Consider the following 57,058-nt stretch of genomic DNA (forward strand, 5'->3'; position numbering starts at 1 on the left):
TCGGCATGCCACTACTGGTGCACGGTGAAGTCACCGACCCGGCGGTTGATGTGTTTGACCGTGAGGCGGTGTTCATCGACACCGTGTTCGAGCCGCTGCGCAAGCGCCTGCCCGGTTTGCGCGTGGTGTTCGAGCACATTACTACCCGTCAGGCTGCCGAGTACGTGGCCAGTGCCGGCGACAATATTGCCGCCACCATCACGGCCCACCACCTGTTGATGAACCGTAATGCGCTGTTTACCGGCGGTATCCGCCCGCATCACTACTGCCTGCCGGTACTCAAGCGCGAAACGCACCGCGAAGCCCTGCTGGCTGCGGCGACCAGTGGCAGCAAGAAATTCTTCTTGGGTACCGACAGCGCACCGCATGCGCGCCATACCAAGGAAAACGCGTGCGGCTGTGCCGGCATGTACACCGCCAATGCGGCCATCGAGCTGTACGCCGAAGCATTTGATGCGGCTGGCGCACTGGACAAGCTGGAAGCCTTCGCCAGTTTCAACGGACCTGATTTTTATCAACTGCCGCGCAATACAGACACCCTAAGCTTGGTACGCGAAGCATGGCAGGTACCGGCTACCTTGTCTTATGGAAATGACGAGCTGGTTCCCCTGCGTGCAGGGGAGTATGTGCAATGGCGATGCGTACCATGAGTAATGCTCATGTAACTAGTCCAAAATTGCTTAGCCGAAAGGAATAAGTGCAGGAAATGCTACGCATCACAGGCATTGTGATGCTGAAGTGACGATTCGGGGCTTGTAGTAGCCATGTGTGCTGTGCATAATTGCCTCGCCTTTGCGTACTGTATACACACAGTTTGTTTTTCTCGGGGGGCCCGCACCAAGACGGGCCACCTCTGTTCAAGGAGAGCAGGAGAATATGAAAAAGAATATGTCTTTCAGCGTGTTGGCCGCATCTGTTGTGCTGGCCATGGGTGCCAATGCTGCCTTTGCTGCCAAAGTGCCCGCCGGCGTACAACTGGCTGCCAAACAAGAGCTGACCCGTAACAACGGTTCCGAGCCGGAATCCCTGGATCCGGCTCTGGCTGAGTCGGTAGGTGCCAACAATATTGCCCGTGACCTGTTCGAAGCGCTGACCGCTGCTGACAACGATGGCCGCATCGTGCCGGGCCTGGCCGAGTCCTGGAAACAGACCGACCCGACGACCTGGGTATTCACGCTGCGCAAGAACGCCAAATGGTCTGATGGCGTACAAGTGACCGCCGACGATGTGGTTTATGGCATCCGCCGTTTCCTGGATCCGAAAACAGCTTCTCCGTACGCATCGACTTACGGCGCCTTCCTGCTGAACGGTGTTGAAGCCGCAGAAGGCAAAAAAGCGCTGACCGACATTGGCATCAAAGCCGTCGACAAGCTCACCGTAGAAGTAAAAACCCCGTACCCGGTAGCGTTCCTGCCGGAAGTCATGTCCAACAACCAGCTGGGCCCCGCTCCGCGCCACGCTATCGAAAAGCATGGCAAAGACTGGACCAAGCCGGGCAAGTTGGTGGGCAACGGTGCGTTTGTGCTGAAAGACTGGGCAGTTAACAGCAAGATCGTTATCGAGAAAAACCCGCAGTACTGGGACGCCAAGGCCGTCGTACTGAGCAAAGTGACCTACTTGCCGATCGAAGATGGTTTTGCTGACGTAAAACTGTACCAATCCGGCGAGAACGACTGGGTGTACCAGCTGCCCCCAGGCACCTACGAAAAATACAAGGCCGAGCTGCCCAAGGATGTACGCAACTCGCCTATGCTGGGCCTGCGTTATTACAGCCTGAACGCCAAAGACCCGGTGATGAAAGACAAACGCGTTCGTCAGGCGCTGTCCATGGTGATCGACCGTGACATCCTGGCCGCCAAGATCACTGCCGACGGCCAGTCGCCAGCCTACAGCGTGGTGGTGAAGGGTACTGCCGGTGCCGATGCTACTACCTACGACTGGGCCAAATGGCCGATGGAACAGCGCGTGGCCGAAGCCAAGAAGCTGCTGGCCGCCGCAGGCCTGCAGGCTGGCAGCAAGATCAAGTTCACTTACAACACCAGTGAATACCATAAGAAAATGGCGATTTTTGCCGCTTCCGAGTGGAAAACCAAGCTGGGCCTGAACACCGAGCTGGAAAACATGGAGTTCAAGGTTCTGCTGAAAAAACGTCACGATGGTGAATACCAGATCGCCCGTAACGGCTGGGTAGCTGACTACAACGACGCCACCACCTTCCTGACCCTGGTGCAGTGCGGCTCCGACCAGAACGACAACGGCAACTGCAACCCGAAAGCAGAAGAGTTGATCAAGCAGGGTAACCAGGCTAAAGACGCGGCCAAGCGCAAGCAGCTGCTGACCCAGGCTACCAAGATGATCATGGATGACTACCCGATCATCCCGCTGCTGTCCTACACCACGCCACGCTTGGTAAAACCTTATGTGGGCGGCTATACCGGCAAGAACTCGCTGGACCGCTACCGCAACAAGGACCTGTACATCATCAAGCACTAAGTTGATGTCGCCAGCCTGAAGGATTTTCCTTCGTAACGAAGACCGGGTGCATCCTCTACAGGGTCACCCGGTCTGATTTGGAAGTGGTAGTTGCAGCATGTCCCGTGCCATGGCACAGGGGGCGACCCTGCCTGTGCGTGCCGTATGCTGCTACCGACCTGGAGTACTCCCATGTGGTCTTACGCTTTTCGACGCGTATTGATGACGATCCCCACCCTGTTGCTCGTCATCACTGTCTGTTATCTAATGTTGCATGCCACCCCGGGTGGCCCGTTTGATTCCGAACGCAAAATTTCTGCTGCTGTCATGGCTAACCTGCAGGCCAAGTATCATCTGGACCTGCCGTTGTGGCAGCAATACCTGTATTACCTCAAGAGCCTGCTGCAAGGCGATCTTGGCGCCTCTTTCCGTTACGCGGACTGGAGCGTGAACGACCTGGTGGCCAATGCGCTGCCCATTTCCGCCCTGATCGGTGGTACCGCGCTGCTGCTGTCGGTGGTGATCGGCATTGTGCTGGGTACCATTGCCGCGCTGCGCCAGAACAGCCTGATTGACTACTTTGTGATGCTGATCGGCAACTTGGGTAGTGCTTTCCCCTCGTTTGTGATCGGCCCGGTACTGATCCTGGTGTTTGCCATCTGGCTGGCTTGGCTGCCGGCGGGCGGCTGGAACGACTACCAGGTTCATTACATGGTGCTGCCTATCGCGCTGCTGACCTTCATCAACGTGTCCACCATCGGCCGTGTGATGCGTGGCAGCCTGATTGAAGTGATGAACTCCAACTTCATCCGTACGGCCAAGGCAAAAGGCCTGCCGATGCGTACCATCGTGATGCGTCATGCGCTGAAACCCGCCCTGATGCCGGTGATTTCCGTGGTAGGCCCGATTGCCATTTCCACCATTACCGGTGCCGTGGTTACCGAATCGGTCTTTTCCCTGCCGGGGCTGGGCAAGCTGATTATCAACGGTGCATCCAACCGTGATTACACCCTGGTACTGGGCCTGGTGGTACTGGTAACCGTGGTGGCGGTGCTGATCAACCTGCTGGTTGACCTGTGTTATGCATTGCTTGACCCGAAGATTCGCTACTAAGCGCAGTCTTGGATAAGTCTACCAGCGAGGATAGTCATACATGTTTTCCCGAAGCAAACAAAGCGATCTGGCCGGGGCCATCGAGGCCAATATCAATGCGGCCGCTATTGAAGGTCGCAGCCCGTGGCGCGATGCCCGCGAGCGTTTTTTCCGTAACAAGGCTGCGGTTGTCAGCCTGGTCATCCTCACCATCATTGCAGTGGCCTGCATTTTTGGCCCCATGGTGCTGCCGTACTCGTACGAAGACACCGACTGGAACGCCATGAGCCTGCCGCCGGGCATGGAAGGTGCGCACTATTTCGGTACCGACGAACTGGGGCGTGACCTGCTGGTGCGCTGCCTGATAGGTGGCCGTATCTCCCTGATGGTGGGCCTGCTGGCGACCATCGCCTCGGTGACCATCGGTATCGTATGGGGGGCGACCGCCGGCTTCATGGGCGGCAAGGTGGATACCATCATGATGCGTATCGTGGACATGATGTACGCCGTGCCCTACCTGCTGATCGCCATCCTGATGGTGACCCTGCTGGGCCGCGAGTTCTACCTGGTGGTGCTGACCATTACCGTGTTCTCCTGGATGGACATGGCGCGCGTGGTACGCGGCCAGACACTGTCCATCAAATCTAAGGAGTTTGTGGAAGCCGCGCACGCTATCGGTGTGTCCACCCCCAACATCATCTTCCGTCACATTGTGCCCAACCTGCTGGGTATCGTGGTGATCTACACCACCGTTACCGTGCCAGGCGTGATTCTGACCGAGTCGGTGCTGTCCTTCCTGGGTCTGGGTGTGCAAGAGCCGATGACCAGCTGGGGCGTGCTGATCGAAGACGGTACCGGTGTCATGGAAACCACGCCGTGGATCCTGCTGTTCCCGGCTGCCATGCTGTCCATCACCCTGTACTGTGCCAACTATATTGGTGACGGCCTGCGCGACGCGCTGGACCCGAAAGACCGCTAAGGAATACGCCATGAGTCTTCTGAAAGTTAATAATCTTGGCGTGCAGTTCCAGACACCGGACGGCATGGTCAATGCAGTAAACGGCGTCAGCTTCGAGCTGGATGCCGGCCAGACGCTGGGTATTGTCGGCGAGTCCGGCTCCGGCAAGAGCCAGTCGGTACTGGCCATGATGGGCCTGCTGGCCAAGAACGGCCGCCCCACGGGCGAGGCCTTGTACAAAGGCCAGAACCTGCTGACCATGAGCCCGAAACAGCTCAACGGTATTCGTGGCGACCGTATCTCCATGATCTTCCAGGACCCGATGACCTCGCTGAACCCCTACCTGACGGTAGAGCGCCAGATGACCGAGGTGCTGGAGCTGCACAAGGGCATGACCCGCAAGCAGGCCAAAAAGCGCGCCATCGAGCTGCTGGAAGCGGTACGCATCCCCGAGGCTGCTCGCCGTATCGATATGTACCCGCACGAGTTCTCCGGCGGTATGCGCCAGCGCGTGATGATCGCCATGGCCCTACTGTGCGAGCCGGAAGTGCTGATCGCCGATGAGCCCACCACCGCGCTGGACGTGACCGTACAGGCGCAGATCCTCACTTTGCTGAAAGAGCTGCAGCGCGATTTTGGTACCGCCATCGTGATGATCACCCACGATCTGGGTGTGGTCGCCGGCCTGTGTGAAAAAGTGATGGTGATGTACGGTGGCCGCGTGATGGAGTACGGCACAGCCAACGACATTTTCTACCAGCCGTCCCACCCATATACCATAGGCCTGCTGGGCGCGTTGCCGCGTCTGGATCACGATGGCGATGCACTGGTCAGCATTCCGGGCAACCCGCCGAACATGGCGAACATGCCTAAAGGCTGTCCGTTTACCGAGCGTTGTGCCCATGCCTCGGCACAGTGCGCAGACGTCCTGCCGGGCCTGCTGCCATCTGCGGCCAACCCGGCCGTATTGCGTGCTTGCCACAAGCCAGTGGCTGAACTGAAACTGGAGCTGAGCCATGGCTGAGAAGAAACTGCTGCTATCGGTGCGCGATGTCAAAGTGCACTTCAAGGTAAAAGGGAATAACGACTGGCCATGGACGCCAAAACGGACGCTCAAAGCGGTAGACGGTGTCAGCTTCGATCTGTACGAAGGTGAAACCCTGGGCGTGGTGGGTGAGTCCGGTTGCGGCAAGTCCACGCTGAGCCGCGCCATCCTCAACCTGATTCCCGCCACCGATGGCGAAATCCTGTGGATGGGCAAAGACCTGCGCAAGGGCAGCGATAAAGACTGGCTGCATGTTCGCAAGGATATCCAGATGATCTTCCAGGACCCGCTGGCGTCGCTGAACCCGCGCATGACCATTGCCCAGATCATTGGCGAGCCGTTGCGCGTACACCGCCCGGAGCTGTCGCCGGACGAGATCATGAAGCGTGTACGCGCCATGATGGTGAAAGTCGGTCTGCGCGAGCAGATGATCAACCGCTACCCGCACGAGTTCTCCGGTGGCCAGTGCCAGCGTATCGGTATTGCCCGCGCGCTGATCCTGGAACCCAAGCTGATTATCTGCGACGAGCCGGTATCGGCGCTGGACGTGTCCATTCAGGCGCAGATCATCAACTTGCTGAAAGAGCTGCAGCGCGAAATGGGCCTGTCGCTGATCTTCATTGCGCACGATTTGGCGGTGGTGAAGCACATTTCCGACCGCATCCTGGTGATGTATCTGGGTCGTGAAATGGAGCTGGCAGAGAAGTACGCGCTGTACGACAAACCAGCCCACCCGTACACCCAGGCGCTGTTGTCGGCGATTCCTATCCCCGACCCGAAGCTGGAGCGCAACAAGACCATCCAGATCCTGCAGGGCGATTTGCCTAGCCCGATCAACCCGCCGTCCGGCTGCGTGTTCCGTACCCGCTGCCCGAAAGCGGTAGAGCGTTGCGCGAAAGAAGAGATCAAGCTGCACGCGGTCACCGCCGCCACGCAGACCTCCTGCTTGCTGGCATAAGCGCCCGGGTTGGCCGCATGCGGCCAACCTTGAGCACAAGAAAGCCCGGACACGTCCGGGCTTTTTCTTATCCAATAACCCGGTTGCTGCTTCACTTCACGTGCTTGTGTGCTCTGGCTTTGTTGGTGCCCACTGGCCCGGTGCGTTCCTTGTCTTGGGCAGGGCTTCCTTACGCTTATTGCGATGCTGGCCGTGGCAGGCAGACGTAAAAAAACCGGCGCATAATGCGCCGGTTTTTGCAGGGCAGGGTGGCGATCAGGCCAGCTTGCCGTGGCATTGTTTGTAACGTTGGCCGCTGCCGCACGGGCAAGGGTCGTTGCGGCCAACGCGCAGGCCTTGCGAGGCCAGGGCTTCCGGCGAGAACGGGTTGCCCTCGGTGGCGCTTGGCGCGTCGTCGTGGTGCATTTCCATGCCCGCTACTTCGTGCGGCGCGACGGCCTCCATGTCTTCCTCGCTGCGTACCTGCACGGTCATCAGTACGCTGACCACACCGCGTTTCACACGTTCCAGCATGTCGGAGAACAGCTCGAAGGCTTCGCGCTTGTATTCCTGCTTCGGGTTCTTCTGCGCGTAGCCGCGCAGGTGGATGCCCTGACGCAGGTGGTCCATGGCAGCCAGATGCTCGCGCCAGTGGTTGTCCAGCATCTGCAGTACCAGGCCGTGTTCGAACTGGCGCATGGATTCCTCGTTGGCCAGCGCCACTTTCTCGGCGTAGCTGGCCGCGGCCAGGTCCAGGATGCGCTGCTTGATGTCCGGGATATCCAGCGTCTGCTCGGCTTGCATCCACTGGGCTACCGGGGCCTGCAGCTGGAATTCGCTTTCCAGTGTGCGCTCCAGGCCCGGCAGGTCCCACTGTTCTTCCATGGAGTCCGGCGGCATGTGCAGGTCGACCACGTCGCTGAGCACGCCTTCGCGCATGTGGGTGATGATGGCGGCCACGTCCTGGTCTTCCAGGATTTCGTTACGCTGCTGGTAGATCACTTTGCGCTGGTCGTTGGCCACGTCATCGTATTCCAGCAGCTGTTTGCGGATGTCGAAGTTGCGGCCTTCTACCTTGCGCTGGGCGTTTTCGATGGAGCGCGATACCCACGGGTGTTCGATGGCTTCACCGTCCGGCATCTTCAGCTTGTCCATGATCATGGCCACGCGGTCGCCGGCGAAAATACGCAGCAGCGGGTCTTCCAGGCTCAGGTAGAAGCGGCTGGCACCGGCATCACCCTGGCGGCCGGAACGGCCACGCAGCTGGTTGTCGATACGGCGCGATTCGTGGCGCTCGGTACCGATGATGTACAGGCCGCCGGCAGCCAGTACTGCGTCGTGGCGCACTTGCCATTCGGCACGGATGGCGGCGATGCGGCTGTCTTTTTCGGCGTCGGACAGGCTTTCATCGGCCTGGATGGCCTTGATTTCCGGCTCGGGGTTACCACCCAGCACGATATCGGTACCTCGGCCGGCCATGTTGGTGGCCACGGTCACAATGCCGGGGCGGCCGGCTTGTACCACAATGTCGGCTTCGCGCGCGTGTTCCTTGGCGTTCAGCACGTTGTGGGCGATGTCGGCCTGGGTCAGCAGCTGCGACATCAGCTCGGAGTTTTCAATGCTGGTGGTACCTACCAGCACAGGTTGGCCGCGGCTGACGCAGTCTTTGATATCGCCGATGATGGCGTTGTACTTCTCGCGCGCCGAGCGGTAGATCTTGTCCTGGTGGTCCTGGCGGATCATCGGGCGGTTGGTCGGGATGACCACGGTTTCCAGCGCGTAGATGTTCTGGAACTCGTAGGCCTCGGTATCGGCGGTACCGGTCATGCCGGCCAGCTTGCCGTACAGGCGGAAGTAGTTCTGGAAGGTGATCGATGCCAGGGTCTGGTTTTCGCGGTTGATCTGCACGCCTTCCTTGGCTTCTACCGCCTGGTGCAGGCCGTCGGACCAGCGGCGGCCGGCCATCAGGCGGCCGGTGAATTCGTCCACGATCACCACTTCGCCGTCCTGTACCACGTAGTGCTGGTCCAGGTGGAACAGCGCGTGCGCTTTCAGCGCGGCGTTCAGGTGGTGCATCAGGGTGATGTTGGCCGCAGAGTACAGGCTATCGCCCTCTGCCAGCAGGCCCATCTGGGTAAGGATGGCTTCGGCGTGCTCGTGGCCGGCTTCGGACAGCAGCACGCTGTGCGCTTTCTCATCTACCCAGTAGTCGCCTTCGCCATCTTCGGCTTCCTGCTTTTTCAGCAGCGGCGGTACGGCGTTCATGGCGCGGTACATGTCCACGTTGTCTTCGGCCGGGCCGGAGATGATCAGCGGGGTACGCGCTTCGTCGATCAGGATGGAATCCACTTCGTCCACCACGGCAAAGTTCAGCTCGCGCTGCACTTTCTCGTGCAGGCTGAACACCATGTTGTCGCGCAGGTAGTCGAAGCCGAATTCGTTGTTGGTGCCGTAGGTAATGTCGCAGGCGTAGGCCATTTTTTTATGGTCGTGCTGCATTTGCGACAGGTTCACGCCGACGCTCAGGCCCAGGAAATTGTACAGCTTTTGCATGATGCCGGCGTCACGGCTGGCCAGGTAGTCGTTCACGGTAATCACGTGCACGCCCTTGCCGGCGATGGCGTTCAGGTACACCGGCAGGGTGCCGACCAGGGTTTTGCCCTCGCCGGTACGCATCTCGGCAATCTTGCCATGGTGCAACACCATGCCGCCGATCAGCTGCACGTCGAAGTGGCGCATGTTCAGCACACGGCGCGAGGCCTCGCGGCACACGGCAAACGCTTCAGGCAGCAGGGCATCCAGGCTTTCGCCTTTGGCGTGACGCTCTTTGAATTCGGTGGTTTTGGCCGCCAGCTGTTCGTCCGACAGTGCCTTCATGGCGTCTTCCATACCGTTGATACGGTTGGCGACCTGGCGATATTGCTTGAGCAGTCGTTCATTGCGGCTGCCGAATACTTTCTTGAGAAGCGTCGAAATCATCGTGTGGACATCCAGCGGCCAGCGGGCCGATAAAAATGGCTAAAAGTGTAGCACAGGCAGACCCTCTTTTAATGGGGGCATTGCTGACCGGTATCAAGAGCCTGTGCATTGGAACAGTGTTGACGCCTGATTCGCGGTGTTAGGTTATTTGCTCTAAACAAACGTATGAGCGTAAACGCCATGTCATGCAGCAAGGGTAGCCTGTTTGGCATCGCCCTGTTGTAACGACAGATAACAACACTCACGAGAAGAAACACATGGATCGCAGACAATTCCTGAAAGCAGGCAGTTTCCTGACCGCCTCTGCCGCCACCCTGGGCCTGACCGGCTGTTTTGGCAGCGGTGGCGGCGGTAGCAGCGAACCTGCCCGCAGCTACAGTTTTCCGCAGGGCGTGGCCTCGGGCGACCCGCAGCCGGCCAGCCTGGTGCTGTGGACTCGCCTGGGCGATGCCGCGGCCGACACCCCGGTGACCATCGAAATCGCCACCAGCCAGAACTTTGCCACCGTATTGCATAGCGTGACGGTAACGGCGCAGGCGCAGTGGGACTACACCGTGCGCCATAAGGTCACCGCGCTGCAGCCGGGCACCACGTACTACTACCGCTTCCGTGCCGGCAGCAACGTGAGCCAGGTTGGCCGCAGCAAGACTGCCCCCGCCGCCGGTACGCCGGTATCGCAGCTGAAATTTGCTTTTATCTCTTGCCAGGACTGGAGCGTGAACCACTGGGCGGCGTTTGACGAGCTGCTGCAGCAAGACCTGGATTTTGTCGTGCACCTGGGCGATTACATCTACGAAACCGTGGGCGCAGCGTTCCAGACCGGCAAGGTGGAAAACCGCCACAGCCAGATCAAGCTGCCAGACGGCATCAAGCGCAGCGATGGTGCCACCTACGCCAATACGCTGGCCGACTACCGCACGCTGTACAAAACCTACCGCAGCGACAGCCGGCTGCAGGCGCTACACGCGGCATTCCCCATCATTGCGGTATGGGACGACCACGAGTTTAGCGACGACGCCTGGCAAGACCGCCAGAACTACGCCACCGGTGAAGATGCCGCCAAAGTGACCAGCCGCCGCCGCGATGCCAACCAGGCCTGGTTCGAGTACATGCCGGCCGATGTCAGCCTGGATGCGGCCAACCCGTCGTTCCAGAACATCCGGATTTACCGCCAGTTCAGCTTTGGCAACCTGGCTACGCTGGTGATGACCGACCAGCGCCTGTACCGCGCCGACCACGTGATCCCCGAAGTGGGCGCCGGTAGCGAGATCGGCAGCCGTTACTTTGTGCCCAAGTCCACGCTGGCCACGGTAGAGAGCCAGAAAATGAGCGCGGCCAGCGGCAGCCTGGACCCGGTATCCATTCTGGGCAGCACCCAGCGCCAGTGGTGGAAAGACCAGATGAGCGCGGCCAACACCACCTGGAAGCTGTGGGGCAATGAGGTATCGCTGTTGCGCATGCAGGTAAACGGTACCCAGGCGGTAGCCGGCCTGATGGTGCAGAGCCTGATTGCGGCCAACGGCGGGTTGGCCGCACTGCAAGGCGCGTTGATGACGGCGCTGGTGGCCGACCTCACTACCGCCGCTGCGGCGGTGCCCACCGCCAACAAGGCCACCCAGGTGCCCGCACCGGCCTATACCCAGACCAAGGTGGTGCTGGGGGGCGCAGGGCTTAGCGGCCCGGTATTCGACGCCGGTATCAAGCCGCAGCTGGACGCCGCGCTGCCGGCCGCCCAGTTCTTTGACGTGTTCCTGTTGAACGCCGACCAGTGGGATGGCTATAACGCCGAGCGCAAGGCGCTGATGAAGCACCTCAAAGACAATGCCATCGCCAACGTGGTGGCGCTGACCGGTGACATCCACGCCTTCTTTGCCGGCAGCGTGATGGACGACTACGACGCCGCCAGCCCGGTGCCAGTGATGGTGGACCTGGTGACCGCCGGTATTTCCAGCAACTCTTTCTATAGCTATTTCGAGAGCGTGGTAGACAGCAGCGCCAGCTTTGGCAAAACCAAGCCGCTGATCTACACCGAGCAGGGCGGGGTGCGCACCAATACCTTCAACAGCACGCTGACCACGTTCAATAGCTGGCTGAAGGTGGCCCATACCGACGCCCAGGGCTACGCCTTGGTGACGCTCACGCCGGCCAAGCTCAGCTGCAGCTTCCATACGCTGAAGACGCTTAGCGCCGGTGCGGCGCCTGCACTGCCAGCCACCCATAGCATCACCAAGCTGGAGGTCGCCGCCGGCAGCCCGTCGGTAACCGTCCTGCCCTAAGCAAACCGCCATGCGCTGCCGCCAGCCAGCCCGAACGGGCTGGCTGTTTTTTCGGCCGCCGCCTGCTGGCAGATAGGCTACACTCGGCATCCATTCTTTTTTGCCTTTGCCCTTTTGCCATGAGCAGCCAGCCACTGAGCCAGTTCAGCAAGCGCGACGCGCGCCTGGCTGACCTTACCGCCGCCGCGCAAGCCATCTTGCAGCTAGACCGTGCCTTCAAGCGCCTGCTGCCCGGCATGCTGGGCCAGCATTGCCAGGTAGCGTGCTTTCGCGATGGCGAGCTGGTGGTGTATGCGCACAACAGTACGGTAGCGGCCCGCCTGCGCATGTTGGGTAATAGCGTGGTAGCGCCGCTTACCCGCCAGGGCTACCCGGTGCAGACCCTGCGCGTGAAGGTGCTGCCCACCCCGCCCAAGCCGGTGCGTGGCAAATCGTTCCAGCTATCGGATGCCGGGCTGGACGCCTTTGCCCGTGCGGCTGGCGAGATCCGCAACCCGGTGGTGAAAGAAGCGCTGGGCAAGCTGCTGCGCCACCATCGCGGCAGCGACAACGAGCGCTAGCCCGCCCGCGGCCAACCTGCGTACTGCTACGCCTGCCATGCTGGCGTGATCCTTGCATGGTATAGCCGCGGGCAGCGCCGCATTGTGCGGCCTGGCTAGCCCGCCAGCGTGGCAGCAGGTAAGCTGCCTTGCAGAAGCCGTAGAGCTTCGCAATCAGGGATTCCACAAACAGATGATCACGCTCAATACGCACCCTCTTCGCCGCAGCCTGAACGACGAGGCGCACGCGCGCCCGCCGATCGCCATACCGTCACCGGCACGGCTGACCACACTCACGCTTTTTTTCGATGAAGCCGAAGCGCCGCAGCGCAGTGCCTTGCAGGATTTGCTGCAGCGCATGGGCCTGCCGCTGCCGGACGATGGCCAGATGCACTACACCGGCGTGGCCGGTGACCTCACTATCCGCTGGGCCTTGCATACCGAATTTGCCCGCTACACCTTTGTGCTGGGTGGCGACTTTGTCGAGCCGTTCGAGCGCACCGCGCTGGACCGGCTGCCGGCAGACTGGCTGGGCAGCCTGCCCGGCGCCATCATGGTAGCCATGCACGCCGTGCTGCTGCCGGCGTCGCAAGAGGCACCGGCGCCGGAGATTGCCCAGCGCTGGTTTGGCGGCCAGGAGCTGATCGGTGCCGAAATCGGTGATGGCAACGGTGTGGCCTACACCGACCTGCGCCTGCACCCGGACCCGCGGCTGGCAGAAGGCTTTAGCCGCTATGTCGTGATCGACCGCGCCATGGGGCCGTCGCAGTCCGGCCGCATGATGCAGCGCCTGTTCGAAATGGAAACCTACCGCCTGCTGGCCCTGCTGGCGCTACCCGAGGCCAAACGCCAGATGCGCGAGCTAGACCGCCTCGGTACCCGGCTGCGCAGCGTCACCCTGCATATGGCAGAGCAAAGTGCACACGACGCCGCCATGCTGGACGAGCTCACCGACCTGTCCGCCCAGGGCGAGCAGCTGATTGCGCAAAGCCAGTACCGCTTTGCTGCTGCCCGTGCCTACTACAAGCTGGTAGCCCGGCGCATTGCCGAGTTGCGCGAAACACGGTTATCCGGCCTGCAGCCGTTTTACGAGTTCATGGAGCGCCGCCTGGCCCCGGCCATGGAAACCTGTGAAACCGCCGCACAGCGGCAAGAGCGGCTGATGGCGCGGCTGCAGCGTAGCACCGCCCTGCTGCGTACCCGGGTAGAGGTGGTACACGAGGCGCAAAACCGTGCCTTGCTGGCCAGTATGGACCGCCGTGCCGAGCTGCAGCTGCGGCTGCAGGAAACGGTAGAGGGCTTGTCTGTCGGCGTGCTGACTTACTATGCCGTGGGCTTGCTGGGCTATCTGTTCAAGGCGGGCAAAGCGATGGGCTTGCACCTGAACGTCGAGCTGCTGACCGGCTTGGCCATTCCGCTGGTGGCTTTGCTGGTGTGGCTGGGCATGCGTCGTGTAAAAAAGACATTGCAGCACGGCTAGCCCGCGGCTGATACCAAGGTGCTGGTTCGTTGTCATTAGCGTGTGCCAGCACCCCGATTTCTGGCATGACATGCCTGCTCAAGGTTAATGGCCGGTGCAATCTGCTGCTACTGCCCTCCTGCTGGCTGGTGCGGCAGCCTCAGGCCATTTACAGAATTTGGCTGTAGATCAAATCGCTGCCTGATAGCGCAAGCCAGACCAGGTAAAAACCTTCAGAATAGCTGCATCAATTTTCTGCAAGCTTCGTCAATGTCCATTTCCTCCTCGCGCAAACTGCGCCCGCTGCTGATCAGCTTCGTTGTCGTTACCGTGCTGCTGGCGATTGCCCAGACGGCTATCGTGACCGTCGATCTGAATAAAATCATGGCCAATAGCCGCTACGAGCATCAGGTGGCAGACGGCCTGGCCGACCGCATGGCCGACCTGCGCTTCCACGTAGTACAGATCCAGCAGTTTCTGACCGATGCCAGCGCTACCGGCGACCGTGACGGTTTTGGCGATGCCAAAGAGCACTACCAGGCGGCCGTCAAGCAACTGGACGAGCTCAAGCAGCTGGATGCAGCCTATGGCGACGACGCCCAGGCGACGCGCCAGCTGCTGGATACCTTTTACCAGGTAGGCCAGCAAATGGCCGACGCCTACATCAGCCAAGGCCGCGAGGCGGGTAATGCGCTGATGAAGGCACCGGGTACCGGTTTTGACGAGCGGGCCGAGGCGCTGACCAAGAAGCTGGAAGCGCTGCAGCAGCGCGTAGAACAGGCTATGCAGCAGGTGGTGAGCGATAGCGAAGCGCAGATCGCCTCGGCGCAAACCAGCTTGCTGCTCAGTGGTGGCCTGCTGATCCTATTGGTAGCGGCTGGGGGCGTGCTGCAGTACCGTCGCGTGTTCCGTAGCCTGGGCGGCGAGCCGGTAGAAGCCATGCGCCAGACGCGCTATATCGCGGCGGGTGACCTGAGCCATGTGTTGAGGGTTCCGGCAGGGCGCGAAAACAGCCTGATGGGTGCGCTGTCGGATATGCAGGACAAGCTGCGTGACATCACCGGGCGCATCCGCGACCTGGCTGGCCAGGTACAAGGCAATGCCGGCGATCTGTCGCGCTCGGCGCGCGATGTTCAGCATGCCTCGCACGCGCAAAGTGAAGCATCGCGGGCGATTGCCGTATCGGTAGAAGAAGTATTGCAAAGCATCAGCCAGCTGGCCGAACAGATCCGCTACGTAGAGCAGGAGGCGCATGACGCCGATACGGCGGTAGGCGAATGTGCCGGCCTGATACGCCAGTCGGCCGACGATATCCGCGGAATTGCCGGCCATATTTCCGGTGCGGCCGAGGCACTGGATGGCTTGAGTACGCAGACACGCACCATTGCCACCATTACCCAGACCATTCACGACATTGCCGACCAGACCAACCTGCTGGCACTGAATGCGGCGATTGAAGCTGCCCGCGCCGGCGAAAGCGGCCGCGGTTTTGCCGTGGTGGCGGACGAGGTGCGTAAGCTGGCCGAGCGTACCAGCCAGGCTACGGTGGATATCAGCCGCCAGATTGATAACCTCAGCCATGGCATGCACGATGTGGTGGGCACCATGCAGGGCAGCGTCACGGCCACGCAGGACGGCGTAGAGCAAAGCCGTAAGGCGAGCGAAGCGATAGAAGGCATTCGCGACAATGCGGCCAACATCAGCCGCCATATCGAGTCGGTAGCGCTGGCGCTGGGCGAACAGCAGCTGGCGGTGCGCGATATCGCCCAGCGTGCCGAAGTGATTTCGGCCATGACCGAAACCAACCAGGGCACGGTAGACCGGACTGCCACGGCAGCAGGCCAGCTGAGCGTACACGCCCAGGACCTGGGCGCGGTGGTGGCCACGTTCAAGATGTAAGGCGTGGGCGTATTTGCTACGACAACACCCGGCCACGGCCGGGTGTTTGCCTATCCGGTTATAAAAAAGACTCCCGCTGCCTCGACACAGGGGGAGCCAAAGGGAGCCGGCGGCATGGGCCGCCCGTGCTATTACTGCTGGATGATCTGGCGGATCTGCTCGATACCTGCCGGGTCGTCCAGCGTGGTGAGGTCGCCCGGGTCGCGGCCTTCAGCCAGCGCCTGGATGGAACGGCGCAGCACCTTGCCGGAGCGGGTCTTGGGCAGCTGGTTCACAAAGTACACCCGTGCCGGGTTGGCGATGGCGCCCAGCTGCGCCGCCACGCGTGCGATCACTTCTTTTTCCAGTGCGGCACGGCTGGCCGGGTCGTCCAGCAGGGCAGGGTTTTTCACCACGGCAAACGCCTTGGGCACCTGGCCTTTCAGGCTGTCTTCCACGCCCACTACAGCGACTTCGGCAATGGCGCTGTGGCTGCTGACGGCTTCTTCGATTTCACGCGTGCCCAGGCGGTGGCCAGCCACGTTGATCACATCGTCGGTGCGGCCAAGGATGGTGTAGTAGCCGTCGTCGTCCTTGATGCCCCAGTCAAAGCTGGAGTACACCAGTTTGTCCTTGAACAGGCTGAAGTAGGTATCGACAAAGCGCTGGTCCTGGCCCCACACCGTGCTCATACAGCCTGGTGGCAGCGGCGGAATCACGCCGATCACGCCTTTCTCGCCGGGGCCTACCTCCTGGCCGGTGCTTTCGTTGAACAGTTTCACGTTGAAGCCGTATACCGGCAGGCCGGGGCTGCCGAATTTGACGTCTTTCTTTTCCACGCCGTTGCACAGCGTCAGCATCGGCCAGCCGGTTTCGGTTTGCCAGTAGTTGTCCAGCACCGGGATATTCAGCTCACCGGCAATCCAGGTAGCGGTGGGTTCGTCCAGCGGTTCGCCGGCGAGGAACAGCGCGCGCAGGCTGGACAGGTCGTGTTTGTGCAGCCACGCCGGGTCTTGCTTTTTCAGCACACGGATGGCGGTGGGGGCGGAGAACATCACGCTGACGCGGTATTTCTCCACCAGCTGCCACCAGATGCCGGCGTCGGGGCGCACCGGCAGGCCTTCGTAGACCAGCGTGGTCATGCCGTTGATCAGCGGGCCGTACACGATGTACGAGTGGCCCACTACCCAACCGATGTCCGAGGTGGAAAAGTAGCACTCGCCCGGCTTGCCGCCGTAGATGTAATCCATGCTGGCGGCCAGCGCCACGGCGTAGCCGCCGGTATCGCGCTGTACACCCTTGGGCTTTCCGGTAGTGCCAGAGGTGTACAGGATGTAGCTGGGGTGGCTCGACTCGACCCACGTTACGTCGGCGCGGTCGTGCAGGTGGGCGTCGCGCAGCGTGTCGTAGTCCAGGTCGCGCCCCGGTTTCATCATCGGTGCTTCGGCCAGGCCGCGGTTCACCACAATCACTTTGGCCGGTGCGCTGGCGCCGGCGTAGCCCAGTGCCTCGTCCACCAGCGGTTTGTAGGGGATGACTTTGCCGCCGCGCATGCCGGCATCGGCGGTCACCAGTACTGTCGGGCTGGCATCCTCGATGCGGGTGGCCAGGCTGGCCGGGGCAAAGCCGCCGAATACCACAGAGTGAATAGCCCCCAGCCGCACGGTGGCCAGCATGGCGAAAATGGCTTCCGGAATCATCGGCATGTAAATCAGCACACGGTCACCCTTGGCCACCCCCTGCGCCTGCAGGATGGCGGCAAAGCGGGCTACTTCGGCGTGCAGCTCGCGGAAGGTGTAGCCGGTTTCGATGCCGGTTTCGCTGGAGACATAGGCCAGCGCGGTTTGCTCGGCGCGCTCGGCCAGATGGCGGTCCACCGCGTTGTAGCAGAGGTTGGTGAGGCCGCCGGCAAACCACTCGCGGAACGGGGGGTTATCGTAGGCCAGTACCTTGTCGAATGGCTTGTGCCAGTGAATGCGCGCGGCTTCTCTTCCCCAGAACGTTTCGGGCTCGTTGATGGATTGCTGGTAAAACGTCTGGTACGAGGTCATGCCGGTCTCCTGATAGTCTTGCGCATCTGTCAAGCGGTTGCTTGTCGGACAAAGTAAGGAGTAATGGCTGTGGTGGTCAATCTTGCAGTGCATCATCGGCTGGCAGGGCATGGGTTAGCGTTGCATAAATACCGATAAAACCAAGGCTTGCTATAAAGCTATATGCGCGTAGTGCGGCTTGGGTTTGATATGAACACTGGCCGAATCCCCCTGCTTTGCAGTACTCTGAAAGCTAGGGACACCATATGTATTTCAGGACAAGACCATGGACGTTAAGCATTATATGAATGTCGTTGGCCAAGCTGCCCGCAAGGCCAGCCGCGCCATAGCCCGTGCCGATACCAACCAGAAGAATAGGGCCTTGCACGCCATGGCCGATGCCATCGAGCGCGATCTGGAGCGCTTGGTAACGGCCAATATGCTGGACCTGGAGGCGGCGCGGAAAAATGGCCTGGAAGAGGCCATGATCGACCGCCTGACCCTGTCGGAAAAAACCGTACACGGCATGGCAGAAGGCCTGCGCCAGATTGCCGCACTGCCCGACCCTGTGGGCGAGATGGGCGAGTTCAGCTACCGCCCGTCCGGCATACAGCTGGGCAAGATGCGCGTACCGCTGGGCGTGATCGGCATCATTTACGAAGCGCGCCCCAATGTCACCGCCGACGCTGCCGGCCTGTGTCTGAAATCGGGCAATGCGGTGATCCTGCGTGGCGGCTCGGAAGCTTTCCACAGCAACCAGGCCATTGCCGCCTGCGTGCACGAAGGTCTGCGCGTGGCCGGGCTGCCGCAGCACGTGGTACAGGTGCTGGAAACCACCGACCGTGCCGCCGTGGGCGAGCTGATTACCCAGACCGAGTTTGTCGACGTGATTGTGCCGCGTGGCGGCAAGGGCCTGATCGAGCGCATCAGCCGTGATGCCCGCGTGCCGGTGATCAAGCATCTGGACGGTAACTGCCATGTGTATATCGACGACACGGCCAATCCGGAAAAAGCCTTCAATATCGCGCTGAACGCCAAGACGCACCGCTACGGCACGTGTAACACCATGGAAACCCTGCTGGTGCATACCGCCTTTGCCGAGTTCATCCTGCCAAGGTTGGCCGCAGCGTACTGGGAAAAGGGCGTAGAGCTGCGTGGCTGCGAACGCACGCGCGGCATTCTGGGTGACAAGGTGGTGGCCGCGACGGCCGATGACTGGGGCACAGAGTATCTGGCGCCGATTCTGGCCATCAAGGTGGTCGGTGGTATCGACGATGCCATCGAGCACATCAACCACTACGGAAGCCACCATACCGACGCCATCATTACCGACGATTACGCCCGCTCGCGCCAGTTCCTGCGCGAGGTGGATTCGGCCAGCGTGATGGTGAACGCCAGTACCCGCTTTGCCGATGGTTTCGAGTATGGGCTGGGTGCCGAAATCGGTATTTCTACCGACAAAATCCATGCCCGTGGCCCGGTCGGCTTACATGGCCTTACCAGCCAGAAGTGGATCGTGCTGGGCGATGGCCAGGTACGTAGCTAGCTGCAAGCAGCCATGATGTAAACGGGGTAGCCAGCAAGGCTGCCCCGGCACGACAAAGCACTCGCGCCCGCCATAAGCGCAGGCTCGCCCGCCGTGGCCGGGCCCTATAGTGTGCCGCTCATCGTGGCTGGCGGATGCCGGCCCGTTCTGCACAAGGGGGCAGCATGTCTGCGAAAGTACAAGTAGACGACCATCTCCTTGCCGATGCCTTGCTCGGCGAGCGCATCCGGTTGGTAGCCAGGCGTGGCTTTGTGGCCAGTTTGTCCACGCCGGTGGCGGCGGCACTCTTGCTCTACCTGAGTCACGCCGAGCACCTGGCAGACCTGCAGCCGTTGTATGTCTGGAGTGTGCTGATTACCCTGATCGTCATACTTAACCTGGCCTGCTGTCTGCCGCAGGCACTCACCGAGGCGCAGCCAGCTAATAAACAGCTCTGGGTACGTCTGCAGCTGGGGGCCAAAGCGCTGCTGGGGCTGGGTTGGGGAGCCAGTGTCTGGTTTCTGATACCCATTGCCACGCCGATATTCGGCATGATGCTGTACATCATTCTCAGCGGTATCTGCGCCATGGTGGTGCTGGTGCACTCCATGTTCTGGACATCGGTGGTGGCTTTTCTGCTGGGAATCTATCTGCCGATCTTGCTGTACGCCGTATTTCACCCCCAACCGCTGGACGTGTATGTGGCGATGGCCGGCGCTTTGTACGCTTTGCTGCTGATTGTTTACAGTGGCGTGGTCAACCGTCAGCTGGTAAGAGGGGTGGGCGCAGCTTTGCAGGCCCGGCTGCTTGCCGAAGAGCTGCTGGATGCCAATATGCGCGCAGAACAGTCACTTGCCGCCTTGCAAGAAGAGCATTGCCGTTTGCAGCTTGCTCTTGGCACCATTCGCAGTATGGCCCATCAGGACGAGCTGACCCAGCTACCCAACCGGCGGGCAGCGATTGCCGCTTTGAACGACAATCTGGCGAAATGGGAAAGCGGGCAAGTGATCTGCAGCCTGATTATGTTGGATATCGACTTCTTCAAGGCAATCAATGATACCTATGGCCACGACATTGGCGACGATGTCCTGGTTGCCATGGCCCGCCGGCTGGACGCACGGCTCAGGCCGGCAGACCTGCTGGCCCGCTTTGGGGGCGAGGAGTTCATCATCCTGTTGCCGGGTATGCGGCTGGACGATGCCGCCCAGCTGGCACGGCGGCTGTGCGAACAGTTGGCCGCAGAACCGCTGTTGCAGCAGCCGGTGTGCTTGCCGGTAACGGCCTCATTCGGTATCACCCAGTTGCGCCACGGCGATACATTGCACGACTGGTTGCGCCGTGCCGATCAGGCCATGTACGCGTCCAAACGCATGGGCCGTAACCAGTGTTCTGCCTTGCAGTAGTCCAAGGCCCACTGTGGCGTGAATACCCGGGTAGACCAGGCTTTAAGCTTAATTTTTTAAACAGTTCTGCTTGGCGGAACAATATGCTTGATTGCGGAATTGCTGCGTGCATACTCTTTGCATAGCATGCCTGCCAGCCACCCTGGCACGGCACATAACAGGAGAGATGCCGCATGTCCCACCCCGTACCACACCCCGAGCAGGCGCTATGGTTGAGCCAGCTGGGTGTTCGTGATGTCGAGCTGGCTTTTGCTGACGTAACCGGTTTTGCACGTGGTAAGACCTTGCCGCGCCAGGCGTTTATCGATGGCCAGCAGCTGCGCATTGCGCGTGCCGTTGCTATCCAGAGCTGCATTGGCGAGTTTCCCGATTACCGCTTTTACGGTGAAGAAGACCCCGATGTTACCCTGTTGCCCGACATGGCCACCCTGCGCCAGCTGCCTTGGGCGACTACGCCACGTGCACTGGTGCTGTGCGATTGTGTCGATCACGATGGTAGCCTGTCGCCGCTGGCGCCGCGTACGGTGTTGAAACAGGTGCTACAGCGCTACGCCAGTCACGGCTGGACACCCGTGGTGGCACCAGAGCTGGAGTTCTATCTGTTTGCGGCCAACCCGGACAGTGATGCCCCGTTCCAGCCACCAGCCTTGCGCAGTGGCCGGCGCGAGCGCGGTTTCGACTCGTTCAGCTTCAGCACCCTCAACGATCTGGAAGCCTTTTTCGATGATGTCTATCGCGGCTGCGAGCTGCTGGGTATCGCTACCGATACCTGGGTACACGAGATGGGGCCTAGCCAGTTCGAGATCAACCTCAAGCATGGCGATGCCTTGGCGCTGGCCGACCAGACTTTCCTGTTCAAGACGCTGCTAAAAGAAACCGGCAACAAGCACGGCCTGAATGTGGTGTGCATGGCCAAGCCGCTGGCGGGCGAGCCTGGCAGTTCCATGCACCTGCACCAGAGCGTGGTAGACCGCGACGGGCGCAATATTTTCAGCCAGCCCGATGGCAGCGAAAGCCAGCTGTTTTACGGTTTTATTGCCGGCATGCAGCGCTATCTGGCCGAGCTGATGCCGCTGTATTGTCCTAGTCCCAACTCCTACCGGCGCTTTGTCAAAAACCTGGCGGCACCGGTGAACCTGAGCTGGGGGGTAGACAACCGCTCGGTGGGCTTGCGGGTACCACTGTCTGCGCCGCAGGCCCGTCGCGTGGAAAACCGTTTGCCAGGTTGCGACGCCAACCCATACCTGTCGCTGGCTGCCAGCCTGGGCGCGGGTTTGCTGGGCATGGAGCAGGGCTTGCAGCCTACGCCGGCGGTGAGCGGAAACGTTTTCTTGCAGGCCGACTGTGGCGATGCGCTGCCACGCACCCTGGATGCGGCACTGGCACGCATGCAGCAAGGCGAGGCGGCCCGCTTGCTGTTTGGCGCGGCGTTCAGCGAGGCTTATGTCGCGGTAAAAGAGGTGGAGCTTGCCAGCTTTCACAACGAAATCACCGCTTGGGAGCGCCGCTATCTTGGTGTCCTGGCCTGATAGGCCGCAAGCAAAACGCCCCGCATGGTGCGGGGCGTTTTGGGTTTGCGCGGTATCCCTGTCTTAGCGTTCTTTGGCCAGCAGCTCGATGATTTCGCTGCGTGTGCGGCCAGTCAGATTGCACTGCGCCTCGACAATCCACAGTTCGACTTGCTGGCGGTCGCCTTGCGCGGCACGCAGTAGCTTGCCGTAGGCTTCGCCTGTCATGTGGCTGGTAGGGGGCAGCACGCGGCGCTGGGTATGCGCGGCGTACTGTGTACGGCTGGGGGGATTGCTTTTCTGCTTTTTGCCTTGGTGGTAAAAGAACCAGATCAGACCGGCAAGAAAAAAACAGACGACAAGAATGAAGGTTCCCAGCACGTCAGCCTCCGCTAAATAAACTGCCGGTCATGATAATTGAATTACTCCGGTTTGATTATTAGTAGAAGTACTACATCGAAAGCATTTGTACCAGATCAAGCAAGACTCACGCAGTGATAGGGCACTACTGCGCGCGTATAGCACAATCTGGGTAAGCATCAGACACCCACTGCCAAGGAGAGTTTCATGTACAAACACCTCGTTATTGCACTGGATGGCAGCCATAACGCCCGCCCGGCACTGGTTGAAGCCGTGCGTATTGCCGCAGCGGCCAATAGCCATCTTTCCCTGGTGCATGTCATCTGCCTGCACGATTTTGCCGTAGACAGTGCGGGCCTGCTGGATACGCAAGCATTGTACGACGAGGCCAGAAAACAAGGACAGTCCGTACTGGATGAAGCGGCGGACTACGCACGGCAACATGGCGTAAAAGACACCAGCCAGCAGCTGCTGGAAGCACCGCAGGGTAGCGAGGCGGCCACCGCGCAGCTGGTAGATTTTGCGGCAGAAGCCGGGGCGGATTTGCTGGTGATCGGTACCCACGGCCATCGCGGCTGGCGCCACCTGCTGCTGGGCAGTTTTGCCGAGTCTGTACTGCGCAAAAGTACCTTGCCCCTGCTGGTAGTGCGTAACCCGGAAGACGACGACAACGCAGCGCCAAGCGCAGGTTAAGGTTGGCCGCAGTGTGTCTGCGGCATAAGCTAGCGGCGGCGCGCCAGGATGAAAAACTCGTGGTTGCCGTCGCCGCCCTTGATCGGGCTATCGAACCAGCCCAGCTTGTCAAAGCCCAGCTCGGCCACGCAGCGGCTGATCTTGTCTTCCACGCCGGCATACAGCGAGCTATCGCGCACGATACCGCCGTGGCCCAGGCCCTCGCGGCCAACTTCGAACTGCGGTTTCACCAGGCCCAGCAGATAGCCACCCGGGCGGATCAAGGGCAGCGCCGACGGGTAGATCAGCGCCACCGAAATAAACGATACATCGCACACCATCAGATCGAAGGCTTCGCCATCGTTGGCCGCCAGCAGGGCGGCGTGGTCCAGGGCCCGGGCATTCACCCCTTCGAAATAGCGTATACGCGCATCGTTGCGCAGGCGTGCGGCCAACTGGTCGTGGCCCACATCCACACCCACCACACGGCATACGCCGGCTTGCAGCAGGCAGTCGCTAAAGCCGCCGGTGGATTGCCCCACGTCCAGCGCACGCCAGCCCTGGATATCGTGCAGGCCGGCGGCGGCCAGCGCCCCGGCCATTTTCAGGCCGCCGCGTGATACATAGCGGTCGGCCTCGTCCGGCACCACATGGAATACCGCGTCGTCGGGCAGTTTCTGGCTGGCCTTGCCGATAAGGCGCGTGCCCGCACCCTCTGCCACGCTGACGCGGCCGGCCTCGATCAGCTGCTGTGCTGCGGTACGCGACGGGGCCAGGCCCTGTTCTACCAAGAGAAGATCCACGCGCTTCATTCCTGCCCCCTGCTGCCAGTACAAAACCGCGCAAGGGTGCGCAATCTGCCGGGTACTGTCAAGGCAGGCTTGGCCGCAAGCGGTAGCGGTGCGATGATGCATTCATTTATTGCCATTTCAACCCTGCATTTCACCCACACAGGTGCCGGTATGGACAATCTGACTTTGCATCCGCACACCGTGCGCGTATTGGGCGCACTGATAGAAAAACAGGCGCTCACGCCCGACAGCTACCCGCTCACCCTGAATGCCTTGCAGTCTGCCTGCAACCAGCTCACCAGCCGCGACCCGGTGCTAAGCCTGAGCGAGGCGGATATCAGCAGTGCGCTGGACGAGCTGATGGCGCAAAAACTGGTGGCCGAGCGTATCCCGGCTGGCAGCCGCGTGGCCAAATACGAGCACCGGCTGAACTACGCCTGGAATATTGACGGCGCCAGGTTGGCCGCACTGTGCTTGCTGCTGCTGCGTGGCGCGCAGACCAGCGCCGAGCTGCGTACCCGTGCCGGCCGTGTCTACAGCTTTTCCAGCGTGGACGAAGTGGAAACCGCCCTGGCCGCGCTGGCCGACAAATATCCGCCACTGGTAGAAAAGCTGCCGCGCCAGCCGGGCGAGCGCGAGGCGCGCTGGGTGCATCTGCTGCATCCGCCAGCCTTGGCCGTGTCGGCGGCCAACCTCGCGCCACAGGGCGGCGATGCCGCACTGGCGGAGCGCGTCGCCGAGCTGGAGGCGCAGCTAGCGCTGATGTTGCAGCGCATCGAAGCACTGGAGACACAGCAGGCGAGCGCGTAATATGGCGGCGCTCTTCATGATTAACGGATAACGATAATGACACGATACACCCTGTTGGCCGCCGCTTTGCTGGCTATGCCTCTTGCCGCCCATGCCGGTGACACCACGATCGCTGCGGGCAGCGAATACCGCTTTGTAACCCGCATGCCTACCGGCCTGGGCCCTGGCCTGGCGCTGGACTACATCAAGTCGGACAACAAGGACAGCCAGGGGAACAAGCCCAGCTTTGGCGCCGCCGGTGTGATGGTCGGCCTGCCGGTACCCATGCTGTTGCGCGTGGACCTGGGCGGCAAGCTGGTGTACCTGGAAGCCAATGGCCCGGCCAGCGCCGCGATGGCTGGCGGCCGCCTGACGGTGGACCTGCCGATGAGTGCCGAAGCGTTCGTACACGGCTTTTACGCCGGTGCCGGTGCCAGCAGTGGTACGGTTACACAAGTCACCGATACCATGGCCGGCGTACGCTGGAGCCCGCTGAAAATGGTGGGTATCGAAGTGGGCTACCGCACGGTAGAGGTCAAGCGTGAAGACGGCCGCCGCAATATCAAGCTGGCTGACGGTGCGTATGCCGGTGTGTCGGCAGCGTTCTGAATTAGCCAGCATGCTCAGGCTGACAGCCCCCTCGGGTATACCGAGGGGGTTTTTTGCAGCTGCTTTTGCTGCCGGAGCGGTATTGGCCACCGCGCCAGCGGTAAAAGCGGCGATAATCCCCGCTTGAATGTTTAGAGGTATGCGCCATGAGCGACGACAACACCATCCGCCTGTCCAAACGCATGACCGAGCTGGGTTTGTGCTCCCGCCGCGAAGCGGACGAATTTATCGAGCAGGGGCTGGTAAAAGTAGATGGCGTAGTAGTAAACGTGCTGGGTAGCCGCGTGCGCCCGGAGCAGACCGTGACCCTGGAAAACGGTGCACTGAACGTACAGGCCGAACGTGTAACCATCTTGCTGCACAAGCCGGTAGGCTTTGTCAGCGGCCCGGCCGAGATGCAGGGCGAACGCCCGGCCTGGCTTTTGGTCAAGCCGGAAACCCGCGCCGAGCAAGACCGCTCTGGCGTGATGTTCCTGAAAAAGCACCAGCACAAGCTGGCGGCGGCGGGCAAGCTGGACGTTGATGCGTCCGGCCTGCTGGTGCTGACGCAAGACGGCCGCGTAGCACGCAAGCTGTTGGCCGGCGAGTGCGAACAGGAATACCTGGTATGGCTGAAAACCCCTGCCTCGGCCGAACAGTTGGCCGCGCTGGGCAAAGGCGTGCAGGCCGACGGCGACACGCTGGACGCCGCCCGTGTCAGCCGCCAGAGTGACCGCCAGCTGTGCTTTGTGCTGCGCCAGCAGCAGCGCCGCCATATCCAGCGCATGTGCGCTGCCGTGGGGCTGGAAATCGAGCGCCTGCACCGCATCCGCATCGGCCGCGTGCGTCTGGGCGACTTGCAGCAAGGTCAGTGGCGCTACCTGCTGGAAAACGAGAAGTTCTGAGTGGCTAAAGTCAACAAGCCCCTGCCGTGATGACAGGGGCTTTTTCGTGGTCGCTATTTTGGCGGCTTATTCCTTGTTTGCCAAACGGTCTTCTTCGAACACGGCAAAGGTTTTCTTGGCGGGTTCCAGCACTTCCCATACCCCTTCGAAACCGGCCGGAATCACAAAATGCTGGCCGGCGCGGATATCCGCCACACTGCCATCATCGCCCAGCAAGCGGACATGGCCTTCCAGCAGGGTACAGAACTCGCACTCGGTATACTTTACGCGCCAGGCACCGACACCACCCGACCACAGGCCGGCATGAAATTGGCCGCTAGGGTCGCTGTAGTGCAGCTCTACACTTTGTTCGCATTCGCCACTCAGACGGCGTTCTTGCGGGGCGGCAAAGGTATCCGGGGTAATGTCCTGGTGGTGAAATAACACAATCTCATTGGCGCTCGACACGGCCCTACTCCTCTGTATTGGTATCTTGGTACAAGCTGTTGATTATGTTTGACACTGTGGCACAGCCCAAGGTTGGCCGCAAGCTTTGGGCGGTGCCACCGCGTGGCTATTGCCAGTCGCCGCGCAGCTGGCTCACGGCTTGTTGCAGGCCGGCGGCACTGACATGTGCCGCCGGTACCGGCGCAGCGGCTTTCAGGGCGATGTGCGACCAGGCGCGGCGTGGCCAGCTCAGCATGGCCGGCCCGTAGCGGCGCGAGAAAAAGCTGCCCCACATGCCGCATAGCGCCATGGGTATCACCGGTACCGGTGTGCGCGCCACAATTTCTTCGATGCCGCTCTTGAACGGGTTGATCTGGCCGTCGTAGGTAATCTTGCCCTCGGGGAAGATACACACCACTTCGCCCTCGGCCAGCGCGGCGGCTACGGCGTCAAAGGCGCGGGCCTTGGCTTGCGGGTCTTCCTTGGCCGGTGCAATGGGGATGGCCCGCGCGGTGCGGAACACAAAGTTCAGCAGCGGTACCTTGAAGATGTGGTGGTCCATCACGAAGCGTACCGGGCGGCGTACGGCGCCGGCCAGAATCAGCGCGTCCATGAAGCTGACGTGGTTGCAGACCAGTACGCACGGGCCTTCTTCCGGGATGTGCTCCAGCCCTTCGTGGCGGATGCGGTACAGCGTGTGGGTGGCGATCCACACCAGGAAGCGCATCATGAATTCCGGCAGCAGGCTGTAGATGTACGCGGCGACCAGCAGGTTGAGCAGGGCGGCGATTAGCAGCACGCTAGGAATGCTCACCCCCATGCCTGCCAGGATGGCGGCAAAGACGGCGCTGGCCACCATGAACAGCGAGTTCAGGATATTGTTGGCCGCGATGGCGCGCGAGCGGAATGCCGGTGCGGCACGGCTCTGGATCAGCGCGTACAGCGGCACGATGTAGAAGCCGCCGAAGATGCCGATCAGGGTGAAGTCTGCCATCAGGCGCCAGTGGCCGATGTCGCGCACAAATGCCAGCCAGTCCAGCGTCTGCGCGGCGGCCACCGGGGTGGCAAAGTACAGGTCGATGCCGAACAGGCACAGGCCCAGCGAGCCAAACGGCACCAGGCCCAGCTCTACCTTGCTGCCGGATAGTTTCTCGCACAGCATCGAGCCGACACCCACACCCAGCGAAAACAGTGTCATCAGCAGGGTATAGACACTGGCGTCGCCGCCCAGTACATCGCTGGCGTAGGTGGGCAGCTTGGACAGGTAAATGGCGCCCAGGAACCAGAACCACGAGATACCCAGCAGCGACAGCCACACGGCGCGGTTCTGTTTGGCTTCGCGGATGATGGCCCAGGTCTGGCGGCCGAAGTGCCAGTCTATCGGCAAGCCGGCCGCGGTAGGCGGTGCCGGCGGCATGGCGCGGGCCGAGGCATAGCCGGCCAGCGCGCAGGCCAGCAGGGCGGCGATCAGCGTGACGCGGCTCGGGTCGGCATTCACCAGTACGGTGCCGGCTACCTGGCCCAGGATGATGGACACGAAGGTGCCCATTTCGATCAGGCCGTTGCCGCCTACCAGTTCTTGCGGCTTCAGGTATTGCGGCAGCACGCTGAACTTCAGCGGGCCAAACAGCGTGGAATGGATACCCATCAGCAGGATGGTGCTCATCAGGATCACGCCGTTATGCAGCCAGAAACCCAGCGCCGCCACCAGCATGATGGCGATTTCCATCTGCTTGACCACCCTGGCTATCGCCGCCTTGTCGTACTTCTCGCACAGCTGGCCAGCGGTGGCGGAAAACAGGAAGAAGGGCAGGATGAACAGCGCGGCGGCCAGCTGGATCATCAGCTCGGGCGCCAGCCCCAGCATTTGCATGCCGTGAAAGTTGATCAGCACTACCACGGCGTTTTTCAGCAAGTTGTCGTTGAACGCGCCAAAAAACTGGGTGATGAATAGCGGGACGAAGCGCCGTGTGCGTAGCAGGTCAAACTGGTTCGGGTGGTGCGCCATGGGGGCGGATCTTTCGCGAGTCCGAAGGACGATGGGTTGATGGTATGCCATCCCGCCAGTTGCTTACAAACCGCGCACTATGACATTACCGTTTCGGCAGCGTATGCTAGGGGTCGTTTACCCATGCTGTGCCCATACCATGATCATTAATCCCATCCTCAACAGCGACTCCTACAAACTCAGCCACTGGGCGCAGTACCCGCCCGGCACGCAGGGTATGTACTCCTACGTGGCGGCACGGGGTGGCACGGCGTCGCATGTGTTGTTTTTCGGCCTGCAAAGCCTGCTGAAGGATTACCTGAGCCAGCGCATTACCCGCGAGCACATCGATGAGGCCGAGGCGGTGGTGGCACTGCACGGCTTGCCGTTCAACCGCGCCGGTTTCGAGCGCATCGTGCAGCAGCACGACGGCTACTGGCCGGTACGCATCCGCGCGGTGGCCGAAGGCGAGCTGATCCCTACCGGCATTCCGATGATTACCATCGAATCCACCGACCCCGAGCTGTTCTGGGTGGTGTCGTTCCTGGAGACCGCCTTGCTGCGCGTGTGGTACCCCATCAGCGTGGCCACGCGCAGCTTCCGTGCCAAGGAAATCATCCGCCGCTACCTGCAACAGACTGCCGACGACCTGTCCGGCCTGCCGTTCAAGCTGCACGATTTTGGCGCCCGCGGCGTATCCAGCTACGAAAGCTCGGAAATCGGCGGCCTGGCCCACCTGGTGAACTTCCAGGGTAGCGACACCTTGGCCGCGCTGGTGGCCGCCCGCCGCCACTACCACGAGCCGTGTGCCGCGTTTTCCATCCCGGCGGCCGAGCACTCCACCATCACCGCCTGGGGCCGTGCGCAGGAAGGCGAAGCCTTTGCCAATATGCTGACCCGTTTTGCCAAGCCCGGCGCGCTGCTGGCGGTGGTGAGCGACAGCTACGACGTGTTCCACGCCGTGAGCGAGCTGTGGGGCGAACGCCTGCGCCAGCAAGTGATAGACAGCGGCGCCACCGTGGTGATCCGCCCGGACTCCGGCGAGCCGGTGCAAGTGGTGGCCGAAGTGGTGGAAAGGTTGGCCGCATCGTTCGGTACCACCGTCAACAGCAAGGGTTACCGTGTGCTGAACCATGTGCGCGTGATCCAGGGCGACGGCGTGAATCTGGCCAGTATCGACGCCATCCTGTCGCGCCTGGCCAAGCTGGGCTATAGCGCCGACAACGTGGCTTTCGGCATGGGCGCCGAGCTGTTGCAAAAGCTGGACCGCGATACCCACAAGATGGCACTGAAGTGCTCGGCTATCTGCATCAACGGCGAATGGCGCGATGTATTCAAAGACCCGGTCACCGACCCCGGCAAACGTTCGCTGGGGGGGCGTGTGGTGGCCGCGCGCGACAGCCGCGCCGCCTGGGGCGTGAACACACTGGAGCGTGTCTCCGATATCGACCTGCAAATGCACGTGGTGTGGGAAAACGGCCGTCTGCTGGTAGACGAAACCCTGGCCGATATCCGCGCCCGCGCAGCCCTGCACCTGGAGGAAAGATGAGCCCCGAACACGTGATTCAGGCACAGCTGGATGCCTACAACGCCAAGAATCTGGATGCACTGCTGGCCTGCTATGCGCAGGACGCGTGCATGTACCAGTACCCGGCCACGCTGGTGGCGCAGGGGCATGACGAGATTCGCCAGCGCATGAAGCTGCGCTTTGCCGAGCCGGATCTGCACGCGCAGCTGCTGCGCCGAGTGGTGATCGGCGAGGTGGTAATAGACGAGGAAGTGGTCACCCGCAACTTTCCGGCCGGGCGCGGCAAGGTGGCGATGACCATGATCTACCGCGTACAGCATGGCCGCATCGTGGACGCCTCTACCATCATGGGCGAGCCGCAGCTGGAGCAGGCGGGCTGAAGCGCCTGCGCTGCCAGCCATAGCCTGCCCGTTACCACCGGCAGGCTTTTTTGCGCCGGTTTCAGGCCGGCAGCGGCTGCCGCGCCAGGCGGCGCCCCCACAGCAGACCGGCCAGCATGAGCAGGGCCAGCAAGCCGTAGCTGAGCCACGGGCCCAGCGCCACGTTACGGGCAATGGGCCAGTGAAAAGCCAGCCAGCTGCGCAGCCCGCATTCGCCGATCAGGCCGCCACCCCACAGTACGGTAAGGTCGCGCCACAGCCGCGTCAGCCGTGGTGTGGGGCTGGCCAGCAGCGCCGCCGCGGGGCTATCCGGCTGCCGTCTGGCCGCGGCCGCCACCAGCACGGCCAGCAAGGGTTTGCGCCACACCACGCTGGCCAGCATCACCAGCCCGGTGGCGCCGCCTACCATCGACTCGCGCACCAGCAACCAGCGCGCGTCACTATCGCCCCAGGCGGCTAGCAGCGACAGGCCGATGCCGCCCAACACCACGATGCTTAGCGCATCCAGCCGCCGGTAGCGGTACAGCTCCCACAGGCTCCACAGCAAAGGCGGCAAGGCGGACCACAACAGCGCGCCACGCTCGCCCCAGGCGGGCAGGCAGGCGTCGTACACCCACCACGGCAGCAACAGGTTGGCCGCCAGGTCGGGTAGCAGCGTGCGCCAGTCAGCCCGCATCGGCGGCCAGCTCGTCCAGCGGCAGCACGCGGATCATATTGCCCGGCACATCCATATTGGCCCACAGCCAGTTCAGGTGCGCCACCAAGGCTTCGCCGCTCACGTAGGGGCGGTCCTTGCAGGTGTGGGCGTCGGCCACCACGGTAACGGCGTAACCCATGGAGGCGGCGCGGCGCACGGTGGTATCAACACAGAAGTCGCTGGCGTAGCCGCCTACCCACAGGTTTTCGATGCCACGGCTGTCCAGGTACTGGCGCAGGCTGGTGTCCAGAAAGCTGTCGCAGGCGGTTTTTTCAATGACCACATCGCTGCCCAGCCGTGCCAGGCCAGGGTGCAGCTGCCAGGCTTCGCTGCCGCGCGGCAGGTCGTCGGCGTAATGCTGGATGAAAATCACCTCGTGCCCCTGGCTGCGGGCATGGGCGATCAGCCGGTTCAGCATGGACAGGGTTTCCGGGCCGCGGGTGGCCAGCGGCGGCATGTCGATCAGGCCGTACTGGAAGTCAATAACAAGCAAGGCGGTAGCAGGCATGGCAGGGTTCCACGGAAGGTTGGCCGCAGCGCGGCAAATAGCCACCAGTTTACGGTAGCTGGCTCAGGTAGTCTGGCCAGTTGGTATTTTTGCCAGGGTAGGCCAGGCCGTGGCGCAGGCTCAGGCGCGCCAGCTCGCCGCTTTCCGCCAGCCGCGACAGCGCCTGTTCGAAGCGGGCAGGCTCATCCCGGCCCTGCGTATGCAGGCCGTAGCCGAAGAAGCCGCCTTGCTGGCTGATGGCCGGCAGCAAGGGCAGCACATTATGCTGGCCCAGGCGGGCCAGCACGGCGCGTGCGGTACGCTCGTTGCTGGCGATCAGGTCCAGCCGGTGCCGTTGCAGCTTGGCCATGCCTTGTTCCAGCGTGTCGCCAATGTCGACATCCAGCTGCTGTTTGGTGCTTTCATAGCCTTGTCCCAGCGTCCAGCCACGGGTAAGGCCCAGGCGCAAGCCGGCCAGGCTGGCAAAGTCGCCGTTCCAGGCCAGCGGGCGGTTAGCCAACCGGTACCAGTACAGCGTATCAACGTACAGCGGGTAACGCGAAAACTGCAGGAAGCGGGCGCGCTCGCGGTTGCGGTACGGCCCGATCAGCACGTCGGCCTGGCCGTACTGCACGGCCGATTGCGCGCGGAGCCACGGCAGCAGCGCAATGCGGCAATCCAGCTGTTCGCGCTGGCACACGGCGTTGATCACGTCTACCGCCAGGCCGTAGGGCTGTGGCGTGCCTGAGTGCAGAATGCCCGGAAAGTCGGTACCGACAAAGCGCAGCGTGGCTGCCTGCAGTGGCAGGCTGAGTAGCGCCAGCAATACCAGCCGCCAGTGCATCACGCGCTGACGGCCAGCAGGTGGTCGCGCTCGCCGCGCAGATAGCGCACCACATTGTCGAAAGCCTGGCCCAGGTACTGGGCGTAGCTGTGCTGCTCGGCGTAGCCCAGATGTGGTGTGCACAGCACGTTCGGCAGTTGCAGCAGCGGGTGGGCGGGGTCGTATACCGGTTCTTGTTCAAACACGTCCAGCGCGGCAAAGCCGGGCCGGCCTGCTTGCAGTGAGGCCAACAGTGCGCCGTCGGCCACCAGCTCGGCGCGGCTGATGTTGACGAATAGCGCGTCCCGCTTCATCAGCGCCAGGTCGTCGGCGCCGATGTTGGCCGCGGTGGCTGGTGCCAGGCGCTGGTGCACGCTGACGATGTCGCAGCGGCTAAAGAAATCGGCCCGGCTGTCAGCGGCGTGGTAGCCAAGGGCGATCGCCTCCTGGCGGGCTCGCTCGCTGCCCCACACCACCACCTGCATGCCGAAGGCCCGGGCAAAGCCGGCCACGCGCTGGCCGATCTTGCCAAAACCCAGAATGCCCAGCGTATCGCCGTGCATGGCGCGGCCGAGACTGGTTTGCCACTGGCCGGCGTACAGCCCTTGTACCGCCGGCAACAGTTGGCGGCGTGCGGCCATCATCAGCAGCCAGGCCAGCTCGGCTGGCGCTATCGGGCTACCGTTGCCTTCCATCAGCACCACGCCGGCTTGCCGGCAGGCCGCCACGTCCACGTTACGCGCCAGCTTGCCGGTCTGGCTAATCAACTTGAGCTGCGGGTAGCGTGCCAGAAAGGCGGCGTCGATTGGCGTGCGCTCTCGTATCAGCAACAAGCCATCTGCCCTGGCCAGCGCGGCAGGCGCCGCCGGGTCGCGTTGCAGGTCGCCCAGCACCGTGGTCTGGATGTCGGGGTGCTGGAACAAGCCGCTGCAGGCTTGGCTGGCGTGCTGGTAGTCATCGGGAATCACCAACTGGAATGGCATGCAATGCTCCTGACATTGTTGCAGGGATTGTGGCACAAGCTCCGCAGGATTCTATAGTTTAAATGCAGGAATTAATGCATTAATGTGTAAGTAACACTTATTAAGGCAAGCAATTTTTACGATTGTCTGACAAGCATTGCTATGCTGCTTAACCCGTACCCGCAGGATGGATGATGGTTCAGCTTACTACCCAGCAGGCATTCGAGCGTTTGCTGTTTCGCGACGCTGATGGCCGCTATTGCGCCCGTTTCGCCGATTATCGCCTGCAGAGTGTGTTTCAACCGCTGTTTTATCGTAGCGGCAGCATTTTTGGCTACGAGGCCTTGTTGCGGGTATACGACCCGCAGGGGCGGCAGCTGCGGCCAGACCTGTTTTTCCACAGCCTGGATACCGATGACCAGATCGATGCCGACCGCTTGTCGCGGGTGCTGCACTTTCGCAACTTTGCCCAGGCGCGGGTAGCCGGTTGCCTTAACCTGAACCTGATTCCCAACACGCTGTTGCACGACAAGGGTTACGGCAACAATTTCGGGCTGATGACCCGCCGCTGTGGCGAGCTGGGGCTGGAAACGTCACAGGTGATTCTGGAAGTACTGGAATACGAAATCGAGCAAAGCCCCTTGCAGCTGGCCGGCAGCCTGCGCGAGGCCAAGGCGGCGGGCTTTGGCGTGGCGCTGGACGATTTTGGTGCGGTGTCGTCCAGCCAGGGGCGGGTGAAGGCGCTGTGCCCCGATATCATCAAGATTGATCGCAGCCTGCTGCTGGATTACATGCAGGGCGATAACGGCCGCTTGCAGCGTGTGCTGGAGCAGGGTTGGCAGATCGGCAGCCGTATGCTGATCGAGGGGGTCGAAACGGCAGAGCAGCTGGCGGCGATGCAGGCGCTGGGGCTGGAGCTGTACCAGGGGTTTTATCTGGGCATGCCGGCCGAGCTGCGGGTGGAGGAACTGGTGTAGCACCAACGTTGCGCCGCGCCGGCTCATGACGAAAAACGCCTGCAGCGTGTGCTGCAGGCGTTTTTCATGGCGGATGGCCGGGCTCAGCCTTCGTCGCTGTCGTCGGCGCTCACCGGGATATACAGCTCGACCACGCTGTCGGCGTGCTCCGGCCCCAAAAAGCGGGCGTCCATATACTCGAACTCGATACCGGCCACGGCGGCCAGGCCGGCTTCCGGCAGCCATTCGGTGTAGGCGGCGCGGAAGGTGTCCGGCAGGCCGCGTACCGGGCCACGGTGTTCGACGATGGCGTAGTCCTGCTCGGGCACGTCCAGCGCCACCATACCGTCCGGCACGGCGGTGTCGGCGGCCACGGCCACGGCGGCGATGTAGCGGAACTGGCCGTCGGCCTGCGCCTGGCAAATACCGTAGCTGGCGTCGCCCAGCGGCTGTGCCTCGGCGATGCGCGGCACGAAACGCTGCCACAGCTCGGGAATGGTGCCGTCAGCCGGGCTGGTCCAGGCCATGCCGATGACGCGGAAGGCGGGATGGGTCACAAGGGTAGGGGTTTGCATGGCGGGCTCCGCTGGCGGGTAAGGTTGGCCGCAGCATAGCAAAAAAGCGGCGTGCCGGCCTGAAAAGCACCGGCACGCCGCCTTGCGGCCAACGTGGCTGTTACAGCAGCACGCGTTCCACGCCGCCGTTACGGGCGTTGTCGACGTATTCCTTCATCCAGTTATCGCCCAGGATGTGCTTGGCCATCTCCACCACGATGTAGTCGGCCTGGGTGCCGGTGTCGTCGCTGTAGCGGCTCAGGCCCTGCAGGCACGACGGGCAGGAGGTGAGGATCTTCACCGGCTGCTCGCTGGCACCGACCTTGGCCAGGTCCTTGTTGATTTCTTCTTCCTTGCGGAAGCGCACCTGGGTGGCAATGTCGGGGCGGCTGGCGGCAAAGGTGCCGGATTCGCCGCAGCAACGGTCGTTTTGCACCACGCCGCCGCCCATCAGCTCGTTGACCACCTTGATCGGCTGGTAGGCCTTCATCGGGGTGTGGCAAGGGTCGTGGTACATATACTTCTGGCCGCTGACGCCGTCCAGTTTCAGGCCTTTTTCCATCAGGTATTCGTGGATGTCGATGATGCGGCAGCCGGGGAAGATCTCTTCGAAGCGGTAGTTGGCCAGCTGGTCGTAGCAGGTACCACAGCTCACCACCACGGTCTTGATGTCCAGGTAGTTCAGCGTGTTGGCCATGCGGTGGAACAGCACGCGGTTCTCGGTGGTGATCTCGTCGCCCTTGTCCTTGTAGCCGGCGCTGGTCTGCGGGTAGCCGCAGCACAGGTAGCCCGGCGGCAGCACGGTCTGGGTGCCCACGTGCCACAGCATGGCCTGAGTGGCCAGGCCTACCTGGCTGAACAGGCGCTCCGAGCCGCAGCCGGGGAAGTAGAACACCGCTTCGGCGTCTTCGCTCACCTTCGGGTTGCGGATCACCGGAATCACGTTGGCGTCTTCCACATCCAGCAGCGCGCGCGCGGTTTTCTTGGGCAGGCCGCCCGGCATCGGCTTGTTGATGAAGTGGATGACTTGCGCCTTGACCTCGGGTTTGCCGATGGTGGCCGGCGGTTGTGCAGTCTGGCTGCCGGTGAGGCCCAGTTTCTTGCCGAGGCTGTTACCCAGGCGCTGAAGTTTGTAGGCGCCGCCCACCAGGCCGGCGCGGATGCCTTTGATGGTGGCCGGGTCTTTGGCGGTGAGGAAGGCCATGCCCAGTGCGGTGCCGGGGTTGAACTTCTTGTTGCCGGTCTTGCGCAGGAAGTTGCGCATGGCGACCGATACGTCGCCAAAGTCGATCTTCACCGGGCACGGCTTCACGCAGCGGTGGCACACGGTGCAGTGGTCGGCCACGTCGGACAGCTCTTCAAAGTGCTTGAGGCTGACGCCACGGCGGGTTTGTTCTTCGTACAGGAAGGCTTCGGTGAGCAGGCCTACACCCAGGATCTTGTTTCGCGGGCTGTACAGCAGGTTGGCGCGCGGTACGTGGGTGGAGCACACCGGTTTGCACTTGCCGCAGCGCAGGCAGTCTTTCACCGAGTCGCTGATCGCGCCCAGGTCGGATTGCTCCAGAATCAGCGATTCGGCACCCAGCAGCGAGAACGATGGCGTGTAGGCCATGCTGAGGTCGGCACCCGGCAGCAGCTTGCCCTTGTTGAAGTGGCCGTTCGGGTCCACGCGCGCCTTGTAGTCGCGGAAGGGCTGGATTTCTTCTTCGGTGAGGAATTCCAGCTTGGTGATGCCGATGCCGTGCTCGCCGGAGATCACGCCGTTCAGGCTGCGCGCCAGTTTCATGATGCGCTCTACCGCACGGTGCGCGGTTTGCAGCATCTCGTAGTCGTCCGAGTTCACCGGCAGGTTGGTGTGCACGTTGCCGTCGCCGGCGTGCATGTGCAGCGCCACGAAGGCACGGCCGCGTAGCACTTTTTGCTGGATCAGGCCGATGGCTTCGGTAATGGTGCTGTCGGCCTTGCCGGCAAACAGCGCCAGCAGCTCGCCTTGCAGCTCGCGCTTCCAGCTCACGCGCAGCTTGAAGTCGCGCATGGCGATGAACACGCTGGCGGCAGGGTTGGCCGCAGCGTCTTCCAGCGGGGCTTGCGGCCAACCCTGGGTGTACTCGGCCAGCGGCGTGTCCAGGTTGTCCAGCAGCCACTGCCAGCGGCTACGCACAGCGCCAATCAGCTCCAGCGCGCTTTCGCGGCGGTCGCCGATCAGCTCGTCGGCCGACAGCGTGCCACCTTCGGTATCCACCGGCAGGCGGCCGTGGAAAAACTCGGCCAGCTGGTCCAGCAGCTTGATCTTGCTGGCCACGGACAGCTCGATGTTGATGCGCTCGATGCCGTCGCTGTAGTCGCCCAGGCGGTTCAGCGGAATCACCACGTCTTCGTTGATCTTGAAGGCGTTGGTGTGGCGGGCAATGGCGGCGGTACGGCTGCGGTCCAGCCAGAAGGTCTTGCGTGCCTCGGGGGTCACGGCGATAAAGCCTTCACCGTGGCGGGCGTTGGCGTAGCGCACCACCTGGCTGGCGGCCTCGGCCACCGCGTTTTCGTTATCCGATACGATGTCGGCGATCAGCACCATTTTCGGGCGGCCACGGCCCTTGGCCTTGGTGGCGTAGCCCACGGCGCGCACGTAGCGCCAGTCCAGGTGCTCCAGGCCGGCCAGCTGCACGCCGGCGGCCAGGCCTGCGCCATTGGGCTTGAAGTAGTCGGTGATCTCCACAATCGCCGGGGTGGCTTCGGCCACGGTGCCGAAGAATTCCAGACAGACGGTGCGGATGTGCGCCGGCATGCGGTGCAGCACAAAGCGCGCGCTGGTGATGATGCCGTCGGTGCCTTCCTTCTGCACGCCGGGCAGGCCGGCCAGGAATTTGTCGGTGACGTCCTTGCCCAGGCCCACCTTGCGGAAGGCGCTGCCCGGGATCACCAGCTCTTCGCTGCTGATCACGGTTTTGCCGTCGTCCTGCAGGCGCGTGACGCGGAAGGCGGCGGTGTCCACGTCGTGGATCTTGCCGTAGTTGTGGCCGATGCGCTCCACGAACATCCAGTTGCCGTCCGGGTCCACCATTTTCCAGCTGGCCAGGTTGTCCAGCGTGGTGCCCCACAGCACGGCCTTTTTGCCGCCTGCGTTCATGGCGATGTTGCCGCCGATACAGGACGCCTCGGCCGAGGTCGGGTCCACGGCAAACACCAGGCCGGCTGCGCCGGCGGCTTCCGCTACGCGGGCGGTGACCACGCCGGCACCGCACTGGATGGTGGCCCGCTTGCCGTCCAGGCCGGGCAGCTCGACGAATTCCACGCCCAGGTGGCGGTCCATTTTCTCGGTGTTGATCACGGCGCTGCGGCGGTCCAGCGGTACGGCGCCGCCGGTGTAGCCGGTACCACCGCCACGCGGGATGATGGTGAGCTTGAGCTCGATACAGGCTTTCACCAGCGGGGCGATTTCGGCTTCGGTGTCCGGGCACAGCACCACAAACGGGTATTCCACGCGCCAGTCGGTGGCGTCGGTCACGTGCGATACGCGGGCCAGGCCGTCAAACAGGATATTGTCGCGGCGGGTGATCTTGCCCAGGCGCTTCAGGATGGCGGCGCGCAGTTCGCGCGTTTCGCCGAACTGCTGCTCGAAGCTGTCGACCGCGGCGTAGGCGGCGGTAATCATGCGGCCAACCTTGTCGTTGCCGTCGCGGCGTTTTTCCACTTCGCCCAGGCGGTGGCGCAGCGCGCCAACCAGCGCGGTGAGGCGCTGCGGGTTGTCCAGCAGGTCGTCTACCAGGTAGGGGTTGCGGTCTACCACCCAGATATCACCCAGTACCTCGAAAAGCATACGGGCAGAGCGGCCTGTTTTCCGCTCTGCCCGCAGTTCTTCAAGCAGTTGCCACATGGGTGCGCCCAAAAGGCGGATGATGATCTCGCGATCCGAATACGAGGTGTAGTTGTACGGAATTTCCCGTACACGCTGCTGGGTGGTGTTGCTCATATGTCCCTGAACTTCGGCAAGTTTTGGATAATTCCCGAAATAGTAGCCGAAATGTTGCGCCGCGAAAAATGCCGCTAACGTCAGGGTTATAGGGAGAATGTAGTTTGGATACGGTAAATTGGTCGCAGCTCGCATGAATGTAGCGCACTGGCTACAAAAACCGGTGCATTATGCTGCGATGGCGGGCTATGGGGTGGCATCGTGCCGGGGCGTGTGTTTTGCCGCAGGCCAATGCCACCACAGATTCTGTCAGTGATGGTGCCGTGCCAGCTGGCAGGCGAGCTGGCAGGCTTCAAACAGGCTGCCGGGGTCGGCGCGGCCGCTGCCGGCCAGGTCCAGCGCGGTGCCGTGGTCTACCGAGGTGCGGATGATGGGCAGCCCCAGCGTAATGTTGATGCCGGCCCCGAAGCTGGCGTGCTTGAGCACCGGCAGGCCCTGGTCGTGGTACATGGCCAGCACGGCGTCGGCACTGGCCAGCTTGTCGGGGTTGAACAGGGTATCGGCGGGTAGCGGGCCGACAAGCTGCATGCCCTCGGCGCGCAGCTCGCTCAGCACCGGCTCGATCACGTCGATTTCCTCGCGCCCCATGTGGCCGCCTTCACCGGCGTGCGGGTTCAGCCCGGCCACCAGGATGCGCGGTGCCGCGATGCCGAATTTACCCACCAGGTCGGCGTGCAGGATGGTGATGACCTCGCGCAGGCTGTCGCGGCTAATGGCATCGGCCACGGCACGCAGTGGCAGGTGGGTGGTGGCCAGCGCCACGCGCATGCCGGCCCCGGCCAGCATCATCACCACCTTGGGTGTGCCGGTGCGCTCGGCCAGGTATTCGGTATGGCCGCTGAAGGCGATACCGGCATCGTTGATCACGCCCTTGTGTACCGGTGCCGTCACCATGGCGGCAAATTCGCCGCGCTGGCAGCCGTCTATCGCCACATCCAGCGTAGCCAGCACATAGCGGCCGTTGGCCGCATCCAGCTGCCCTGCCGCGGCCGCTGCGGCCAACGGTACGTGCCATACCTCCAGCGCACCGGCGGGGGCGGCTTGTCCGGGCTGGTAATCGTGCAGCGGGGTGTGCAGGCCAAGCTGCGCGGCGCGGCTGGCCAGCAGGTGTTTGTCGGCAATGACGACCAGGCGGGCCGGCAGGCCCAGCTCGGGCAGGCGTAGTACCAGGTCGGGGCCGATGCCGGCAGGCTCGCCGGCGGTAATGGCCAATACGGGGCGGGAATGGGGCATGGCGGCTTCCGTAAAAAAAGCCGATGCAGGGATCGGCTTGGCATGGGGGGCGTGGCCCGGCTTATTTTTCTACCAGGCGGTCGTCGATAAAGGCGCTGGCGCGCAGCTGCTCCAGCCAGTCGATATAGCTTTGTTCGATCTTGCGCTGGCGGATCTGCTGTTTCACGACCAGCTTTTCGCGGTCGGTAGACACATCCTGGCTACGCACGTCTTCCAGCAGGATCAGGTGCCAGCCGAACGGGGTTTTTACCGGTTCGCTGACTTGTTTGGCTTGCAGCTGGCGGAAAGTACGCTCGAAGTCCGGTACGGTATCGCCCTCGTTTACCCAGCCCAGGTCACCGCCCAGCGAAGCTGAGCCGTCTTCGGAAAACTGGCGCGCCATGTCTTCGAACTTGGCACCGCGCTTGATGCGGTCTTGCACCTGCAGGATGCGGGCATAGGCGTCGGTGTCGGAAGTAGCTTCGTTGGTTTTCACCAGAATGTGGCGCACCTTGTGCTGTTTTACGTATTGCGGGCCGCTGGTGTCGCGCTTGTCTACCAGCTTGAACAGGTACAGGCTGCCGCTGGCGCGTACCAGCTCGGTAACGCCGCCTACCGGCAGCGAATCCAGCAGTTTGATGAAGTCTTGCGGCAGGGCACTGGCGTTACGCCAGCCCAGATCACCACCTTGCAGGGCGTTGCTGGCTTCGGAGTAGGCTGCCGCTACCTGGGCAAACGACTTGCCGGCCTTGATCTCGGCCTCTGCCTTTATCAGCTTCTGGCGGCGCTCTTCTACCTGGGCAGGGGTGGCGCGCTCCGGGATATTGACCTGGATGGCAGCCAGACGGTATTCGATACGGTTCAGCCCGGTAGTGGTTTGCTGTACCTGGGCAACTTCCTGGTCGGTGACATTCACGCGGCTGTTGACTTCGCGTTCCTTGATGCGCTCCAGCAGCAGGTCGCTGCGCAGCTGTTCACGCAGTTTGGCCATGCTGCTGCCGTCTTTTTCCAGCAGGGCACGCAGGCCTGGCAGGTCGGTCTTGTTTTGCTGGGCAATGCTCTGCAGTGCCTGGTCCAGCTCCAGCTCGCCAATGCGCAGGCCGTTATTGTTGGCGTATTGCAGCTGCAGCTGTTCGTTGATCATCATGTCCAGCACCTGGCGCGACAGCACTTCGGCAGCCGGGGCTTCGATGTTCTGGCGTTGCAGGTTGCCGCGCGCGTTTTGCACGCGTTGTGCCAGCTCGGACTGGGTAATCACGCTGTTATTCACCACGGCAACGATGCGGTCTACGGTGGAAATGGCCAGCGCCGGTGTGGCCAGGCAAGCAGAGGCAAAGGCGGCAAGAAAGAGCTTTTTCATTATTTGTCTGCAGTCTCGTTGATTTTGCTGTAGCCCGGTATGGCCAGGCGCAGCGTTTCCAGTGGGTTATTCCCTATGCTGCTGAGGTCTTTCAGTTCCAGCTGCAGGAAGAAGGCGTTCTTGGTCTTGGTCAGGTCGGTTACGTAGCGCTGCGCCACCAGCCGTGTACTCCAGCAGCCATGCTGGTATTCGAGGCCGGCGAGCTGTTCCAGTGCCTTCTTGTCGCGCAGCGAGTAGTTCTGGCGCGCGACGGCGTACCACTGGCGTGCAATCGGCCATTGCCCGGCAATATCCAGCTGGCGCAGTACGTCGCGCTGGCTGCTGGTACCGACGACTTCGTCGCGGCCATAGCGGTAGCGCACGCTGACGGCCTTGCCTGGTGCCGGGTTGTAGCGCAGCTGGGCATTGTAGCGCTCGGTTTTATCTAGTGTCTGGTTGTACTGGTAGCTGGCGTCCAGGCGCAAGGCGCGGCTGAGGTCGCCGCCCAGCGTGACTAGCAGGTCGGAGCCGCCCTGGCTGCGCTGGGTGGTATTGCCGGCCAGTGTGGTGTCGCTGTTATCCAGATAGAAGCGTTGACCGATGGCTACGCGCAGTCGTTCCAGCCCGCTGTCGTTCTCCAGCAGGCGGCTGGTCAGTGCTGCGGTAATCTGGTTGGCGGCATTGATGCGGTCGTAGCCGGAAAAACGGTTTTCGCTGAACAGCTGGGCAAAGTTGAAGTCGTTTTCCGAGGTATCGAAGTTGGGCAGGTTGCTTTGTTCGGTACTGGGGATGTTGACGTAGTACAGCCGCGGCTCCAGCGTCTGGCTGACTGCCCGGTCTTGCAGGGTGCTGTCGCGCTCGAATACCAGGCCGCTGTCCAGGCTGGTAATCGGCAGGGTACGGTCCAGCGTATAGCCCGCCTGGCCATTATGGCTATCGAGCTGGTAACGGGTATGGTGCAGGCCTATCTTGGGGCGGAAAAAGCCCCATGGCCGCTCCAGCGCCCAGCTTATGCTGGGGTACGCTACCGTACGCCAGCCTTCCAGCTTGGTGCGGTGGTCAAAGCGGGTGACTTCGCTTTCCAGTGCCAGGCGGAAATCGCCCAGCTGCTGGTTACTGGTAGCCACGATCTGCGGCAGGCGGGCGTAGGGCTCGTCCACGCTGCCGGTGCTGTCTTGCAGGGTCTGGTAGCGCTGGGCTTTCACCGTAACGCTGGCCCAGCCCGGGGTGTAGGACAGCCAGGCTTCGCGCACCAGGTTCACGTTGGCCGCCGCGCTGTTGCGATCGCCAAAGTCCTGGAAGTAATCGTTATCCGATACCCGGGTGCCGTTCAGGCCGGCACTGATCTGGCTGCCAAAACGCTGGCTATGGCTTAGCTGCCACAACGAGCGCTGTTTGTTCGCTTTGCTGTCGTCCAGCTGTTCGGTGGTGATCTTGCCGCTATAGTCCGGCTGCAGGTAACGCCCTTCCACCCCCAGCATCAGGCCGCGCTGGGCCATATAGGTGGGCGTAAGGGTGGCGTCCATATCGGGCGCGATATTCCAGTAGTAGGGCACGGCCAGCTGCAGGCCGTCGCTACCGGTTTTCACCGTGGGGAACAGCAGGCCGCTCTTGCGCCCGCCGTCCAGCGGGAAGTCGATCCACGGCGTGTACAGGACGGGTACGCCCTGGAACTCGATACGCGCATTGCGTGCCACGCCCACGTTGCGGCCGTAGTCCAGGTCGATGGTGCTGGCCTTCAGGTACCAGGAATCGTCGTTCGGCTCGCAGGTATTGGCGCGTGTGCCTTGCAGCTGGTACAGCCCCTTGCCCTGCATGCGCAGGGTATCGGCCTTGCCGCGCAGGGCGCGGCCGTTTTCCTGGAAGGCAAAGTCGGCGTTGCTGGCGCTGCCGGTCTGGGTATCCAGGTAGCTTTCCAGGTTATCGCCTTCTACCGTACTGCCTGCCTGGCGCGTGGTGGCACGCTGGCCGGCACGCACGTATTGCTTGTCGACGTAGTATTCGAGCCAGTCTGCTTCGAACTGCTGGCCATCGCGCTCGGCGCGGACATTGCCTTCGGCTTTGAGCTGAACTTCCATCTGGCCGTCGATGCGGTCGGCCTCGACGTGCAAAACCCCGGCGGGCATGGCATCGGCGAGTGCCGGCGTGCACAGGAACAGCGGAAACATGGCCGCAGCGAGCGGCGATAGGCGGAAGCGTGGCGGCATCGGGCAGTGTCGGCCCGGCGCGTGTTGGGGCCGGGCAAAGCGGTTACAATCGCTGCATTGTACCCAATTTACTGGTATACGCGACTATGCAGCGATTAGAAGCCTTGAAGGCGTGGCTGGCCACGCAGTTCCCCGGCCAGGACGTGGCGGTAGAGTTTGCCGCCGCCGACGCCGATTTCCGCCGATACTTCCGCGCCACCCTGGCCGACGGCAGCACCCGCATCGTGATGGATGCCCCGCCCGAGCACAAGAACACCGACAGCTTTGTCAGCGTGCGCGAGCTGTTTGCCCCTGCGGCCAACGTACCGGCCATTTACGCCCGTGATGCCGCGCAAGGCTTCATGCTGCTGCAGGACATGGGCAAGATCACCTATCTGGCCGCGCTGCAGCACGACGAACGCACGCTGGTGCACAAGCACCTGCTGCTGGAGGCGGTAGACACCCTGGTCGCCATCCAGAAGCTGAGCCAGCCGGGCGTGCTGCCCGAATTCGACCGCGCCTTCCAGCTGCGCGAAGTCAACCTGCTGCCGGAGTGGTACGCCAGCAAAGAGCTGGGCAAGCCGCTGACGTTTGCCCAGCGCAAGCTGTGGGACGCCGGCATCAATGTGCTGCTGCCCGCTATCGACGCACAGGCCAAGGTGTATATGCACCGCGACTTCACCGTGCGCAACCTGATGCTCACCCCCGGCCAGCCGGCAGTACTGGACTTCCAGGACGCGGTATACGGCCCCATCGCCTACGACCTGGTGTCGCTGCTGCGCGACGCCTACATCGGCTGGGACGAAGAGTTCGTGCTGGACGTGGTGGTGCGCTACTGGGAAAAAGCCCGTGCCGCCGGCCTGCCGGTGCCGGCGCAGATCGACGACTTTTATCGCGACGTCGAGTGGGCCGGCATCCAGCGCCACCTCAAGATTGTCGGCCTGTTTGCCCGCCTGGCGCACCGCGACGGCAAGACGCAGTACCTGGCCGAGATCCCGCGCATCCTGCGTTACCTCAAGAAAGCCACCCGCCGTTACGGCGAGCTGCTGCCGCTGTTCCAGCTGCTGGCCGACCTGGTGGGGCTGGACGAAGAGGACAACGACGACAGCATCCAGTCTGTGTTCAGCCACACCCGCATCGCGTCGGACGAGTAAGCCATGCGCGCGATGATCCTGGCCGCCGGGCGCGGCGAACGCATGCGCCCGCTGACCGACCACACCCCCAAGCCGCTGCTGGACGTGGGCGGCCAGCCACTGATCGTGTGGCATATCCAGAGGTTGGCCGCTGCCGGCTTTACCGACATCGTCATCAACCACGCCTGGCTGGGTAGCCAGATCGAGGCGGCACTGGGCGACGGCAGCCGCTACGGCGTGCACCTGGCCTACTCGGCAGAAAGCACGGCGCTGGAAACCGCCGGCGGCATTGCCACCGCCTTGCCGCTGCTGGGCAACGCACCGTTTGTGGTAGTCAACGGCGACGTACTCACCGACGTGGACTTTGCCGCCTTGCGGCCAACCCTGGCCGCACTGGATGGCAGCCGCCGTCTGGCGCACCTGCTGCTGGTCAACAACCCGCCGCACCACCCGGCTGGCGATTTCGGCCTGCTGCCGGATGGCGGCGTCAGCGCCAGCGCGGCCGATGGCGAGGGGCTGACCTTTTCCGGCATCGGCCTGTACCACCCGGCGCTGTTTGCGCATACCCCGGCCGGGCAGCCGGCCAAGCTGGCGCCACTGCTGCGCGCGGCGATGGCACAGCAGCAGGTCAGCGGCCAGGCGCACCGTGGCTTGTGGCTGGACGTGGGCACGCCAGAGCGGCTGGCCGAGGCCGACGCCATCGCCCGCCGCTGGGCGCAGCCGTGAAGCGCCGTATCCTGGGCATCGACCCCGGCAGCCGTATCTGCGGCTTCGGGGTCATCGATATCGTTGGCAACCAGCGCCATTACGTGGCGTCCGGCGCCATCCGCACGCCGCAGGGCGCTAGCCTCGCCGAGCGGGTGAAGGTGCTGGTCACCGGCATCCATCAGGTGATTGACACCTACCAGCCCACCGAGGCGGCGCTGGAGCAGGTGTTCGTCAACGTCAACCCCGCCGCCACGCTGATGCTGGGCCAGGCGCGCGGCGCCTGCATGACGGCGCTGGTGATCAAGGATCTGCCGGTGGCCGAGTACACCGCGCTGCAGGTGAAGCAGTCAGTGGTGGGGCAGGGCAAGGCGCCCAAGGAACAAGTGCAGTTCATGGTGGTGACCATGCTCAACCTGTCCGGCACGCCGCAGGCCGACGCCGCCGACGCGCTGGCGGTAGCGCTGACCCACGCCAACCATAGCGGTGGCGCGGTGGGCAAGCTGGCCAAGCTGGGCTACAAAGTACGCGGCGGGCGGCTGGTGTAAACGGCATGGTGCTGCTGGTGATCACGCTGTTGCTGCTGGGCAACGGCTTGCTGATGCGCTGGGCCGTGCGGCGCGTGGTCGCGCGCGGCATGCCGCGCCGTTGGCGCTATCTGACGCTGGCCTATCTGCCGCTGTTGTTGCTGCCGGTGTGCTATGCCCTGTTCTGGGCGCGTGGCGGGCCGGGGCATTTCTCGCACGGCTTGCGCGCTGTGCTGGAACCGCTGATTTTCCCCCTCTATCTGGGCTGCCCGGCCGTGGTGGCGGCGCGTGTGGCCGCCAGTTGGCCGCAGCGGACGCTGGAGGCGTACCTTGCCGGTTGGCTGGTCGCGCCGTGCATGCCGTTCTGCATCGTGGCGTGCGCTTGCCTGCTGGCCGGTGCTTGTCTTTAGCCCGGGCTTGAGCCAGGCCAAGGCCGGCACAGCGCGCTGGCGGCATACTGCGGCCAACCTTGTTTGCCGGAGCCTGCCATGTGGAACGACTACGCCCTTGCCCGTGCGCTGCACGTCCTTGCCATCGTGATGTGGGTGGGGGGCGTCGGCTTTGTTACCACGGTGCTGATCCCCGCCATCCGCCGCCGTTTCCCGGCTGACCAGCAATACGCGATGTTCGAAGACGTCGAGCACCGTTTCGGCGCCCAGGCGCGTTTCTGGGTGCTGCTGGCGCTGGCCAGTGCCGGCTGGATGCTGCACAGCACCGACAGCTGGGCGCGGCTGCGCGATACCGGCTGGCTGCACCTGATGATCGCTGCCTGGCTGCCGTTCTTTCTGATGCTGTTCGTGCTGGAGCCGTTTATTGTCCACCGCTGGCTGAAGCAGCGTGCGCAGCGCGACCCGGCTGGCACCATGGCGCGGGTGCAGTGGCTGCACGTGGCGCTGCTGGGCTTGAGCCTGGCCGCGGTGCTGGCCGGCGTGGTGGGCGCCCACGGCGGCTGGCGCCTGGCTTGATGCCCGTGCTGACGCTGATAGCGCCCTTGCCGTATGCTGCACGGATGAATCATCCGAGGCTCCGCCATGCATCCGTCCACGCCCCATGCCACTGAAACCGACCTGTCCACACTACTGGCGCACCCGGCGCGCTGGCTGCTGGCCACGCGGCCAGCCTTCCTCACCCTGACGCTGGGCGGTGTGCTGCTGGGCCTGGCCATGGCCGGCCCGCAGGCGCTGGCGCAAGGTTGGCCGCAGGCGCTGCTGGCGGTGTTGCTGGCCTTGCTGTGCCACGCGGCGGTGAATGTGATCAACGACGTGGCCGACCACGACAACGGCAGCGACGCGGCCAACCTGCAGCGCGAATACCCGTTTACCGGCGGTAGCCGTTTTATCCAGGCCGGCGTGCTGAGCCGGCGGCAGATGGCGTGGCTGGCCGGTGGTTTGTTTGCGCTGGTCACTGCGGGCGGTTTGTGGCTGGTGTGGCAAGCTGGCGCTGGTCTTTTTTATACCGGCTTGGCGGGCGTGGTGCTGGGCTGGGGCTATTCCGCCCCGCCGTTGCGGCTGAACAGCCGTGGCCTGGGCGAGCTGACGGTAGCGCTGTGTTTTGCCTTGCTGCCACTGGGCGTGCTGCAGGTATTGCAGTTAGTCGCGCCGGTAGACCTGGTGTGGCTGGCTGCAGGCTACGGCGTGGCCGCCGCCTTGCTGCTGTTTGCCAACCAGTTTCCCGACCGCGACGCCGACGCGCTGGCCGGCAAGCACCACTGGGTGGTGCGCCTGGGCCACCCGGCAGCGGTGCGCGGCTACCTGCTGCTGGCCGGGCTGGCGCTGGCTTTGCCACTGGCCGCCGGGCAGCCTTGGCAGCTTGTCCTGCTGCCGCTGTACCTGCGCGCCTGGCGTGCCTTGCAGCAACGGCAACTGCGCGCCGCCATCATTCCCACTATCATGGCGGCCAACCTCTACCCTTTGTTGCTGGCCGCCAGCCTGTGGCTGCGGCCAACCTTGTGAAAGACAGCCCATGATCGGACGACTCAGCGGTACGCTTATCGAAAAACTGCCGCCGCAAATCACCGTGGACGTCAACGGCGTCGGTTACGACGTCGATGTCACCATGACCACCTTTTACCAGCTGCCGGCGCTGGGCCAGAAAACCACGCTGTTCACCCATCTGGTGGTGCGCGAAGACGCCCATCTGCTGTACGGCTTTGCCAGCCGCGACGAGCGCGAAACCTTCCGCCAGCTGATCAAGGTCAGCGGCATTGGCGCCAAGATCGCACTGGCCATCCTGTCCGGCATGAGCACCGACGAGCTGGCGGTGGCGGTGGCCAGCGAGGACCTGAAGCGCCTGTCCAGCGTGCCCGGCATCGGCAAGAAAACCGCCGAGCGCCTGGTGCTGGAGCTGCGCGGCAAGCTGGCCAGCGGCAGCAACCTCACCGTACCCGGCGGCCTGCCGTTTGCCGCTACCCCGGACGACAAGAGCGACATCGTCAATGCCCTGCTGGCGCTGGGTTACAACGACAAGGAAGCTGCCGCCGCCACCAAGGGCCTGCCGCTGGATGTGACCGTCAGCGACGGCGTGCGCCTGGCGCTGAAGAACCTGATGAAAGGCTAAAGCCGCTATGCAAAAAGTGCTGCTGATTACCGGTGCCAGCCGTGGCATTGGTGCCGCTACCGCCAGCTTGGCCGCACGCCGTGGCTGGGCGGTAGCGGTGAACTATCACCGCCAGCATGATGCCGCGCAGGCGGTGGTGGACGCCATCCGCGCTGACGGCGGCCGCGCCGTGGCACTGGCCGGCGATGTGGCCAGCGAAGCCGACGTGCTGCGCCTGTTTGCCGATACCGAGGCCGCACTGGGGCCGCTGTCGGCGCTGGTGAACAACGCCGGCGTGCTGGCGCCGCAAATGCCGCTGGCCGACATGGACGTGGTGCGCTGGCAGCGCATGCTGGCTACCAATGTGCTGGGGCCGCTGCTGTGCTGCCGCGAGGCGGTACGCCGGCTGTCTACCCGCCTGGGCGGGCAGGGTGGCGCTATTGTCAACGTATCGTCGGCGGCGGCGCGGCTGGGTTCGCCCGGCGAGTACGTCGACTACGCGGCCTGCAAGGGCGCGCTGGACACGCTGACGCTGGGCCTGGCCAAGGAAGTCGCCGCCGAAGGCATCCGCGTCAACGGCGTGCGCCCTGGCTTTATCTACACCGACATGCACGCCGACGGCGGCGAGCCGGGCCGCGTGGACCGCGTCAAGGCCGGCATCCCGCTGCAGCGTGGCGGCCAACCCGAAGAAGTGGCCGCCGCCATCCTGTGGCTGCTGTCCGACGAGGCCTCGTTTACCACCGGCCATATGCTGGACGTGGCCGGCGGCCGCTAAGCATTCAACCTTTACCTGCAAGGACACCCCATGGCCAACGTTGCCGTATTGATCGACGCCGATAATGTATCGCCCGCCTGGATAGAAGACGTACTGGAGGAAGCCGGCAAGCTGGGCGTGCTGGCGCTCAAGCGCGTGTACGGCGACTTCAGCCGCCACGACAAGGCCTGGCGCGACTTGTGCGCGCGCTTTGCCATCCACCCCATCCAGCAGTTTCCCAACACCAAGGGCAAGAACGCGTCCGATATCACCCTGGTGATCGACGCCATGGACATGCTGCACTCCGGCCGCTACCAGAGCTTTTGCCTGATCTCCAGCGACAGCGACTTTTCGCGCCTGGCCACCCGCCTGCGCGAAGACGGGCTGGAAGTGTGGGGCTTTGGCGAGGAGAAAACCCCGGCCGCCTTCGTCAACGCCTGCAGCAAGTTCGTGTACGTGGAGGTGCTGGCGCTGGCCGACGAGGCGGCCAAAGCAGACGACGCCGGCGGCAAGGAGGAAGCCGCCAGCAGTGGCAAGGCCGCGCAGGCCAGCCGCGTGCTGCGCCCGCTGGATAAAAAGCTGCGTGCGCAGTTCCAGAAGGGTATCGAAAGCATGGATGACGACGAAGGCTGGGCCGACCTGGGCGGCGTCGGCAGCCTGCTGGGGCAGTGGATGCCGGACTTCGACCCGCGCAACTACGGCTTTGCCAAGCTATCCGACCTGGTGGTGAAGTCCGGCTGGTTCGAGGTACACAAGGCCAGCAGCGGCCGTGGCGGCGTGTCCATCCGGCTGAAGCCGGGTCGCAAGGGCGGGCGCTAGGCGCCGGACGCCACCGGCGCTGCGTTGCGGCCAACCTTGGCCGCAGCAGCCGGCCTGCAGTGGTAACATCAGCCCATTGCCTGTTAGCGATTTCGTCATGATCCAGACCGATAACCTGATCGGCGGCGCGCCCGAGCGCCGCATTGTTACCCCGCAACGTGCTTCCGAGCAGGAAGAGGCGCTGGAGCGCGCGCTGCGCCCCAAGATGCTGGACGAGTACGTGGGCCAGAAAAAGGCGCGCGAGCAGCTGGAAATCTTTATCGAGGCGGCGAAAAAGCGTGGCGAAGCGCTAGACCACGTGCTGCTGTTCGGCCCGCCAGGCCTGGGCAAGACCACGCTGGCGCACATCGTGGCGCGCGAGATGGGCGTGAACCTGCGCCAGACCAGCGGCCCGGTGCTGGAGCGCGCCGGCGACCTGGCGGCGCTGCTGACCAACCTGGAACCGCACGACGTGCTGTTCATCGACGAAATCCACCGCCTGAGCCCGGTGGTGGAGGAGATCCTCTACCCGGCGCTGGAGGACTACCAGATCGACATCATGATTGGCGAAGGCCCGGCCGCGCGCTCGGTGAAGATCGACCTGCCGCCGTTCACGCTGATCGGCGCCACCACCCGCGCCGGCATGCTGACCAACCCGCTGCGCGACCGTTTCGGCATCGTGGCGCGGCTGGAGTTTTACAACGCCGAGGAGCTGACGCGCATTGTCAGCCGCTCGGCCGGCTTGCTGAATGTCGAGCTGGCCGACGACGGGGCGTTCGAAGTCGCCCGCCGCAGCCGTGGCACGCCGCGTATCGCCAACCGTCTGCTGCGCCGCGTGCGCGACTATGCCGAGGTACGCGCCAACGGTGTCGTGAGCGCCGAGGTGGCCGATGCCGCGCTGGCGATGCTGGACGTGGATCCGGCGGGCCTGGACGTGATGGATCGCAAATTGCTTCAGGCCATACTGGATAAATTCGGTGGCGGGCCGGTAGGCCTGGACAATGTGGGCGCGGCCATTGGCGAATCCACCGACACCATCGAAGACGTGATCGAACCCTATCTGATCCAGCAGGGCTATCTGCAGCGTACCCCGCGTGGCCGTATGGCCACCGCGTTGGCGTACACGCACTTTGGTCTGCCGGTAAAAGAGTAAGCATGAAGCAGAAACTCATCATCAAGACCGGCGAGCCGGGCACCCCGGTACGCGACCACCGCGGCCGTTTCGAAGACTGGATCGTGCGCGAAATGGGCGAGCAGCCCGGTAGCTGGCGCGTGGTGTGGGTGGCGGCGGGCGAGACGCTGCCGCCGGTAGAGCAGGTGGCCGGTGCCGTGATTACCGGCTCGCTGGCGATGGTGAGCGACCGGCTGCCGTGGAGCGAGGCGACCGCCGCCTGGCTACGCCAGGCCCACGCCGCGCAGCTGCCGCTGTTGGGCATCTGCTTTGGCCACCAGCTGCTGGCGCACGCGCTGGGCGGCGAGGTGGGCTACCACCCGCAAGGGCCGGAGGTCGGCTCGGTAGAAATCCAGCGCCACGAGCACGCCGTGGCCGACCCGCTGCTGGGCGAGCTGCCGCCGCGTTTTGCGGCCAACGCTTTTCATTGGCAAACGGTGCTACGCCTGCCGCCCGGTGCCACGCTGCTGGCCAGTAACGCTATGGAGCCGCACCACGCTTTTCGCCTGGGCAATACCTGGGGCCTGCAATTCCACCCGGAATTCGACGCCGACGCCACCCGCCACTTTATCCAGCTGGCGGCACCGGCGCTGGAAAAAGCCGGCTTGCAGCCACCGCAGCTGGCACAGCAGGTTTGCCCCACGCCAGAGGCGGCCAGCCTGCTGCGCCGCTTCGCCGTTTTGCTGGCCGGGCCTGCTACGGCGTAGAATGCAGCCAAGCCAACCATAGGCATACCAAAAGGGAGAAACCATGTTTTACGCCTTGCTCGTTGTCACGCTGGCTGTTGCGCTGCTGACCTCGGTACTGGTGGCGCGCTTTTTCAGCGACGCCGTGCTGAAAATCCTGAAAAGCATCATCGGGCCGGAGCTGGCCGACGCCTGGCGCAAGTACATGAGCTTTGCCATCGTGGTGGTGGGCGTGTCCGGTGGTGTCAGCACCTATGAAATCCAGAAATACCTGCAAACCGGCCGCGAGCAGACCATCGAGCTGACCGGCCCGCGCTGGACTATCGAAATCTACCGCACCGTGATCGACACGCTGTCGCAGATTTCCTGGGTGATGTTGCTGTTCTTCCTGTGCGCCATGGTGGCTTACGTGATTGTGCGCGTGGCCGAAAGCACGCGCGACCAGCGCCGCCAGCGCAAGGAAGACGACGAAGCGGTGTAAGCCCGTTTATTCGTTACCACACGGCTCGCCACGCAGGCGGGCCGTTTGTTTTGGAGCCTGCCATGCAACTGCGCCTGATTCTGGGCGACCAGCTCAACGCTGCCCACAGCTGGTACCGCGAACGCCGCGACGACGTGGTGTACGTGCTGATGGAAACGCGCAGCGAAACCGATTACGTGCGCCACCACGCGCAGAAAGTGCTGGCGCTGTTTGCCGCCATGCGCCGCTTTGCCGAGGCGCTGCAGGCGGCCGGCCACCGCGTGCACTACCTGCGCATTGGCGATGCGGCCAACCGCCACGATTTTGCCGCCAACCTGGCGTGGTTGGCCGTGCACTACGGTGCCACCAGCGTGGTCTGCCAGCTGGCCGACGAGCGCCGTGTCGACGCGCTGCTGGCTTCGCTGCCGCAACAGCTTGGCCTGCCGCTGACGCAGGTGGACAGCGAGCATTTCTACACCACCCGTGACGAGGCGGCGCGGCTGTTCGGCGGCAAGGGCTGGCGCATGGAAACCTTCTACCGCCGCATGCGACAGCAGCACGGCGTGCTGCTGGACGCCGCCGGCAAGCCGGAGGGCGGGCAGTGGAACTACGACGCGGCCAACCGCGAGCCCTACCGTGGCGAGGTGGCGCTGGCGCCGTGGCCGTTTGCTGCCCATGACCTGAGCGCACTGTGGCAGGAGATTGTCGATGCCGGCGTGCAGACGCTGGGCGCGCCGCAGGCCGGGGCGCTGCCGTGGCCGTTGACGCGGCGCGAGGCGCGCGCCTGGCTGGCGGACTTCATCCAGCAGCGGCTGCGCCATTTCGGCCGCTACCAGGACGCACTGGTACACGGCGAGGCCTGGTTGTTCCACAGCGGGCTGAGTTTTGCGCTGAACAGCAAGATGCTGTCGCCGCACGAGGTGGTGCAGGCGGCGGAAGCAGCCTGGCGCAGCGACCCGACGCTGCCGCTAGCCAGCGTGGAGGGTTTTATCCGCCAGATTCTGGGCTGGCGCGAATACGTGCGCGGCGTGTACTGGGCGCGGCCGGACTTTGGCAGCGTTAACGCCTTGCAGCACCAGCGGCCGTTGCCGCGCTGGTTCTGGGATGGCGACACCGGCATGGCCTGCGTGGCGCAGGCGGTGCAGGGCAGCCTGCAGCACGCTTACGCCCACCACATCCAGCGTCTGATGGTGACCGGCAATATCGCGCTGCTGCTGGGCTGTGCCCCGGACGAGGTGGACGCCTGGTACCTGGGCATTTACATCGATGCTTTCGAGTGGGTGGAGCAGCCGAATACACGCGGCATGAGCCAGTGGGCCGACGGCGGCTTCATGGCCAGCAAACCGTACGTGTCGGGCGGTGCGTACCTGGCGCGTATGGGCGATCACTGCGCGCAGTGCCGCTACGCGGTAAAGCAGAAAACCGGCCCCGGCGCCTGCCCGTTCAACAGCCTGTACTGGCACTTTCTGGCGCGGCACGAGGCCAAGCTTGCGGCCAACCCTCGGCTGGCCATGCCGTACGCCAGCTGGCGCAAGATGGACGAGGGCGCCCGCCAGGCACTGTTGACGCAGGCCGAGGCCTATTTGCAGGACGTTGACAGCTTGTAGAGGCCGCCATGAAAAATGCCGCCCCCCGCTAGGGGACGGCATCAAGGTTGGCCGCAGCGGCTGCCGGCTAACGCTTACAGCGTCACCATATTGTCGCGGTGGACCAGTTCAGGTTCTACCAGATAGCCCAGCACGCCTTCGATATCGCGGGTGGCCTTGCGCATGATCAGGCGCGCTTCTTCCGAGCTGTAGTTCACCAGCCCGCGTGCCACTTCCTGGCCTTGCTCGTCCACGCAGGCCACGGCGTCGCCGCGCAGGAAGCTGCCCTCTACCGCGATAACGCCGATCGGCAGCAGGCTGGTGCCTTTTTCGCGTACCGCCAGCGCGGCGCCGGCGTCCAGTACCAGCTTGCCGGACAGCTGCAGGTGGTCGGCCAGCCATTGTTTGCGCGCGGCCAGGCGGGTGGTGGGCGCATTCAGCTGGGTGCCGATGCCTTCGCCGTCGGCCAGACGCGACAGCACGCTGGCTTCGCGGCCGCTGGCAATCACGGTGGCGGCACCGCTGCGCGCGGCGCGCTTGGCAGCAATGATCTTGGTGTACATGCCGCCGGTGCCCACGCTGGAGCCGGCGCCGCCGGCCATGGCTTCCAGCGCCGGGTTGCCGGCTTCGGCGTCGTGGATGAACTCGGCGTCCGGGTGTTTGCGCGGGTCGGCACTATACAAGCCGCGCTGGTCGGTGAGAATCACCAGCGCGTCGGCTTCGATCAGGTTGGTGACCAGCGCGCCCAGCGTGTCGTTATCGCCAAAGCGGATCTCGCTGGTGACCACGGTGTCGTTCTCGTTGATGATGGGCACCACACCCAGCGTCAGCAGTGTGGACAGTGTGGTGCGGGCGTTCAGGTAACGCAGGCGGTCGGACAGGTCTTCGTGGGTCAGCAGTATCTGTGCGGTTTGCAGGCCGTACTCGCGAAACGCGCTTTCATAGGCCTGGCACAGGCCCATCTGGCCCACGGCAGCGGCGGCTTGCAGCTCGTGTACGGCTTTCGGGCGCTTGGCCCAGCCCAGACGCTGGCAGCCTTCGGCAATGGCACCACTGGAAACCAGCACTACCTGTTTGCCACGGCGGCGCAGCTCGGCGATCTCGGCGGCCCAGCGCGCCAGTGCGGCGTGGTCCAGGCCTTTGCCGTCGTTGGTTACCAGGCTGGAGCCTACTTTCACCACGATACGCGTGGCTGTATGAATCACCGATTGCATCCGCACTGCTTCCTGTTCGACAAAAAACGGAGTGCCAGTGTAACGCATTCCGTGCGGATGGTGCGCTGCGTCAGAAGTCGCTGCTGGGGCGGTACTCCACAAACTGGTAATAGGCGGTTTGCGAGTCCAGCGTGGTAGTGCGGATCAGCTGCTCGCCCTGCGCGGTCAGCATGCGGAACTCGCGTAGCTTCTGGTATTGACGCCCGGGTATCACCAGCATGGCAGCGCGGCCACTGCGCGGCAGGGCAGGCAGGTGCAGTGCCATCTGGAAGTGGTCGTTGGGGTGGGTGATGACAGGCATCAGCATCACTGCGTCCGGTATCGGGCCAAGCTGTTCCAGCCCGCATTCGGCCGCCATGCCCTCGCCGCGCAGGTTGACCCAGCGGATCACGGCCAGGTGCCACAGCTTGCCTGGCAGTCGCAGCATGGCCAGCTCGCCGGTACGCAGCGGGTGTTGTGGCGACTCGCCACACAGCAGCATGCCCGAGGCGCTGAGATTGTGCATGGTGACCGTGGCCGGGGCTGGTGGCAGCGGCCTTGTGTGTTTAGCCGGGGTGCTGTTGCTGTCGTCTGTGCCATGAACTTCAACGCCATCCGTGCTGTTTGCGGGTGGCGGTGTGTCTTCTGCTGGCGTGGCAAAGTCCCAGCTGGCCTGGTTGGCGATGAACCAGCAGGTGGGTAGCAGGGTAACCAGCTCGACTTGCTGCTGGCTGTCGTGCCGTGCATGGCGGCGCTGCGGGGCACTCTGCCATGCTTGCATCAGGTGCAAGACTCGGCGGATTTCTTCGGCCAGCCGGGTATCTTCGCTATGGCTTTGCGCCAGACGCTGCAAGCTGAGCAGTTTTTCCATCAGCTCGTGTTGCAATGCTTGTGTATCGATGATCCACCAGTGGGAGGAACTCTGGCTGGCCGGTAGCTCGCTGTGAAAGCGCGGCGGGCTATCTGCCGCCGGCTGGTACAGGAAGGCGCCGTGCCGCTCCGGTAAGCGGTCTATTTGTACCAGGTGCAGGCATTTGGCGTATTTGCGTATCAGCAGCAGGGTGTAATCGATCAGTGCCGGTTCCATGCGGTTGCAGGCGGTGAGCCCCAACAGCAATAGCTGGCGGTACAGGGAGCCCAGGCTGTCTTCTTTGTCGTTGAGTGCCTTGCTTTCCCAGCCTTGCTGCAATACATAAAGAAAGATCTGGTGGCAGTCGTGCCAGAAACCAGCCGGAACCGGGGTATAGGTTCGGGCATACAGCAGGGCCAGCTGGCGGGCGCTGAGCATGGTGAGGTTCAGTGCCTCCAGCTTGTGCCGGTCCAGTACAAACAGCCCGTGTTCCTGGCTGCGGTCCAGCAGCACACGCTTGAAACCATTGTGAATCAGGATGGACAAGTGTTGGGCCAGCAGGGCGGCACCGCGTGCCCGGCTGTAGCTGGTGAGATCGCCAGGGCGGGCCTCTGCTTCCAGCACCGGCAACAGCTTGTCTTGCGCCAGCAGGTAGAGCCGAAGCAGCTGCAGGCGGCTGGCTGGGGGCAGCTTGATGCAGTTGAGCTGTGCCAGCGCATCGCGGATCAGCTGTGCGCAGTCAAAAGGCTGGGCATAAGGCAGGTGGTGAAGCCATGCCTCAAGCTGATCGGGGTCACACATGACCATGACCGGGTCAAGGTGTGGCGTATTGAGCGACAGATTCAACATGATTAAAGCAGTATAGCCCCCATATTAATGACGTAAGTATATTAAAGTGTGTGGCGGCACCGCCAGCAACATTTACGGCAGCGGGCTTTCTTGCCGCTGGT

The 57,058-nt window shown here is 63.1% G+C and carries 51 protein-coding genes (2 of these 51 only partly in view); 33 read left to right on the forward strand and 18 right to left on the reverse strand.

Going from position 1 to position 57,058, the window contains the following annotated elements; translation table 11 throughout:
* The 6 genes from pyrC to oppF all read left to right on the forward strand — a co-directional run.
* Positions 1–650 carry the 3' portion of a dihydroorotase gene (gene pyrC, locus PQU95_RS03815; RefSeq protein WP_272750763.1) on the forward strand. Its footprint begins 382 nt before the window's first position, so 650 of the gene's 1,032 nt are visible here — the last part of the coding sequence; the start codon falls outside the window, past its left edge; the stop codon is at positions 648–650.
* A gap of 226 nt (positions 651–876) precedes the next feature.
* Positions 877–2,493, forward strand: a complete 1,617-nt coding sequence (locus PQU95_RS03820; protein ID WP_272750764.1) for a peptide ABC transporter substrate-binding protein — start codon at positions 877–879, stop codon at positions 2,491–2,493.
* 171 nt (positions 2,494–2,664) lie between these two features.
* Positions 2,665–3,585: an oligopeptide ABC transporter permease OppB gene (oppB, locus tag PQU95_RS03825; protein WP_147688121.1), complete on the forward strand. Its 921-nt coding sequence runs from the start codon at positions 2,665–2,667 to the stop codon at positions 3,583–3,585.
* Between the two features lie 40 nt (positions 3,586–3,625).
* Complete coding sequence (locus tag PQU95_RS03830; protein WP_147688120.1) at positions 3,626–4,543, forward strand: ABC transporter permease subunit; 918 nt, start codon at positions 3,626–3,628, stop codon at positions 4,541–4,543.
* Positions 4,544–4,553: 10 nt separating this feature from the next.
* Positions 4,554–5,546, forward strand: a complete 993-nt coding sequence (locus PQU95_RS03835) for an oligopeptide/dipeptide ABC transporter ATP-binding protein (protein WP_147695135.1) — start codon at positions 4,554–4,556, stop codon at positions 5,544–5,546.
* Complete coding sequence (gene oppF, locus PQU95_RS03840; protein ID WP_272750765.1) at positions 5,539–6,525, forward strand: murein tripeptide/oligopeptide ABC transporter ATP binding protein OppF; 987 nt, start codon at positions 5,539–5,541, stop codon at positions 6,523–6,525. The genes PQU95_RS03835 and oppF overlap by 8 nt, the downstream gene beginning before the upstream one ends.
* 255 nt (positions 6,526–6,780) lie before the next feature.
* Here the strand turns inward: oppF and secA are convergent, their stop codons facing one another.
* Positions 6,781–9,483, reverse strand: a complete 2,703-nt coding sequence (secA, locus tag PQU95_RS03845; RefSeq protein WP_272750766.1) for a preprotein translocase subunit SecA — start codon at positions 9,481–9,483, stop codon at positions 6,781–6,783.
* Between the two features lie 257 nt (positions 9,484–9,740).
* On the opposite strand from secA, the gene PQU95_RS03850 reads away from it, so the two are divergent.
* The 4 genes from PQU95_RS03850 (at position 9,741) to PQU95_RS03865 (ending at position 15,656) form a co-directional block, all read left to right on the forward strand.
* Positions 9,741–11,759, forward strand: a complete 2,019-nt coding sequence (locus PQU95_RS03850; RefSeq protein ID WP_272750767.1) for an alkaline phosphatase D family protein — start codon at positions 9,741–9,743, stop codon at positions 11,757–11,759.
* A 119-nt stretch (positions 11,760–11,878) separates the two neighbouring features.
* Entirely contained in the window at positions 11,879–12,319 is a 441-nt protein-coding gene (locus PQU95_RS03855) for a DciA family protein (RefSeq protein ID WP_272750768.1), read from the forward strand.
* Positions 12,320–12,491: 172 nt separating this feature from the next.
* Positions 12,492–13,778 (forward strand): DUF3422 family protein, encoded by a 1,287-nt coding sequence (locus PQU95_RS03860; protein WP_272750769.1) that lies wholly within the window; start codon positions 12,492–12,494, stop codon positions 13,776–13,778.
* Positions 13,779–14,027: 249 nt separating this feature from the next.
* A complete protein-coding gene (locus PQU95_RS03865) occupies positions 14,028–15,656 on the forward strand; it encodes a methyl-accepting chemotaxis protein (RefSeq protein WP_272750770.1) in 1,629 nt (542 codons plus the stop codon).
* Between the two features lie 131 nt (positions 15,657–15,787).
* On the opposite strand, the gene PQU95_RS03870 is transcribed toward PQU95_RS03865, so the two are convergent.
* The gene (locus PQU95_RS03870; RefSeq protein WP_308446603.1) at positions 15,788–17,797 is read right to left on the reverse strand and encodes a propionate--CoA ligase; all 2,010 of its coding nucleotides are present in this window, start codon (positions 17,795–17,797) and stop codon (positions 15,788–15,790) included.
* Positions 17,798–17,951: 154 nt separating this feature from the next.
* On the opposite strand from PQU95_RS03870, the gene PQU95_RS03875 reads away from it, so the two are divergent.
* From PQU95_RS03875 to PQU95_RS03885, 3 genes are all read left to right on the forward strand, one after another.
* Positions 17,952–19,211 (forward strand): glutamate-5-semialdehyde dehydrogenase, encoded by a 1,260-nt coding sequence (locus PQU95_RS03875; protein ID WP_272750771.1) that lies wholly within the window; start codon positions 17,952–17,954, stop codon positions 19,209–19,211.
* Between the two features lie 164 nt (positions 19,212–19,375).
* Positions 19,376–20,593: a diguanylate cyclase gene (locus tag PQU95_RS03880; RefSeq protein WP_272750772.1), complete on the forward strand. Its 1,218-nt coding sequence runs from the start codon at positions 19,376–19,378 to the stop codon at positions 20,591–20,593.
* A 173-nt stretch (positions 20,594–20,766) separates the two neighbouring features.
* Positions 20,767–22,122, forward strand: coding sequence for a glutamine synthetase family protein (locus tag PQU95_RS03885; RefSeq protein ID WP_272750773.1), 1,356 nt, complete (start codon positions 20,767–20,769; stop codon positions 22,120–22,122).
* 63 nt (positions 22,123–22,185) lie between these two features.
* Here the strand turns inward: PQU95_RS03885 and PQU95_RS03890 are convergent, their stop codons facing one another.
* On the reverse strand, positions 22,186–22,482 hold the full coding sequence (locus PQU95_RS03890) for a hypothetical protein (RefSeq protein ID WP_272750774.1): 297 nt from the start codon (positions 22,480–22,482) through the stop codon (positions 22,186–22,188).
* A 186-nt stretch (positions 22,483–22,668) separates the two neighbouring features.
* Here PQU95_RS03890 and PQU95_RS03895 point away from each other — a divergent pair, with 186 nt between their 5' ends.
* A complete protein-coding gene (locus PQU95_RS03895) occupies positions 22,669–23,154 on the forward strand; it encodes a universal stress protein (RefSeq protein WP_272750775.1) in 486 nt (161 codons plus the stop codon).
* A gap of 29 nt (positions 23,155–23,183) precedes the next feature.
* On the opposite strand, the gene PQU95_RS03900 is transcribed toward PQU95_RS03895, so the two are convergent.
* Positions 23,184–23,945, reverse strand: a complete 762-nt coding sequence (locus PQU95_RS03900) for a TlyA family RNA methyltransferase (protein WP_272750776.1) — start codon at positions 23,943–23,945, stop codon at positions 23,184–23,186.
* Positions 23,946–24,095: 150 nt separating this feature from the next.
* On the opposite strand from PQU95_RS03900, the gene PQU95_RS03905 reads away from it, so the two are divergent.
* The 3 genes from PQU95_RS03905 to PQU95_RS03915 all read left to right on the forward strand — a co-directional run bounded on the left by PQU95_RS03905 (position 24,096) and on the right by PQU95_RS03915 (position 26,206).
* A complete protein-coding gene (locus PQU95_RS03905; protein ID WP_272750777.1) occupies positions 24,096–24,734 on the forward strand; it encodes a YceH family protein in 639 nt (212 codons plus the stop codon).
* 36 nt (positions 24,735–24,770) lie between these two features.
* Entirely contained in the window at positions 24,771–25,322 is a 552-nt protein-coding gene (locus tag PQU95_RS03910; protein ID WP_272750778.1) for a YfaZ family outer membrane protein, read from the forward strand.
* 146 nt (positions 25,323–25,468) lie between these two features.
* Entirely contained in the window at positions 25,469–26,206 is a 738-nt protein-coding gene (locus PQU95_RS03915) for a pseudouridine synthase (RefSeq protein WP_272750779.1), read from the forward strand.
* A gap of 66 nt (positions 26,207–26,272) precedes the next feature.
* On the opposite strand, the gene PQU95_RS03920 is transcribed toward PQU95_RS03915, so the two are convergent.
* Entirely contained in the window at positions 26,273–26,653 is a 381-nt protein-coding gene (locus tag PQU95_RS03920) for a cupin domain-containing protein (protein ID WP_272750780.1), read from the reverse strand.
* Between the two features lie 106 nt (positions 26,654–26,759).
* On the reverse strand, positions 26,760–28,640 hold the full coding sequence (locus PQU95_RS03925) for an MFS transporter (RefSeq protein ID WP_272750781.1): 1,881 nt from the start codon (positions 28,638–28,640) through the stop codon (positions 26,760–26,762).
* A 139-nt stretch (positions 28,641–28,779) separates the two neighbouring features.
* Here PQU95_RS03925 and PQU95_RS03930 point away from each other — a divergent pair, with 139 nt between their 5' ends.
* Positions 28,780–30,168 (forward strand): nicotinate phosphoribosyltransferase, encoded by a 1,389-nt coding sequence (locus tag PQU95_RS03930; protein ID WP_272750782.1) that lies wholly within the window; start codon positions 28,780–28,782, stop codon positions 30,166–30,168.
* Positions 30,165–30,527, forward strand: a complete 363-nt coding sequence (locus tag PQU95_RS03935) for a nuclear transport factor 2 family protein (protein WP_272750783.1) — start codon at positions 30,165–30,167, stop codon at positions 30,525–30,527. The genes PQU95_RS03930 and PQU95_RS03935 overlap by 4 nt, the downstream gene beginning before the upstream one ends.
* A gap of 61 nt (positions 30,528–30,588) precedes the next feature.
* On the opposite strand, the gene PQU95_RS03940 is transcribed toward PQU95_RS03935, so the two are convergent.
* From PQU95_RS03940 to PQU95_RS03955, 4 genes are read right to left on the reverse strand one after another with little or no spacing between them, the layout of a single operon-like run.
* A complete protein-coding gene (locus tag PQU95_RS03940) occupies positions 30,589–31,203 on the reverse strand; it encodes a VC0807 family protein (RefSeq protein WP_272750784.1) in 615 nt (204 codons plus the stop codon).
* Positions 31,193–31,732 (reverse strand): cysteine hydrolase family protein, encoded by a 540-nt coding sequence (locus tag PQU95_RS03945; RefSeq protein WP_272750785.1) that lies wholly within the window; start codon positions 31,730–31,732, stop codon positions 31,193–31,195. Before PQU95_RS03945 ends, PQU95_RS03940 begins: the two co-directional genes overlap by 11 nt.
* Before the next feature lie 49 nt (positions 31,733–31,781).
* Entirely contained in the window at positions 31,782–32,555 is a 774-nt protein-coding gene (locus tag PQU95_RS03950; protein WP_272750824.1) for a substrate-binding periplasmic protein, read from the reverse strand.
* Positions 32,555–33,517: a D-2-hydroxyacid dehydrogenase family protein gene (locus tag PQU95_RS03955; RefSeq protein WP_272750786.1), complete on the reverse strand. Its 963-nt coding sequence runs from the start codon at positions 33,515–33,517 to the stop codon at positions 32,555–32,557. Before PQU95_RS03955 ends, PQU95_RS03950 begins: the two co-directional genes overlap by 1 nt.
* Positions 33,518–33,687: 170 nt before the next feature.
* Between PQU95_RS03955 and PQU95_RS03960 the strand changes: the two genes are divergently transcribed.
* A complete protein-coding gene (locus PQU95_RS03960; RefSeq protein ID WP_272750787.1) occupies positions 33,688–34,473 on the forward strand; it encodes an EAL domain-containing protein in 786 nt (261 codons plus the stop codon).
* Positions 34,474–34,556: 83 nt separating this feature from the next.
* On the opposite strand, the gene PQU95_RS03965 is transcribed toward PQU95_RS03960, so the two are convergent.
* The 5 genes from PQU95_RS03965 to PQU95_RS03985 form a co-directional block, all read right to left on the reverse strand.
* Complete coding sequence (locus PQU95_RS03965; protein ID WP_272750788.1) at positions 34,557–35,027, reverse strand: GyrI-like domain-containing protein; 471 nt, start codon at positions 35,025–35,027, stop codon at positions 34,557–34,559.
* A gap of 100 nt (positions 35,028–35,127) precedes the next feature.
* A complete protein-coding gene (locus PQU95_RS03970) occupies positions 35,128–38,973 on the reverse strand; it encodes a DUF3683 domain-containing protein (RefSeq protein ID WP_272750789.1) in 3,846 nt (1,281 codons plus the stop codon).
* A 249-nt stretch (positions 38,974–39,222) separates the two neighbouring features.
* The gene (pdxA, locus tag PQU95_RS03975; RefSeq protein WP_272750790.1) at positions 39,223–40,206 is read right to left on the reverse strand and encodes a 4-hydroxythreonine-4-phosphate dehydrogenase PdxA; all 984 of its coding nucleotides are present in this window, start codon (positions 40,204–40,206) and stop codon (positions 39,223–39,225) included.
* 61 nt (positions 40,207–40,267) lie between these two features.
* On the reverse strand, positions 40,268–41,545 hold the full coding sequence (locus PQU95_RS03980) for a peptidylprolyl isomerase (RefSeq protein ID WP_272750791.1): 1,278 nt from the start codon (positions 41,543–41,545) through the stop codon (positions 40,268–40,270).
* Complete coding sequence (locus tag PQU95_RS03985; protein ID WP_272750792.1) at positions 41,545–43,731, reverse strand: LPS-assembly protein LptD; 2,187 nt, start codon at positions 43,729–43,731, stop codon at positions 41,545–41,547. The genes PQU95_RS03980 and PQU95_RS03985 overlap by 1 nt, the downstream gene beginning before the upstream one ends.
* An 86-nt stretch (positions 43,732–43,817) precedes the next feature.
* On the opposite strand from PQU95_RS03985, the gene amgK reads away from it, so the two are divergent.
* The 13 genes from amgK to PQU95_RS04050 all read left to right on the forward strand — a co-directional run bounded on the left by amgK (position 43,818) and on the right by PQU95_RS04050 (position 54,086).
* Positions 43,818–44,864, forward strand: coding sequence for an N-acetylmuramate/N-acetylglucosamine kinase AmgK (gene amgK, locus PQU95_RS03990; protein ID WP_272750793.1), 1,047 nt, complete (start codon positions 43,818–43,820; stop codon positions 44,862–44,864).
* A 3-nt stretch (positions 44,865–44,867) separates the two neighbouring features.
* Positions 44,868–45,569: an N-acetylmuramate alpha-1-phosphate uridylyltransferase MurU gene (gene murU / locus PQU95_RS03995; RefSeq protein WP_272750794.1), complete on the forward strand. Its 702-nt coding sequence runs from the start codon at positions 44,868–44,870 to the stop codon at positions 45,567–45,569.
* A complete protein-coding gene (gene ruvC, locus PQU95_RS04000; protein ID WP_272750795.1) occupies positions 45,566–46,096 on the forward strand; it encodes a crossover junction endodeoxyribonuclease RuvC in 531 nt (176 codons plus the stop codon). The genes murU and ruvC overlap by 4 nt, the downstream gene beginning before the upstream one ends.
* A gap of 5 nt (positions 46,097–46,101) precedes the next feature.
* On the forward strand, positions 46,102–46,485 hold the full coding sequence (locus PQU95_RS04005) for a hypothetical protein (protein WP_272750796.1): 384 nt from the start codon (positions 46,102–46,104) through the stop codon (positions 46,483–46,485).
* Positions 46,486–46,563: 78 nt separating this feature from the next.
* Positions 46,564–47,040 (forward strand): hypothetical protein, encoded by a 477-nt coding sequence (locus tag PQU95_RS04010; protein WP_272750797.1) that lies wholly within the window; start codon positions 46,564–46,566, stop codon positions 47,038–47,040.
* A gap of 66 nt (positions 47,041–47,106) precedes the next feature.
* Positions 47,107–48,027 (forward strand): prenyltransferase, encoded by a 921-nt coding sequence (locus tag PQU95_RS04015; protein WP_272750798.1) that lies wholly within the window; start codon positions 47,107–47,109, stop codon positions 48,025–48,027.
* Between the two features lie 10 nt (positions 48,028–48,037).
* On the forward strand, positions 48,038–48,631 hold the full coding sequence (ruvA, locus tag PQU95_RS04020; RefSeq protein WP_272750799.1) for a Holliday junction branch migration protein RuvA: 594 nt from the start codon (positions 48,038–48,040) through the stop codon (positions 48,629–48,631).
* A gap of 7 nt (positions 48,632–48,638) precedes the next feature.
* Entirely contained in the window at positions 48,639–49,385 is a 747-nt protein-coding gene (locus tag PQU95_RS04025) for an SDR family oxidoreductase (RefSeq protein WP_272750800.1), read from the forward strand.
* A gap of 30 nt (positions 49,386–49,415) precedes the next feature.
* A complete protein-coding gene (locus PQU95_RS04030) occupies positions 49,416–50,183 on the forward strand; it encodes an NYN domain-containing protein (protein WP_272750801.1) in 768 nt (255 codons plus the stop codon).
* Between the two features lie 97 nt (positions 50,184–50,280).
* Positions 50,281–51,315, forward strand: a complete 1,035-nt coding sequence (gene ruvB / locus PQU95_RS04035) for a Holliday junction branch migration DNA helicase RuvB (RefSeq protein ID WP_017507406.1) — start codon at positions 50,281–50,283, stop codon at positions 51,313–51,315.
* Positions 51,316–51,317: 2 nt separating this feature from the next.
* Entirely contained in the window at positions 51,318–52,040 is a 723-nt protein-coding gene (locus PQU95_RS04040; protein WP_272750802.1) for a glutamine amidotransferase, read from the forward strand.
* Between the two features lie 43 nt (positions 52,041–52,083).
* Entirely contained in the window at positions 52,084–52,500 is a 417-nt protein-coding gene (locus PQU95_RS04045; protein WP_017507404.1) for a hypothetical protein, read from the forward strand.
* A gap of 62 nt (positions 52,501–52,562) precedes the next feature.
* On the forward strand, positions 52,563–54,086 hold the full coding sequence (locus tag PQU95_RS04050) for a cryptochrome/photolyase family protein (protein WP_272750803.1): 1,524 nt from the start codon (positions 52,563–52,565) through the stop codon (positions 54,084–54,086).
* A gap of 74 nt (positions 54,087–54,160) precedes the next feature.
* Here PQU95_RS04050 and proB read toward each other — a convergent pair whose 3' ends face one another.
* From proB to bioA, 3 genes are all read right to left on the reverse strand, one after another.
* Positions 54,161–55,279, reverse strand: a complete 1,119-nt coding sequence (proB, locus tag PQU95_RS04055) for a glutamate 5-kinase (protein ID WP_272750804.1) — start codon at positions 55,277–55,279, stop codon at positions 54,161–54,163.
* A 70-nt stretch (positions 55,280–55,349) separates the two neighbouring features.
* The gene (locus PQU95_RS04060; RefSeq protein WP_272750805.1) at positions 55,350–56,909 is read right to left on the reverse strand and encodes a PilZ domain-containing protein; all 1,560 of its coding nucleotides are present in this window, start codon (positions 56,907–56,909) and stop codon (positions 55,350–55,352) included.
* A gap of 120 nt (positions 56,910–57,029) precedes the next feature.
* Positions 57,030–57,058, reverse strand: the final stretch of a protein-coding gene (bioA, locus tag PQU95_RS04065) for an adenosylmethionine--8-amino-7-oxononanoate transaminase (protein ID WP_272750806.1). The gene runs 1,327 nt beyond the window's last position; the window shows 29 of its 1,356 coding nt (coding positions 1,328–1,356); its start codon lies beyond the right edge, outside the window; it ends in the stop codon at positions 57,030–57,032.

The sequence above is a fragment of the Vogesella aquatica genome (assembly GCF_028548455.1).
GTDB classification, from domain to species: domain Bacteria; phylum Pseudomonadota; class Gammaproteobacteria; order Burkholderiales; family Chromobacteriaceae; genus Vogesella; species Vogesella aquatica.

Coding starts and splice junctions, on each gene's coding strand:
- PQU95_RS03820 (WP_272750764.1), top strand. CDS start 877: ATGAAAAAGAATATGTCTTTCAGCGTGTTGGCCGCATCTGTTGTGCTG.
- oppB (WP_147688121.1), top strand. CDS start 2,665: ATGTGGTCTTACGCTTTTCGACGCGTATTGATGACGATCCCCACCCTG.
- PQU95_RS03830 (WP_147688120.1), top strand. CDS start 3,626: ATGTTTTCCCGAAGCAAACAAAGCGATCTGGCCGGGGCCATCGAGGCC.
- PQU95_RS03835 (WP_147695135.1), top strand. CDS start 4,554: ATGAGTCTTCTGAAAGTTAATAATCTTGGCGTGCAGTTCCAGACACCG.
- oppF (WP_272750765.1), top strand. CDS start 5,539: ATGGCTGAGAAGAAACTGCTGCTATCGGTGCGCGATGTCAAAGTGCAC.
- secA (WP_272750766.1), bottom strand. CDS start 9,483: ATGATTTCGACGCTTCTCAAGAAAGTATTCGGCAGCCGCAATGAACGA.
- PQU95_RS03850 (WP_272750767.1), top strand. CDS start 9,741: ATGGATCGCAGACAATTCCTGAAAGCAGGCAGTTTCCTGACCGCCTCT.
- PQU95_RS03855 (WP_272750768.1), top strand. CDS start 11,879: ATGAGCAGCCAGCCACTGAGCCAGTTCAGCAAGCGCGACGCGCGCCTG.
- PQU95_RS03860 (WP_272750769.1), top strand. CDS start 12,492: ATGATCACGCTCAATACGCACCCTCTTCGCCGCAGCCTGAACGACGAG.
- PQU95_RS03865 (WP_272750770.1), top strand. CDS start 14,028: ATGTCCATTTCCTCCTCGCGCAAACTGCGCCCGCTGCTGATCAGCTTC.
- PQU95_RS03870 (WP_308446603.1), bottom strand. CDS start 17,797: ATGCCCTGCCAGCCGATGATGCACTGCAAGATTGACCACCACAGCCAT.
- PQU95_RS03875 (WP_272750771.1), top strand. CDS start 17,952: ATGGACGTTAAGCATTATATGAATGTCGTTGGCCAAGCTGCCCGCAAG.
- PQU95_RS03880 (WP_272750772.1), top strand. CDS start 19,376: ATGTCTGCGAAAGTACAAGTAGACGACCATCTCCTTGCCGATGCCTTG.
- PQU95_RS03885 (WP_272750773.1), top strand. CDS start 20,767: ATGTCCCACCCCGTACCACACCCCGAGCAGGCGCTATGGTTGAGCCAG.
- PQU95_RS03895 (WP_272750775.1), top strand. CDS start 22,669: ATGTACAAACACCTCGTTATTGCACTGGATGGCAGCCATAACGCCCGC.
- PQU95_RS03900 (WP_272750776.1), bottom strand. CDS start 23,945: ATGAAGCGCGTGGATCTTCTCTTGGTAGAACAGGGCCTGGCCCCGTCG.
- PQU95_RS03905 (WP_272750777.1), top strand. CDS start 24,096: ATGGACAATCTGACTTTGCATCCGCACACCGTGCGCGTATTGGGCGCA.
- PQU95_RS03910 (WP_272750778.1), top strand. CDS start 24,771: ATGACACGATACACCCTGTTGGCCGCCGCTTTGCTGGCTATGCCTCTT.
- PQU95_RS03915 (WP_272750779.1), top strand. CDS start 25,469: ATGAGCGACGACAACACCATCCGCCTGTCCAAACGCATGACCGAGCTG.
- PQU95_RS03925 (WP_272750781.1), bottom strand. CDS start 28,640: ATGGCGCACCACCCGAACCAGTTTGACCTGCTACGCACACGGCGCTTC.
- PQU95_RS03930 (WP_272750782.1), top strand. CDS start 28,780: ATGATCATTAATCCCATCCTCAACAGCGACTCCTACAAACTCAGCCAC.
- PQU95_RS03935 (WP_272750783.1), top strand. CDS start 30,165: ATGAGCCCCGAACACGTGATTCAGGCACAGCTGGATGCCTACAACGCC.
- PQU95_RS03940 (WP_272750784.1), bottom strand. CDS start 31,203: ATGCGGGCTGACTGGCGCACGCTGCTACCCGACCTGGCGGCCAACCTG.
- PQU95_RS03945 (WP_272750785.1), bottom strand. CDS start 31,732: ATGCCTGCTACCGCCTTGCTTGTTATTGACTTCCAGTACGGCCTGATC.
- PQU95_RS03950 (WP_272750824.1), bottom strand. CDS start 32,555: ATGCACTGGCGGCTGGTATTGCTGGCGCTACTCAGCCTGCCACTGCAG.
- PQU95_RS03955 (WP_272750786.1), bottom strand. CDS start 33,517: ATGCCATTCCAGTTGGTGATTCCCGATGACTACCAGCACGCCAGCCAA.
- PQU95_RS03960 (WP_272750787.1), top strand. CDS start 33,688: ATGATGGTTCAGCTTACTACCCAGCAGGCATTCGAGCGTTTGCTGTTT.
- PQU95_RS03965 (WP_272750788.1), bottom strand. CDS start 35,027: ATGCAAACCCCTACCCTTGTGACCCATCCCGCCTTCCGCGTCATCGGC.
- PQU95_RS03970 (WP_272750789.1), bottom strand. CDS start 38,973: ATGAGCAACACCACCCAGCAGCGTGTACGGGAAATTCCGTACAACTAC.
- pdxA (WP_272750790.1), bottom strand. CDS start 40,206: ATGCCCCATTCCCGCCCCGTATTGGCCATTACCGCCGGCGAGCCTGCC.
- PQU95_RS03980 (WP_272750791.1), bottom strand. CDS start 41,545: ATGAAAAAGCTCTTTCTTGCCGCCTTTGCCTCTGCTTGCCTGGCCACA.
- PQU95_RS03985 (WP_272750792.1), bottom strand. CDS start 43,731: ATGCCGCCACGCTTCCGCCTATCGCCGCTCGCTGCGGCCATGTTTCCG.
- amgK (WP_272750793.1), top strand. CDS start 43,818: ATGCAGCGATTAGAAGCCTTGAAGGCGTGGCTGGCCACGCAGTTCCCC.
- murU (WP_272750794.1), top strand. CDS start 44,868: ATGCGCGCGATGATCCTGGCCGCCGGGCGCGGCGAACGCATGCGCCCG.
- PQU95_RS04005 (WP_272750796.1), top strand. CDS start 46,102: ATGGTGCTGCTGGTGATCACGCTGTTGCTGCTGGGCAACGGCTTGCTG.
- PQU95_RS04010 (WP_272750797.1), top strand. CDS start 46,564: ATGTGGAACGACTACGCCCTTGCCCGTGCGCTGCACGTCCTTGCCATC.
- PQU95_RS04015 (WP_272750798.1), top strand. CDS start 47,107: ATGCATCCGTCCACGCCCCATGCCACTGAAACCGACCTGTCCACACTA.
- ruvA (WP_272750799.1), top strand. CDS start 48,038: ATGATCGGACGACTCAGCGGTACGCTTATCGAAAAACTGCCGCCGCAA.
- PQU95_RS04025 (WP_272750800.1), top strand. CDS start 48,639: ATGCAAAAAGTGCTGCTGATTACCGGTGCCAGCCGTGGCATTGGTGCC.
- PQU95_RS04030 (WP_272750801.1), top strand. CDS start 49,416: ATGGCCAACGTTGCCGTATTGATCGACGCCGATAATGTATCGCCCGCC.
- ruvB (WP_017507406.1), top strand. CDS start 50,281: ATGATCCAGACCGATAACCTGATCGGCGGCGCGCCCGAGCGCCGCATT.
- PQU95_RS04040 (WP_272750802.1), top strand. CDS start 51,318: ATGAAGCAGAAACTCATCATCAAGACCGGCGAGCCGGGCACCCCGGTA.
- PQU95_RS04045 (WP_017507404.1), top strand. CDS start 52,084: ATGTTTTACGCCTTGCTCGTTGTCACGCTGGCTGTTGCGCTGCTGACC.
- PQU95_RS04050 (WP_272750803.1), top strand. CDS start 52,563: ATGCAACTGCGCCTGATTCTGGGCGACCAGCTCAACGCTGCCCACAGC.
- proB (WP_272750804.1), bottom strand. CDS start 55,279: ATGCAATCGGTGATTCATACAGCCACGCGTATCGTGGTGAAAGTAGGC.
- PQU95_RS04060 (WP_272750805.1), bottom strand. CDS start 56,909: ATGTGTGACCCCGATCAGCTTGAGGCATGGCTTCACCACCTGCCTTAT.